The 55,000-nt window shown below is 35.1% G+C and carries 42 protein-coding genes, 7 tRNA genes, 1 rRNA gene, 1 pseudogene and 1 other annotated feature (2 of these 52 only partly in view); of the genes and pseudogenes, 45 read left to right on the forward strand and 6 right to left on the reverse strand.

The features are described 5' to 3' along the window. The 13 genes from CPHY_RS00080 to CPHY_RS20435 form a co-directional block, all read left to right on the forward strand. Positions 1-825 (forward strand): 23S ribosomal RNA (locus tag CPHY_RS00080); it begins 2,091 nt to the left of the window's first position. A 129-nt stretch (positions 826-954) separates the two neighbouring features. Further along, a tRNA-Asp gene (locus tag CPHY_RS00085) sits at positions 955-1,028 on the forward strand. Positions 1,029-1,062: 34 nt separating this feature from the next. Further along, a tRNA-Val gene (locus CPHY_RS00090) sits at positions 1,063-1,135 on the forward strand. A gap of 53 nt (positions 1,136-1,188) precedes the next feature. After that, positions 1,189-1,261: transfer RNA gene (locus tag CPHY_RS00095), tRNA-Thr, on the forward strand. Between the two features lie 9 nt (positions 1,262-1,270). Next, positions 1,271-1,352: transfer RNA gene (locus CPHY_RS00100), tRNA-Tyr, on the forward strand. 61 nt (positions 1,353-1,413) lie between these two features. After that, a tRNA-Met gene (locus tag CPHY_RS00105) sits at positions 1,414-1,487 on the forward strand. A 45-nt stretch (positions 1,488-1,532) separates the two neighbouring features. Next, a tRNA-Phe gene (locus tag CPHY_RS00110) sits at positions 1,533-1,605 on the forward strand. 47 nt (positions 1,606-1,652) lie between these two features. Further along, positions 1,653-1,725 (forward strand) — tRNA-Lys (locus CPHY_RS00115). 611 nt (positions 1,726-2,336) lie between these two features. After that, positions 2,337-3,074 carry an NAD-dependent protein deacylase gene (locus CPHY_RS00120; RefSeq protein ID WP_012198046.1) on the forward strand — a complete coding sequence of 246 codons (738 nt, stop codon included), beginning with the start codon at positions 2,337-2,339 and terminating at the stop codon, positions 3,072-3,074. Between the two features lie 254 nt (positions 3,075-3,328). Continuing rightward, positions 3,329-3,982 carry a fructose-6-phosphate aldolase gene (gene fsa, locus CPHY_RS00125; protein ID WP_012198047.1) on the forward strand — a complete coding sequence of 218 codons (654 nt, stop codon included), beginning with the start codon at positions 3,329-3,331 and terminating at the stop codon, positions 3,980-3,982. A 203-nt stretch (positions 3,983-4,185) separates the two neighbouring features. Then, positions 4,186-6,168: a transketolase gene (tkt, locus tag CPHY_RS00130; protein WP_012198048.1), complete on the forward strand. Its 1,983-nt coding sequence runs from the start codon at positions 4,186-4,188 to the stop codon at positions 6,166-6,168. Positions 6,169-6,531: 363 nt separating this feature from the next. After that, positions 6,532-7,218 (forward strand): response regulator transcription factor, encoded by a 687-nt coding sequence (locus tag CPHY_RS00135; protein ID WP_012198049.1) that lies wholly within the window; start codon positions 6,532-6,534, stop codon positions 7,216-7,218. After that, positions 7,208-8,647 (forward strand): sensor histidine kinase, encoded by a 1,440-nt coding sequence (locus tag CPHY_RS20435; protein WP_012198050.1) that lies wholly within the window; start codon positions 7,208-7,210, stop codon positions 8,645-8,647. The genes CPHY_RS00135 and CPHY_RS20435 overlap by 11 nt, the downstream gene beginning before the upstream one ends. Positions 8,648-9,060: 413 nt before the next feature. Here CPHY_RS20435 and CPHY_RS00145 read toward each other — a convergent pair whose 3' ends face one another. Both CPHY_RS00145 and CPHY_RS00150 read right to left on the reverse strand, forming a co-directional pair. Beyond that, positions 9,061-10,842, reverse strand: a complete 1,782-nt coding sequence (locus CPHY_RS00145) for an ABC transporter ATP-binding protein (protein WP_012198051.1) — start codon at positions 10,840-10,842, stop codon at positions 9,061-9,063. A gap of 144 nt (positions 10,843-10,986) precedes the next feature. Next, positions 10,987-12,732, reverse strand: coding sequence for an ABC transporter ATP-binding protein (locus tag CPHY_RS00150; RefSeq protein ID WP_012198052.1), 1,746 nt, complete (start codon positions 12,730-12,732; stop codon positions 10,987-10,989). A gap of 761 nt (positions 12,733-13,493) precedes the next feature. Between CPHY_RS00150 and CPHY_RS00155 the strand changes: the two genes are divergently transcribed. Both CPHY_RS00155 and CPHY_RS00160 read left to right on the forward strand, forming a co-directional pair. Beyond that, complete coding sequence (locus CPHY_RS00155) at positions 13,494-13,748, forward strand: hypothetical protein (protein WP_198301328.1); 255 nt, start codon at positions 13,494-13,496, stop codon at positions 13,746-13,748. A 28-nt stretch (positions 13,749-13,776) separates the two neighbouring features. Continuing rightward, positions 13,777-14,391: pseudogene (locus CPHY_RS00160) on the forward strand (GTP pyrophosphokinase); the annotation flags it as partial. Between the two features lie 554 nt (positions 14,392-14,945). On the opposite strand, the gene CPHY_RS00165 reads toward CPHY_RS00160, so the two are convergent. Beyond that, complete coding sequence (locus CPHY_RS00165) at positions 14,946-15,857, reverse strand: S1 RNA-binding domain-containing protein (RefSeq protein ID WP_012198055.1); 912 nt, start codon at positions 15,855-15,857, stop codon at positions 14,946-14,948. 226 nt (positions 15,858-16,083) lie between these two features. Between CPHY_RS00165 and CPHY_RS00170 the strand changes: the two genes are divergently transcribed. Next, entirely contained in the window at positions 16,084-16,809 is a 726-nt protein-coding gene (locus tag CPHY_RS00170; protein WP_041703002.1) for an NUDIX domain-containing protein, read from the forward strand. Positions 16,810-16,982: 173 nt separating this feature from the next. On the opposite strand, the gene CPHY_RS00175 is transcribed toward CPHY_RS00170, so the two are convergent. After that, positions 16,983-17,717: a hypothetical protein gene (locus CPHY_RS00175; RefSeq protein WP_012198057.1), complete on the reverse strand. Its 735-nt coding sequence runs from the start codon at positions 17,715-17,717 to the stop codon at positions 16,983-16,985. A 377-nt stretch (positions 17,718-18,094) separates the two neighbouring features. Here CPHY_RS00175 and CPHY_RS00180 point away from each other — a divergent pair, with 377 nt between their 5' ends. Then, positions 18,095-19,390, forward strand: a complete 1,296-nt coding sequence (locus tag CPHY_RS00180) for a M18 family aminopeptidase (protein WP_012198058.1) — start codon at positions 18,095-18,097, stop codon at positions 19,388-19,390. Between the two features lie 735 nt (positions 19,391-20,125). Next, positions 20,126-20,381: a binding site (T-box leader), on the forward strand. Positions 20,382-20,542: 161 nt separating this feature from the next. Beyond that, the gene (gene metG, locus CPHY_RS00185; RefSeq protein WP_012198059.1) at positions 20,543-22,537 is read left to right on the forward strand and encodes a methionine--tRNA ligase; all 1,995 of its coding nucleotides are present in this window, start codon (positions 20,543-20,545) and stop codon (positions 22,535-22,537) included. A 173-nt stretch (positions 22,538-22,710) separates the two neighbouring features. Here metG and CPHY_RS00190 read toward each other — a convergent pair whose 3' ends face one another. Further along, positions 22,711-22,926, reverse strand: coding sequence for a YaaL family protein (locus tag CPHY_RS00190; RefSeq protein ID WP_012198060.1), 216 nt, complete (start codon positions 22,924-22,926; stop codon positions 22,711-22,713). Positions 22,927-23,271: 345 nt separating this feature from the next. Between CPHY_RS00190 and CPHY_RS00195 the strand changes: the two genes are divergently transcribed. The 22 genes from CPHY_RS00195 (at position 23,272) to CPHY_RS00300 (ending at position 48,031) form a co-directional block, all read left to right on the forward strand. Beyond that, positions 23,272-23,535 (forward strand): pro-sigmaK processing inhibitor BofA family protein, encoded by a 264-nt coding sequence (locus tag CPHY_RS00195; RefSeq protein ID WP_012198061.1) that lies wholly within the window; start codon positions 23,272-23,274, stop codon positions 23,533-23,535. 214 nt (positions 23,536-23,749) lie between these two features. After that, on the forward strand, positions 23,750-24,937 hold the full coding sequence (locus CPHY_RS00200; protein ID WP_041703011.1) for a helix-turn-helix domain-containing protein: 1,188 nt from the start codon (positions 23,750-23,752) through the stop codon (positions 24,935-24,937). A gap of 18 nt (positions 24,938-24,955) precedes the next feature. Then, positions 24,956-25,768, forward strand: a complete 813-nt coding sequence (locus CPHY_RS00205) for a hypothetical protein (protein ID WP_012198063.1) — start codon at positions 24,956-24,958, stop codon at positions 25,766-25,768. A gap of 388 nt (positions 25,769-26,156) precedes the next feature. Further along, positions 26,157-27,131 carry a P-loop NTPase family protein gene (locus CPHY_RS00210; protein WP_012198064.1) on the forward strand — a complete coding sequence of 325 codons (975 nt, stop codon included), beginning with the start codon at positions 26,157-26,159 and terminating at the stop codon, positions 27,129-27,131. Positions 27,132-27,418: 287 nt separating this feature from the next. Then, positions 27,419-28,633, forward strand: coding sequence for a CpaF family protein (locus CPHY_RS00215; RefSeq protein WP_012198065.1), 1,215 nt, complete (start codon positions 27,419-27,421; stop codon positions 28,631-28,633). 261 nt (positions 28,634-28,894) lie between these two features. Then, a complete protein-coding gene (locus CPHY_RS00220) occupies positions 28,895-29,467 on the forward strand; it encodes a type II secretion system F family protein (protein WP_157668631.1) in 573 nt (190 codons plus the stop codon). 16 nt (positions 29,468-29,483) lie between these two features. Next, positions 29,484-30,941 (forward strand): hypothetical protein, encoded by a 1,458-nt coding sequence (locus CPHY_RS00225; RefSeq protein ID WP_012198067.1) that lies wholly within the window; start codon positions 29,484-29,486, stop codon positions 30,939-30,941. Between the two features lie 115 nt (positions 30,942-31,056). Then, positions 31,057-31,260 carry a Flp1 family type IVb pilin gene (locus CPHY_RS00230; RefSeq protein ID WP_012198068.1) on the forward strand — a complete coding sequence of 68 codons (204 nt, stop codon included), beginning with the start codon at positions 31,057-31,059 and terminating at the stop codon, positions 31,258-31,260. Positions 31,261-31,272: 12 nt separating this feature from the next. Continuing rightward, complete coding sequence (locus CPHY_RS00235) at positions 31,273-33,756, forward strand: DUF5702 domain-containing protein (protein ID WP_012198069.1); 2,484 nt, start codon at positions 31,273-31,275, stop codon at positions 33,754-33,756. Between the two features lie 164 nt (positions 33,757-33,920). Further along, positions 33,921-34,835: a hypothetical protein gene (locus CPHY_RS00240; RefSeq protein WP_012198070.1), complete on the forward strand. Its 915-nt coding sequence runs from the start codon at positions 33,921-33,923 to the stop codon at positions 34,833-34,835. 79 nt (positions 34,836-34,914) lie between these two features. Beyond that, positions 34,915-35,349 (forward strand): prepilin peptidase, encoded by a 435-nt coding sequence (locus tag CPHY_RS00245; RefSeq protein ID WP_012198071.1) that lies wholly within the window; start codon positions 34,915-34,917, stop codon positions 35,347-35,349. A 146-nt stretch (positions 35,350-35,495) separates the two neighbouring features. Further along, positions 35,496-36,068, forward strand: coding sequence for a TadE/TadG family type IV pilus assembly protein (locus tag CPHY_RS00250; RefSeq protein WP_012198072.1), 573 nt, complete (start codon positions 35,496-35,498; stop codon positions 36,066-36,068). Between the two features lie 255 nt (positions 36,069-36,323). Beyond that, positions 36,324-38,066: a DUF6382 domain-containing protein gene (locus tag CPHY_RS00255; RefSeq protein ID WP_012198073.1), complete on the forward strand. Its 1,743-nt coding sequence runs from the start codon at positions 36,324-36,326 to the stop codon at positions 38,064-38,066. Positions 38,067-38,360: 294 nt separating this feature from the next. After that, the gene (gene glpK, locus CPHY_RS00260; protein WP_012198074.1) at positions 38,361-39,860 is read left to right on the forward strand and encodes a glycerol kinase GlpK; all 1,500 of its coding nucleotides are present in this window, start codon (positions 38,361-38,363) and stop codon (positions 39,858-39,860) included. Between the two features lie 12 nt (positions 39,861-39,872). Beyond that, positions 39,873-41,063: a rhomboid family intramembrane serine protease gene (locus tag CPHY_RS00265; protein WP_012198075.1), complete on the forward strand. Its 1,191-nt coding sequence runs from the start codon at positions 39,873-39,875 to the stop codon at positions 41,061-41,063. After that, complete coding sequence (locus tag CPHY_RS00270) at positions 41,053-42,057, forward strand: SCP2 sterol-binding domain-containing protein (RefSeq protein WP_012198076.1); 1,005 nt, start codon at positions 41,053-41,055, stop codon at positions 42,055-42,057. The genes CPHY_RS00265 and CPHY_RS00270 overlap by 11 nt, the downstream gene beginning before the upstream one ends. A 138-nt stretch (positions 42,058-42,195) precedes the next feature. Beyond that, complete coding sequence (locus CPHY_RS00275; RefSeq protein WP_012198077.1) at positions 42,196-42,465, forward strand: hypothetical protein; 270 nt, start codon at positions 42,196-42,198, stop codon at positions 42,463-42,465. A gap of 169 nt (positions 42,466-42,634) precedes the next feature. Next, complete coding sequence (locus CPHY_RS00280; protein ID WP_012198078.1) at positions 42,635-43,609, forward strand: M15 family metallopeptidase; 975 nt, start codon at positions 42,635-42,637, stop codon at positions 43,607-43,609. A gap of 186 nt (positions 43,610-43,795) precedes the next feature. After that, positions 43,796-45,364, forward strand: a complete 1,569-nt coding sequence (dnaX, locus tag CPHY_RS00285) for a DNA polymerase III subunit gamma/tau (protein ID WP_012198079.1) — start codon at positions 43,796-43,798, stop codon at positions 45,362-45,364. Between the two features lie 26 nt (positions 45,365-45,390). Beyond that, a complete protein-coding gene (locus CPHY_RS00290) occupies positions 45,391-45,750 on the forward strand; it encodes a YbaB/EbfC family nucleoid-associated protein (protein WP_012198080.1) in 360 nt (119 codons plus the stop codon). Positions 45,751-46,207: 457 nt separating this feature from the next. Beyond that, complete coding sequence (gene recR / locus CPHY_RS00295) at positions 46,208-46,804, forward strand: recombination mediator RecR (protein WP_012198081.1); 597 nt, start codon at positions 46,208-46,210, stop codon at positions 46,802-46,804. A 117-nt stretch (positions 46,805-46,921) separates the two neighbouring features. After that, entirely contained in the window at positions 46,922-48,031 is a 1,110-nt protein-coding gene (locus tag CPHY_RS00300) for a hypothetical protein (protein WP_012198082.1), read from the forward strand. A gap of 64 nt (positions 48,032-48,095) precedes the next feature. Here the strand turns inward: CPHY_RS00300 and yyaC are convergent, their stop codons facing one another. Further along, positions 48,096-48,689: a spore protease YyaC gene (yyaC, locus tag CPHY_RS00305; RefSeq protein ID WP_012198083.1), complete on the reverse strand. Its 594-nt coding sequence runs from the start codon at positions 48,687-48,689 to the stop codon at positions 48,096-48,098. Positions 48,690-49,061: 372 nt separating this feature from the next. Here yyaC and CPHY_RS00310 point away from each other — a divergent pair, with 372 nt between their 5' ends. The 5 genes from CPHY_RS00310 to CPHY_RS00330 all read left to right on the forward strand — a co-directional run. Next, positions 49,062-50,372 (forward strand): LysM peptidoglycan-binding domain-containing protein, encoded by a 1,311-nt coding sequence (locus tag CPHY_RS00310; RefSeq protein ID WP_012198084.1) that lies wholly within the window; start codon positions 49,062-49,064, stop codon positions 50,370-50,372. A 164-nt stretch (positions 50,373-50,536) separates the two neighbouring features. After that, the gene (locus CPHY_RS00315; RefSeq protein ID WP_012198085.1) at positions 50,537-51,733 is read left to right on the forward strand and encodes a DUF5711 family protein; all 1,197 of its coding nucleotides are present in this window, start codon (positions 50,537-50,539) and stop codon (positions 51,731-51,733) included. 3 nt (positions 51,734-51,736) lie between these two features. Next, positions 51,737-52,438 (forward strand): CvpA family protein, encoded by a 702-nt coding sequence (locus CPHY_RS00320; RefSeq protein ID WP_012198086.1) that lies wholly within the window; start codon positions 51,737-51,739, stop codon positions 52,436-52,438. Between the two features lie 196 nt (positions 52,439-52,634). Beyond that, a complete protein-coding gene (locus tag CPHY_RS00325; RefSeq protein WP_012198087.1) occupies positions 52,635-53,597 on the forward strand; it encodes a bifunctional 4-hydroxy-2-oxoglutarate aldolase/2-dehydro-3-deoxy-phosphogluconate aldolase in 963 nt (320 codons plus the stop codon). A gap of 382 nt (positions 53,598-53,979) precedes the next feature. Continuing rightward, positions 53,980-55,000 carry the 5' portion of a YcxB family protein gene (locus CPHY_RS00330; RefSeq protein ID WP_012198088.1) on the forward strand. 317 nt of this gene lie beyond the right edge of the window, so only the first 1,021 of its 1,338 coding nucleotides appear in the window; its start codon is at positions 53,980-53,982; its stop codon lies off the right edge, out of view.

Here is a 55,000-nt window from a genome sequence, read left to right on the forward strand (position 1 = left end):
TTACTTCAGCTTGATACTGGGATTCGGTGCTGCATGTACAGGATAGGTGGGAGACTAAGAAGTAGGAACGCCAGTTCTTACGGAGTCGCTGTTGGGATACCACCCTTGTAGTACTGGATTTCTAACCTGTAGCCGTGACCCGGCTAGGGGACAATGTCAGGCGGGGAGTTTGACTGGGGCGGTCGCCTCCGAAAGGGTATCGGAGGCGCTCAAAGGTTCTCTCAGAATGGTTGGAAACCATTCGTAGAGTGCAAAGGCATAAGAGAGCTTGACTGTGACACCGACGGGTGGAGCAGGTACGAAAGTAGGACTTAGTGATCCGGTGGTATAAAGTGGGATTGCCATCGCTCAACGGATAAAAGCTACCCTGGGGATAACAGGCTTATCACTCCCAAGAGTTCACATCGACGGAGTGGTTTGGCACCTCGATGTCGGCTCATCGCATCCTGGGGCTGTAGTAGGTCCCAAGGGTTGGGCTGTTCGCCCATTAAAGCGGTACGCGAGCTGGGTTCAGAACGTCGTGAGACAGTTCGGTCCCTATCCGGCGTAGGCGTAGGATATTTGAGAGGAGCTGTCCTTAGTACGAGAGGACCGGGATGGACTGACCTCTGGTGTATCGGTTGTTCTACCAAGAGCATGGCCGAGTAGCCAAGTCGGGACGGGATAAACGCTGAAGGCATCTAAGCGTGAAGCCCCCCTCAAGATAAGATATCCCATAGCATAAGCTAGTAAGACCCCTTAAAGACGATAAGGTTGATAGGACAAAGGTGGAAGTGTGGTAACACATGTAGCTGATTGTTACTAATAGGTCGAGGGCTTAACCTAAAAGGTTTGTTTAAAGAAAAGTTGATCAATGTTTAATTGATTAACAATTTGGTTGAAAAAAAGCTTTTCAATCAAATTGTTATATGGTATAATAGAAAAGTGACTTAGTCATCTAAAGTTATTTTAGATGGCCCGGTGGCTCAGTTGGTTAGAGCGCCGCCCTGTCACGGCGGAGGTCGTGGGTTCGAGTCCCATCCGGGTCGCTAACTTGTTTAGCGCAAGTTAAAAAATTGATATGGGATCTTAGCTCAGCTGGGAGAGCATCTGCCTTACAAGCAGAGGGTCATAGGTTCGAACCCTATAGGTCCCATTCAGTTACAGTATAACCGACAGACGATAAGTTCGGTGGTTTAAAATTTATACGCCGACGTGGCTCAATTGGCAGAGCAGCTGACTTGTAATCAGCAGGTTATCGGTTCGAGTCCGATCGTCGGCTTAGGAACATGGATGGGTTCCCGAGTGGCCAAAGGGGGCAGACTGTAAATCTGTTAGCAACGCTTTCGAAGGTTCGAATCCTTCTCCATCCACTGATTGTTATCAACTGTTAAAGCAATTTGTAACAATCGCTAAAAAAAATAAAAATAATATCGCGGGGTGGAGCAGTCTGGAAGCTCGTCGGGCTCATAACCCGAAGGTCATAGGTTCAAATCCTATCCCCGCAACTCCAATCCAAAAGGATTGAAATTAAATAAGTGTACCATTTCCATGCCCAGATAGCTCAGTCGGTAGAGCAGAGGACTGAAAATCCTCGTGTCACTGGTTCGATTCCGGTTCTGGGCACTTGTTTTATGCTTTATTGGCATATAATGTCAGATGTATAAAACTATGGGATATTAGCTCAGTCGGTAGAGCACTTGACTTTTAATCAAGGTGTCCCGGGTTCGAATCCCGGATGTCTCACTAATAAGATGAAGCTGTAAAATAATTGGACAATCCATTATTTTACAGCTTTTTTTGATTTCAAAAATAATACCTTTAACAAACAACTTACAGTTTATCCATATTTGAGTAGAACAAGTTTAAATATGAGTAGAATTCACTGATATGAAACAGTAGAATTAGAGAAAAGTTAGTATTCGATCATTAGTGAAAGAAAGGAGGTTAAAGAGAGTATTAAGATACTTCTTTGGAAAAAGCATAATAATTTGATCAAGTAGTACATTTTATAAATTTAAAATAAAAAAATTATACATACTAAGTAGTAGACATCATATTAACTTTTTTACGTAAAAGAATCATTTCATAAAATACTTGCAATAGTTTAATAGGATTTATTAAGGAATAAGTAATATACAGATTTAACAGCACAGGTTTAGAAAAGTGTAGGTCTAGACAAGGATAGTCTTCTTTTAGTTAAACATGACGAAATGAAATAGAATTAGTTATATCAATTTAATTTAACATGTTTTAACAGAAATAGTCTTTATAATGAAAAATCATGGTTATAGAATTCATCTAAATACACATTATATGTGCTATAATAGGACTATGAAAGTATTGGAGATGATTTTATGACAAAAGAAACAGAACAACTTATAGAGATTGTGAAGGAAAGTAATAATATTGTATTCTTTGGTGGCGCAGGTGTATCAACAGAATCTGGAATACCAGATTTTCGTTCAGAAAATGGTTTATATACTACGGGACAAGGAAAAAAATATTCCCCAGAACAATTATTATCCCATAGTTTTTTTATGAGGCATACGCATGATTTTTTTGCGTATTATAAAAGTCATATGATTTATAAAGAAGCGAAACCGAATCCTGCACATCTTGCTTTAGCTAAGCTAGAGGAGCTAGGTAAGCTATCAGCAGTTATTACACAAAACATAGATAGTTTGCATCAGGTGGCAGGTAGTCAAACGGTGTATGAGCTACATGGTTCTTCTAATAGAAACTATTGTATGAAATGTAGAAAAAGTTTTAGTCTTGATCAAATAATGAAAATGGATACAGTTCCAATTTGCACGAATTGCGGTGGTGTTGTAAAACCTGATGTTGTTTTATATGAAGAGGAGTTAAAACAGGCTACGATACAAAAAGCAATCGATGCAATTTTGAAGGCGGATACTATGATAGTTGGCGGTACCTCTCTTGTTGTATGGCCAGCTGCGAGTTTAATAGAGTATTTTCAAGGTAAAAATCTGGTTTTAATTAATAAAAGTGAGACAACTTATGATACTATGGCATCCTTAGTGATTCACGATTCCATTGGCGAGGTTTTAGATTCTGTTATTCGTACTTTATAAAATCTGAGTAAAACTTGTCTTTTCGATTAGTGTCTTTGTAACTAAGGAAATAAATGAAGATGTTTTAAGTAGCAAGTGCTCCACAGCTTATATATTGTGCTATATGTTATTAATAAATCCTTAAATTTCATAGAAAATAAGCAGATTTGGCATTGAGATATTTTCTATTACATGATAATATGAGTAAGGAATAATTAGGAATAACATAGTGTTGTAAGTTGCAGTAATGATTTATAATTCAGGAGGTATAAAAAATGAAATTTTTTATAGACACAGCGAATGTTGAAGAAATCAAAAAAGCAAATGACATGGGTGTTATTTGTGGTGTTACAACAAATCCATCATTAATCGCAAAAGAAGGTAGAGATTTTAAAGAAGTAATCACTGAGATTACTAATATTGTAGATGGTCCTATTAGTGGTGAAGTAAAGGCTACTACAGAAGATGCAGAATCTATGATTAAAGAAGGACGCGAAATTGCAAAAATTCATCCTAATATGGTAGTTAAAATTCCTATGACAGTAGAAGGGTTAAAGGCGACTAAAGTGTTATCCCAAGAAGGAATTAAAACCAATGTTACTTTAGTATTTTCTGCAAATCAGGCATTATTAGCTGCTAGAGCAGGAGCAACTTATGTTTCTCCTTTCTTAGGTAGACTCGATGATATTTCAACTCCAGGTATTGATTTAATTCGTACAATCTCAGATATTTTCGAGATATATAATTTACCAACTGAGATTATTGCTGCAAGTGTAAGAAATCCAGTTCATATTACAGATTGTGCATTGGCGGGGGCGCATATTGCTACCGTTCCATATAGTGTTATTGTTCAATGTACTAAGCATCCATTAACGGATGCTGGTATTGAGAAGTTTAAAGCAGACTATAGAGCTGTATTTGGCGAATAATATAACGAATAAAGCATAGTACTATGAATAAGACAAGCCTTTTTACCCAAAAGTAATGTGTGGGCTGCATATTTCATTATTTTCGGAACGATACTTATGTTCCTATAATCGAAATGAAGTGCAAAAGGACACCTTTTATTGGAAGTTTAAAATTGAACTTCCGATAAGATAATTTAATAGAAATGTATTTAGGAGGATATCACATGAATAACATTGACACAATGTCCATTAACGCGATCCGTGTATTAGCTGCGGATGCCGTACAGAAAGCGAAATCAGGTCATCCGGGGCTACCACTTGGATGTGCTGCAATTGCTTATGATATTTGGGCAAATGAAATGAAGCATAATCCAGCAAACCCTGATTGGGCGAATCGAGATCGTTTCATATTATCTGGTGGACATGGATCTACGTTATTGTATTCCTTGTTACATTTATTTGGATATGGTTTAACCAAAGAAGATATGATGCAATTTCGTCAATTAGATTCCCTTACACCAGGTCATCCAGAGTATCGTCATACAAAGGGTGTAGAAGCTACAACAGGACCACTTGGTGCAGGTATGGCAATGGCTGTTGGTATGGCAATGTCTGAAGAGCATTTAGCTGCAAAATTTAATAAAGAAAATTATCCAGTAGTAGACCATTATACTTATGTACTCGGTGGAGACGGCTGTATGATGGAAGGTATCTCTTATGAGGCATTTTCTTTAGCTGGTACATTAGGACTTTCCAAGTTAATTGTTTTCTATGATTCTAATAAGATTTCCATCGAAGGCGATACTGATATTGCATTTACTGAGGATGTTTTAAAACGTTTTGAGGCATTCCACTTCCAGACTATCGTAGTGGAAGATGGTAATAACATTGAAGAAATCTCAAATGCGGTAAAAGCTGCTAAAGCGGATACAAATAGACCAAGCTTGATTTTATGTAAAACACAGATTGGTTATGGCTGTCCTGCAAAACAGGGTAAGGCAAGTGCACATGGAGAACCTCTTGGAGATGACAATGTAGTAGCATTAAAAGAAAATATCGGCTGGCCTTCCACAGAACCTTTCTTTGTACCAGAAGAAGTATATGCTCACTACAACGAAATTGCAGCTAAGAAGGCAGAGGATGAAACTGCATGGAATAAGATGTTTGCAGAATATTGTTCTGCTTATCCAGAAATGAAGGAAGCATGGGAGAAGGAATTCGACCTTGATGTTGCAAAAGAATTAATTGATAATGAAGAGTTCTGGTCATTTGAGGACAAGCCAGAAGCAACTAGAAACTTATCTGGTGTTATTTTAAATAAATTAAAGAACTATGTACCAAGTTTAATTGGTGGTGCAGCAGACTTAGCTCCTTCTACAAAGACTTATTTAAATAATGAAGGTGATTTCTCCAAAGACAATAGACTTGGAAGAAACCTTCACTTTGGTGTAAGAGAGCTTGCTATGGCGGCAATTGGAAATGGTATGGTATTACATGGTCTACGTGCTTATGTATCTACCTTCTTTGTATTTAGTGACTATATGAAACCAATGGCAAGATTATCATCACTTATGAGAATACCGACAACTTTTGTTTGGACACATGATAGTATCGGTGTTGGTGAAGATGGTCCAACTCATGAACCAATTGAGCAGCTTGCAATGTATCGTGCAATGCCGAACTTCCATATATTCCGTCCAGCAGATGCTACGGAAACAATTGCTGCTTGGTATAGTGCAGTAACTTCTAAGGAAACTCCAACAGCTCTTGTATTAACAAGACAGAACCTTCCACAGTTAGCAGGTTCATCAAAAGAAGCATTAAAGGGAGCTTATGTATTAGAAGATTCTAATAAGGAGACTCCAGATGCAATTATTATTGCAACTGGTTCTGAAGTTGAACTTGCTGTTGCAGCAAAGGCGGAGTTATTAAAAGAAGGCGTTGATGTACGTGTAGTTAGTATGCCATGTATGGACATCTTTGAAGAGCAAAGCAAGGAATATAAAGAAAGCATTCTACCTAGTGCAGTTCGTAAGAGAGTAGCAGTTGAAGCACTCATCGGATATGGCTGGGAGAAATATGTTGGTTTAGATGGCACAATCGTTTCTATGAACGGATTTGGTGCATCTGCTCCAGCGGGGACATTATTCAAGAAATTCGGATTTACTACAGAGAATGTAGTAGCATCGGTTAAATCAATTCTATAAAACACCTTAATAAAGTATCTTGATTAATTTAGTATGGTTATTGATATCTTAGTAAATATATTCGTTTCTTTAAAATTTTCAATATGGTTAATTATAATTAAGGAGAAAAGAACTTGCAGTTGTGATATGCAAGTTCTTTTTTTGGGCAAATTTAAGTTAAGTCTTGGGGTAATAAACCACGATGAGCATGTGATCCCATTTATAAATGGTAGAGATTAATATATTTTAGTATATTCTAATCCAAATCTAATTAACTTATCTATTGAAATAACCTTGTAGAATAGCTAAAATTAGGTTAGATATAAAGATACTGTAGTTGTATTCGGTTATTAAGTTTTGATTGAAATAGAGGAGGAGTAAAGTATGGCGAAGATATTAATTGTTGAGGATGAAGTTAAGATCGCTAGATTTGTAGAACTTGAACTTAAGTATGAGGGTTATACGGTTGATATTGCAAATGATGGTAGATCAGGCCTTGAAAAGGCTCTAAAGTCAGACATTGATTTAGTATTGTTAGATGTTATGCTTCCTGGGTTAAGCGGTATTGAAGTGTGTAGAAGAATACGTATGGAGTCTCAGGTACCAATTATTATGTTAACAGCGAAGGATGATGTCACGGATAAAGTAGCTGGTCTTGATATGGGCGCCGATGATTATATGACGAAACCTTTTGCTATTGAGGAGCTTTTAGCTAGAATTCGTGTGGCACTCAGCAGACATAGTAAGAGTAGTGCAGAAGCAAAACAGGATGTATTAACTCATGGTGAACTTAAATTAAACCTAACAAGCCATAGTGCTAATTATGGGGAGGAAGATTTAACTCTCACAAAAAAAGAATACGAATTGTTAGAGTATTTAATGAGAAATAAAAATATAGCGCTAACAAGGGAACAATTATTAAATAATGTATGGGACTATGAATATTTTGGAGATACCAATGTAGTAGATGTATATATTCGTTATCTTAGACAAAAAATTGATGATAAGTATGGAGTGCATTTAATAAGTACAGTTCGAGGGGTGGGATATATAATTCGAGATGAAAAATAGAGCTGTTGAAAAGATACGTAGTGTATTAAGAAAAGTTATACTACCATATCGTAAAAAAAAGGAAGCCATGTTGGGAGGAATTCGTCTCTCTATTACCAACCGTATCGCCATGAACTATATGAAACTATTAATTATTAATGGCTTTCTATTCTTCTTTGTATTTTCTATTCTTTATTTGAATATAGAAAAAGGAAGATATGAGGACCTGGCAGAAGAAATTGTTGTTAATTTGGAGAATGATGGAGACGCTTTTTTAACCGTAGTAAATCCCTATTCAAAGCTAGGTGTTAATATGATTTTGTATGAAGTCGACACAGGGCGAGAGGTATACAATGATGTTACTTATGATGTAAAAAATTACAGACGTATCTTTCGCTCAATTCACTATACAAAATCCAGTGATACACATCGTCTTATTCTAGATGATGATATGGAATTTGTTCAAGGAGGAACATTATACCGAGCACAGTTTTTTTATAATATGACGAAAGACTATAATCGTATGTGGTCTTTGCTATGGAATATGTTAATCTTATATGTTATAATCGTATTCTTTATTATACAAGAAGGTAAGAAGAACAATATTAAACTCCTTGAGCCAATTCAATCCATGTCTGCGACAGTAAATCGTTTGACAGTGAGTAATCTTCATAGTGAGCGATTAAATGTAGCAGGAACAAAGAATGAACTAAAGGACTTAGCTATTGTTTTTAATAATATGCTAGACCGATTAGAGACATCATATGATAGACAGAAACAATTTGTATCGGATGCTTCCCATGAGCTTCGAACTCCAATTGCAGTAATTCAAGGATATATTAATATGTTAAGCAGGTGGGGTTCCAAGGATCAAGAGATACTAGAGGAATCGATTGAAGCTATAAAAAATGAAGCGAAAGCCATGCAGGATTTAGTGGAAAAATTATTATTCCTCTCAAGGCATGATAAGAAGACACTAAAGCTAGAGAAAAAGATATTTAATATGAGACCAATCGTTGAGGAAATGGTAAAAGAAACAAAACTTGTAACTGCGAACCGAGTAATTGAAGCACCTTACCTGGAAGATGTTAATGTATATGGCGATAAACAGGCTCTAAAACAGGCAATTAGGGTATTTATTGATAATGCAGTAAAATACACTCAGGATGGAGATACTATCCGTATTTATTGCCGTAACATTCGTGGTGACTGTATGATTGGTGTTGAGGATACCGGTATTGGTATGACAAGAAAAGATATGGATAACATCTTTAACCGATTTTATCGTTCTGATCATGTCCGTGATCGAAAGATTGAGGGTCATGGATTGGGATTATCCATTGCAAAGCTTATTATTATGGCACATACAGGTAGGATCAAGGTACGTTCTCAGTTTACTAAAGGAACAAGTTTTATCGTAACGATTCCAAGAATACGCTATGATAGTTAATAAGAAGGACAGTAAAGGAACTAGATATTCACTTACTGTCCTTTTTTTGTGAATAAAAGTCTCTAAATATGATTGCAGTGTGGATAACATGAAAAGCACTTCGCGAACTTTTCATGAATAATAAAAAAGGTACGAATACAAACACTAACTTAAATAAAAGTTATAAGTTTGTATCAGCACCTTTTATGACGATAAATCATCGCACAAGATTACCCATTTACCACATTTGCTTTTCAAAGTTTTAAATTAAATAAATATGTGAAAATGTTTTAACTGTTATACACTAGTTGGATTTTATGATGTACGCTCTATCGTTTGCTCAAATTTTGTTCATAGTTTGATTCTGCTATGGAAGTTGGGAAGTCAAATCATCTTATCTAAAGGTTATAGATATTTTGACCTCCTTATGAAATCTATGCTATATTTTTAAACTGAGCCATATATAGGTTGTAGTAAGCTCCTTTTCTTTCAAGAAGCTCTGCGGCAGAACCGGATTCAATAATGCCACCATTATCGATAACAAAGATACGATCTGCCTTCTGTATGGTAGAAAGACGATGAGCAATTACAAAGGAGGTACGTCCTTTTAGTAATGCTTCTATTCCTTTTTGAACAAGTAGCTCTGTATGAGTATCAATACTAGAAGTTGCTTCATCTAATATTAAAATTTTAGGTTTTGATACCATAGTACGTGCAAAGGCTAATAATTGTTTTTGTCCAATGGATAAACCAGCACCACGCTCTTTTAATTCTGTATCATAACCTTTCTCCATCTTCATAATGAATTCATGTGCATTCACCGCTTTTGCTGCAGTAATAATTTCTTCGTCAGTAGCGTCAAGTTTACCATAACTTATATTTTCCTTGATGGTACCAGTGAATAAGAAATTATCTTGGGTCATGACACCCATCTGCTCACGTAAGCTTTCGATAGATACCTTAGTTAGGTCGTAGCCATCAATCGTGATAGTACCTTTTTGGATATCATAAAATCTGCTAATAAGGTTAATAATTGTTGTTTTACCAGCGCCAGTTGGCCCAACCAAAGCAATCGTTTCTCCAGGCTTAACATGGAAGCTGACATCACGAAGGACATTGGTATCCTCATCATAAGAAAAGGAGACATGCTTAAAATCGACCTCACCCCGAACATTAGGCAGGGTATGGACATCTTTTGCATCATTAACATCCGGCTTTGTATCTAGAATTTCAAAGATACGTTCTGCACCGGTAATATTTGTTATTAACTGATTGTAAAAGTTACTTAAGTTTAGAAGTGGATGCCAAAACATGGAGATATAAGAACCAAAAGCTACTATGGTACCAACTTCTACACTTGGATCCTTTCCAATTAGATTGACGCCAACAAGGAATAAAAATAGGGTGGCAAGCGCCCAGCAGATATCAACGATTGGTCCGAAGGCATCTGCAAATCGTACTGCTGACATAAAAGAGTCACGATGCTCTTTTAATAATTCGTCGAATTCCTCTTCTGTTTCATCTTCTGCACCAAAACTTTGTATAATACGCATTCCAGATACATCTTCATGAATGAAGGCATTGACATTAGAGCTTTTCTTCTTATGAATCTGCCAACGTTTGTGAGCTCTTGTCTGAACAAACCAAACACCAAATGCCATCAGTGGAAAGCTACAAAGGGAAGCCAGTGCTAGTTTATAGTTTTTCACAAACATAATAATAACAACGGAGCATATGGTAATGAAATCAGGGATTAAAGTTGTTACGCTATTACTTAATACATCTTTCAGGGAGTTAACATCACCCATAATACGAGCAAGGATTTTACCGGTTGGTCTTGAGTCAAAGAATTTAAAACTCAAGGTTTGTATATGAGTGTAAAGTTCCTGACGTATTGTTACAAGTACACTATTGGATAATTTGGACATAATGTACATTCGAAGCTTTACTAAGATTACTAAGGTTATATTTAATACAAGAGCAAAGATTCCAAGTTTTATTAATCCATTTATATTACCACCCTTGATATATTTATCAATTGCTTTTTCTATGATTATAGGATTAATCAAAGAAATGGTAATTGTACCACACATAATAAGTAATACAACAGCGATAGATTTCTTATAGGCAAGTAGATAGCGATATAGTCTTAGCAGGGTATTCTTTTTAGAGGCTACGTGAAGACTTTCATCTTCCTTTATAGCATTCACAGCCATAGTTTCACGTCCTTTCGCTATGAAATTGAAAAATCAATTTTTCAATCTTTCTATTCATGACAAGGAAAAGTTCGCGAAGCGTACTTTTTCTTGTTTAAGCAGTATCACACCTACCAGCAGATGTGATATGCAATGGGAGTTAGATTAATAGTTACATGCAATTACCTCTTTGGAGGTTTCTAAATAATCACCATACTGTGCCATATAGGTCTCATAATAGAGTCCTTCTTTCTTTAAAAGGTCATTATGAGTTCCTCGTTCTGCAATGGTTCCATTTTCTAAGAAAATGATCTCATCTGCATTACGAACAGCACTGATTCTATGAGCGATGATGATCTTAGTCGTTCCATTTAAGGAATTTAAAGTTTCTTGTATCTGATGTTCTGTTTCCATATCGAGAGCAGAAGTAGAATCGTCAAGAACTAAGATTGGAGCCTTTTTTGCAATAGCTCTACCGATGCTGATACGCTGCTTTTGACCGCCCGATAGACCGACGCCACGTTCTCCAATGATGGTATCGTATTGTTCTTCCATCTGTTCGATAAAATCAGAGGCCTGTGCATGTTTCAGTGCATGAATGACTTCATCATCTTCAATGGATGTCTTCTTACCAAGCTTAACGTTCTCATTAATGGTATCAGAGAATAAGAATACGTCTTGCATAACCAAAGAAACGCTTTTTCTTAGTTGGGTAAGATTTAATTCTTTGATATTTACTCCATCTAAAAGTACTTCTCCTTCTTTTACATCATAAAACCTTTGAAGCACATTAATAATTGATGTCTTACCAGCGCCAGTCGCGCCCATAATACCAATCGTTTTTCCAGCAGGCAAATGAAAATTGATATTATGAAGAATTTCTTTCCCATCTATTTCAAAATCTACATTACGAAATTCGATATTACCAGTAATCTCATCAAGAATGACAGGTTTTTCTGGATTTTGAATGCTAGGATTTTCTGCAAAAATCTTCTTAATCTTCTTATTCGAAGCTACAGCAGAGGCAGCAGCGTTTGTCAGCCAGCCTATCATCTCCATTGGCCAGGTAATATTATTGCTATACTCAACAAAAGCGGCAAGTACACCAAGAGTAATTTCACCTTGAATGGTTAAGTAGCCACCATAGATAACAATGATTAATGGAAGCGCTCTAGTAATCAGCTGAAATAATGGCTGATAACGAGTGAGTACTTTGGATTGGCTCATGTTCAAATCATAATAACGTTTGTTATGTGATAAGAACTTTTGAATTTCAAATTTTTCACGAGCAAATGCTTTTACTGTTCGAACACCTGCAAGATTTTCTTGTGCGATCGTATTAAGTGTTGCATTTTGCTCACTGATTTCTTCATATATTCCACCAAGTTTTCTTTCCAAAAGAACTGCTAAGATTGCTACTAACGGCATTGCTATTACTGGAACAAGAAACAATTTTTTATTTAGGTGGAACATGCAATATAAGATGATACTGGTATGAATGACTACCTCTATTAACAACATACTTACGTAGTTAAAGGCGTCCCAGATACGATCAACATCGTCTTTTACACGGGACATAAGTTCACCAGTGTTATTTTTATCAAAAAAATCTACTGACAGTGTTTGTATATGGCGAAATAGTTTGCTTCTTAGATCAGCAGATATTTTGGAACTGACAGAATCAAAGTTATATTCTTTTAAATATCCAAAGATACAACGACCTACGCCAATAAGTAAAACAACAACAAGTAGTGGAGCTAGTTGGTCTCGTTGCCCTTCTCCAATAACATTATCAATAATACGCATTGTAACCTGTGGATTTAGCATATCTAAGCCGACGGTTACGAAAATGCAAAAGATAGCAAAGGCATAACGATACCAGTACTTTTTTAAATAGTGTGAGATTTTCATAAGGTGTCTCTCCTCCTTGCACACCTATAATAGGTTTTTAATTACAAATTGGGTAAAGAAAGGACTGCTCCATTTCTGTCAAGGGTGCTGATCCGGACAGAAACATGACTTGCGCACGACAAAGGATATGGTTTTTCACAGGTGAAACCAATTTTTTAGACAAAAAAAAGCCGTGGCAAGATACCACGGCATTCATTCTAAGATATAATAATACTATAGACGTATACCGGAGGTAGTCCCGCATGAATTAATTGTGTTATTTAACATTCCAAAATTATTAGTTCTGTTACTCATGATTTCTTACCTCACTTTCTTTATTATTTCCATAGATTGAGTAATTCTACGGATGTAATTATGGTTACTTTAGAAGTATATTCCAGTATTAGGAGAATGTCAACCCTAAAATTTATATTTTTTTAATTTTTATGTAAAAAATTTTCGACTTAATTATTTTTTGGGGGGCTAAAACCTCTTTATTTTACTTGATTTTTATATAGTTGACCTGTTATATTGATAGGGATTTGTAACAAATATGAAAAAAATACTTATGTCATTATTACTAAAATTAATAAAATATTAAAGATACATTAAGACTTAAAAACTTCAAAGAATGTTCATAATTTCATGTTATAATAAAGATATTGTAGTGAATAAATGACAATTAACTTTAAAAATTAATTATACAAATTTGAAAAAATACCAGATGGATACATAGTGTAATATTATCGGAGATATTAACATGTTCCGATAATCTGATGACGGTGCAAAACGCACCATTTATCAGAAGGCCGTATGGAAAACTTCTGATAAGTTATATTATTGAAACAAAAAGCGTTTCAATAATCGAAGGTATTATTGAAACAAAAAGCAGAAAGCATGTCTCAATAATCATAGGTATTATTGAAACAAAAAGCAGAAAGCATGTCTCAATAATCATAGGTATTATTGAAACAAAAAGCAGAAAGCATGTCTCAATAATCGAAGGTATTATTGAAATGGAAAGCATGGTTCAATAATCATTATGTAAAGGAATAGGTGACAATTATGGAATTGCCGATGTTTTATGATCAAACAGAGGAATGGAATCGAGCCCTTTTAATTTATGATGCGGCTCTTAAGGAAGTAAATACAAAACTAGAAATATTAAATAATGAATTTAAATTGGCACATCAATATAATCCAATCGAACATATTACTTCAAGGGTTAAAACTCCACAAAGTATTGCCAAAAAGATTCGTCATAATAATATGGAGCTTACCGTTGAAAATATAGTAAAATACATTAATGATGTAGCAGGTATACGAATTATTTGTTCTTTTACATCGGACATCTATCGAATTGCTGATTTGATTCGAAAACAAAGTGATGTAAAAGTACTAAAGATTAAGGATTATATTACAAATCCAAAGCCTAATGGTTATATGAGCTATCACATGATTGTAACAGTACCGATATTTTTATCACAGGAAGTGATTGAAACAAAAGTTGAGATTCAAATTCGAACAATAGCGATGGATTTCTGGGCAAGCCTAGAACATAAGATGTATTACAAATTTGAAGGTAATGCACCTTCTCACATAACAAGAGAGTTAAAAGAGTGTGCAGATATTGTATCATTTTTGGATCAGAAGATGTTAGCAATTAATGAAGAAATAAGAACATATAGTGATGATCCGATGGATCATTATCGTGAGATTGTTTCTGGCATGTTTCATAGTAAAATCAAGGATTCTTATGGAAGCATTGTGGAAGATAATATCTCTGAGGAAGAAGTGGTAAAAGAGAGTGTATCAGAAAATGTAAAAGCAATTGAACAAAAAGAAGAACTTATTATTGATAATGAGGCAGAGGCAAATGTATACAGTGAGATGGTAAGTGCACTACAAGAAAAAGCGTTAAAGACGAAAACGAGTGACAAAGTTCCGTTCTCCTTATTTGGAGGTAGTAAACGTAAAAAACAAGAGATGAAAGCGAATGCTCAATAGATAGCAAAGATAAGGTCAGATTTCGAATCAAAGGATTCTGTTTAAATAAAATTTAAATCTTAGATTATAATTATACAGCATAAAAAGATGGGTACAAGCGAAGTACTACCTGGAAAGCATGATAGCTTTCTATAAGGAGATTTCGCTTGTACCCATTTCTTTTGTTACGATTTACTAGTGTTCTAACTATGTTTTGATATATGGAATGCTAGTAAATTTTATTCTAACTAAAACTTAAAGTTTTTTAGTAAGTCTCCTAAGCCAGTAGTCACTTGCTCTCCTGTACTATATTCCGCTGGTATATCGACTGCATCCTCGTGAACTTCTTCTGCGTCAGAGACTGCTTTTATACTAAGGCTAATCTTACCATCTTTTACATCTAAGACCTTAACCTTCACTTCTTGACCTTCTTTTAATACCTCTGCAGGTGACTTAATGCGTTTTCCACAAATTTGAGAAATATGAACAAGTCCAGAAAGGCCTTCTCCAATTGAAACAAATGCACCAAATGGCATAAGTTTATCAACAATACCAGTTGTTACAATACCTTTTTGTACTTGGGATATTTTATGGGATTTTTCTTTTGCTTCTTCTTCTCTTAATACTTCTTTTGCAGATAAAACAAGTTTATTTGCTTCTTTGTCAGCAGTTATTACGATTACTTTTAATACTTTACCTACAAAGGTAGATACATCCTCTACGTAAGAGAGACTTAGCATTGAGGCAGGAATAAATGCACGAATACCTTCTAAATAAGTTACAACACCGCCATTTACCGCATTAGATACCTTCACAGTGGTAACAGTACGTTCTGTCATCATGGTTTTTAACTTATCCCAAGATAATATATCATCTGCTTTTTTCTTTGAAAGAAGTAGATTACCTTCCTTATCCTCTGATAGTATCATTGCAGTAATTTCTTCTCCAATGGTAACATCTGCTTTAATTGAAAAACGAGGGTCGTTACTCAATTCTTCTAGCTTAATGATACCCTCTGAAGAATAAGATAAGTCAACAGTAACTTCAGTATCAGAGATACCGATTACGGTACCTTTCACAAGGTCACCCTCTGTAAGACGCTTTAAGGAATGTTCCAGTTCTGTTTTAAAATCATCCATGGTTAAATTAGTTTCGTCCATTATTTTCACCTCATTTATTTTGTGTAGTTTGGTCCTATTTTGCTTCTATGTATACAGCAAAACTATGACAAACCCGATGTTTTTAGTATAGCACGGTTGCTCCAAAGAAACAATGACTTACTTGATTATTGCCATTTGGTGTATTAATATGATGGGAGATAAGTTTAAAATAGGCGCTGTGCTACAACGTATTATACCCAAAATCAGAGAAGAAATGAGGGAAACTATGAGAGCATTTGTAAGTGATATTAACAAATTTTTAGGAAATGGAAAATGCAATGAGGAAGGAAAATCCTTAGAAAAATTTTTAACGGAGTATGATCCTAATAAATATCAAAATCCATCTGTGACCGCAGATTTCTTGGTTTTTCAAAAGCCAGAAAATAGTTATGACCTTCAAAAAGATTTAAAGCTTTTATTGATTCAAAGAAAAAACCATCCTTGCATAGGGTGGTGGGCCCTACCAGGAGGATTTGTTGAAATCCATGAAGATATAGATAAGGCAGCAGCGAGAGAACTTTTAGAAGAGACCGGGCTTAGCGATATTCCTATGGAGCAAATCTATACCTTTGGAAAGCAGGACAGAGATCCAAGAACAAGAATTGTAACCGTAGCATATCTAGCGCTCCTTGAATCAAATCAAAAAGTGGAGGCTGGAGATGATGCAGCAGAAGCAGAATGGTTTTCGCTAAGTATTGAGAAGGAATACGAAGAGCTTTTAGAGGAAGGCAATGCTATATTAAAGCATAAAAGAAAAAGAGAACGTTACCACATCAGAGTAACCTGCGAAAAAAATCAAGATATAAAGGCAGAAGCTACCGTGGACTATTTTTGTAATATTGATACACTATTATTACAAGAGGATTATGAGGTTATTTGTAGTAATGGAATTTCATTTGACCACCCTGCATTTATCTTAAGAGCATATCAGTTACTAAGGAAGAGGATGTGATCGAATCATTACAGTTAGCCTTTAAAAATGCAGGGGTAAATTATTTTATGATAAGTCATTATATTATTTTATGATAAGTCATTATATTATTTTATGAAAAGTCATTATATTACTTTATGAAAAGTCATTATATTACTTAATGATAAATCATTATATTACTTAATGATAAATCACTATATTACTTCATATAGAAAGGAATTTCCTTGTTTCCCTACGCGGTCAATGGTATTCATATGGTATAAAATATTAAGAGCTGTGGTGGCAATTCTTTGGGGAACCCCTGCAGCTTTTTTATAATCTTTAGTAGTAAACTGTTTTGGCAGATTAGCAGGTAATAGTTTATTATAATCGTCCTTTGTTACGATAACCATTTCATCAAAAAGTGCAACAGGAATACCATCATTTCTAGTGGAACCTTTTTTCTTATCCTTACTCCAACCATTTAGTAAACGATATTCCTCCACGTCCATGGATATAATATTAAGGTGAAGATTCGGGTCTTTCAAGTAATCCTTAATCTGATAAAGTTCAGGAAAAATCTGATATGCAACTCCTGTTTTTGGTGACTTTCTTGGCTTTGATACTTCACCGGTTTCTTCATTTACCCAACTTAACCATTTGGTATGAGCCACCGGATAAACGATAGTTACCTCATATTCAGGAAGATAAACTTCTAGTTTTCTACGGAGTTTATGAAATTGCCTAGTCTGAATTTCTATGATATGATTCTCAATTAAAATATCAGCCACAAAGTTTTTCACCTTTTGCTCATGACAGGCTGTATCTGGTGAATAATAATGCTTTAAAACGGAATGGATCGTTTTCTCACTTAAGGTACCAATTCCGTTTTCTTGTAGGGCTTGGTCAATGACTTGGGAGCAGGAGATTTGAAATAATTCTTGGTTCATGGCATGATATCCTCTCTTTATAATTAAGAATAGAATACCTTAGTTTTCTTATGGATGCAATAAGAAAGGTTTAATACGGATGGAGTTATATAGGGAGTATTTAAGGGAGATAAAGTTTCTTTCCTCAAATCATTGCAATTTCCTCTATACAGGTATAAAAATGTAGGGTATAGTATTAGAATGAAAAACCATCCTTTCAAGTAAATTTTATTAATGCTTTATGCTATGTTATTATAATCTTATAAATTTGCATGACTAGACGTTAGAATAGACCTATATATTTTAGTTAATCAATGAAAGAACCATGAAAAATTAAGTGATACCGATGTTTTTGAAGAAAACACATCATAATAAATATAAATAACAGGAGGATTACTATGAGAGAAAAAGAGATCGCAGGAGAATTACTTTCCTATATTAAAAAATCAGCATCACCTTATCACGCGGTATTAGAAGGAATTACTATGCTTGACGAAGCAGGCTTTATAGAGCTTGATTTTCGTAAGACTTTTTGCTTAAAAGCAGGTGGTAAGTATTATACCAAACCTTTTGGAACTACCTTATTTGCATTTACCATTGGCAATCAGGTGACAAATACGCAGCAGTTTCGCTTAGCTTCTGCACATACAGACCATCCATGCCTTCATGTGAAACCAACTGCAGAGTTAACTAGCAAAGGGTATTTACGAGTTAATACAGAAATATATGGTGGTCCAATTTTAAATACTTGGCTTGATCGCCCACTCTCTATTGCTGGTAGAGTAGCACTTAAGAGTGAAAATCCATTTGCTCCAGAAACTAGGGTAATTCGTGTAGATAAGCCGTTTTTAACAATTCCTAACCTTGCAATTCATATGAATAAAGAGGTAAATAAAGGTGTAGAGTTAATGAGGCAGACAGATATGCTTCCACTCATGGGTGTATTAAATGAGACATTAAATGAAAAATCTTATTTTATAGAGTTTTTAGCAAAAGAGCTTTCAGTTGAGGTTAGTGACATTTTAGACTTTGACCTATATGTTTTCTGTGCTGAGGACGGATTGCTACTTGGTATGAACGAAGAGTTTATACAGAGTCCAAGACTTGATAATCTTACTTCCTGTCATGCATTACTTCGTGGTATTATTGATGGAAACCGTGAGGATGGTATCAACGTTATCGGTTTATTTGATAATGAGGAAATTGGAAGTGAAACGAAGCAGGGAGCAGATTCTGCATTGTTTTCAATGTTCCTTGAGAAGATTTATCAAGCATTAGGTTATGATAGAGCTGCGCTAAATGATTCTATCTTAAGCAGTTTTCTCATCTCTATGGATGTGGCTCATGCTCTTCATCCAAGCAAGATAGATAAATATGATCCAGTGAATTATGCACTAATGAATGATGGTGTAGTATTTAAGATTAGTGGAAATCAGCGTTATACCTTTGATACAGAAGCGATTGCATCCATGGTTATGCTATGTGACAAATACAACATTCCTTATAAGAAATTTGTGAATCATTCTGATGTAATCGGTGGTGGTACAATGGGACCGATTATCTCCTCATGGCTACCAATGAAGACTGTAGATATTGGTATTCCAATGCTAGCGATGCACTCTGCTAGAGAGCTTATGGGTACCAAAGATCAGAAGGCATTAGTTGATCTTGCTACCGCATTTTTTATGGAATAAATGACAGCAATTTACTTTAGTATTCATAATATATACACCCACAATCCCATGATATGTGAAAAGTCACAAAAGGAAGGTTTGATTAAAAGACTTTCTTGACATATTTCACAAAGTTTGCTATAATTCATTTGGTCGGTATCGAGAAGGTATTGTCCGGAGGATGAAGCATTGGGGAATGTTTAGAGGGCGAAGCTATTAAAAAAATAAGATTGATGAACCGGTGTATTACAGTACAGCACTTATAATTCTTGTATGGGGACGAGAACAGCTGTAAGGAAGAATACAAGTTTCATCAATCTTATTTTATTTTTACTAGGATAAGTTTACGAAATGTATTTTTTTGTTTTAAAAAAGAGTACCTATAAGTTTATAAAATATGTAAAATAGGATAAAATAGTAGAAGAAATTTAATTTGGAATACCGTCTCAAGACAATGCAAAATGCTAAACTGTAGTAATTATATTCATGAAATGAAGTTAAAAATTTTTTCTAATAAATTTACAAGCGAATTAAGTGAGTTTAGAAAGAAAATAATTATATAAGTAATAAATAAAGCATATTTTATTAAGTTTATGAACGCTCTTATTTTTATTTGCATATTAATCCTTTCACATTGACAAACAGGGGATAGTGGTATATCCCTATTACTAAAATATTAATTGAGGTAGTTGTTTATGATTGGAATACCCTTGACAAATATAAACTAGAAATGTATACTTGATGCAAATTCATATAAAAAATGCTGAGAAAAGAAGAGTATATATGGAATGCTGAACAGAGAACCTTGCCGGAAGAAATTCTTAAGTGCTGAGAGCAGGGGACAGTGGAACATATAGAAGATGGTCTTGGAGCTGCGTAGCTGAGGTTTTAAGCTTAGGTTACGACGTATTCACACGTTAACGTGAGAGACTGTGTTAGCAGTCGGTAAGATACTAGCTGAAAAGTTAGTATGAATTAAAGTGGCACCACGGGAGATACTCTCGTCTTTAAATAGACGGGGGCTTTTTTTATTTTTAGGCTTGTTTTACAAGCAGGCACCCTATTCTTTATTTTTAAGAAAAAACCACATAATAGTCGTAATGGGTGTTAGAGAGTGTTAATTTGTATTATTTTATACCATTAAACTAACTATAAATATAAGGAGGAGATGTTATGAGCAAAAAGCCATATTACATCACAACTGCAATTGCATATACATCAGGTAAGCCGCACATTGGAAATACCTATGAAATCGTGCTTGCGGATAGTATTGCAAGATTTAAGAGATTGGAAGGTTATGAGGTATTCTTCCAGACAGGAACCGATGAGCATGGACAAAAAATTGAGGAAAAGGCTGCAGAAGTAGGAGTTTCTCCAAAAGAGTTCGTAGATAAGGTAGCAGGTGGAATTAAAGACATTTGGGATTTAATGAATTCTTCTTATGATAAATTCATTCGTACAACCGACGTGGATCATGAAAAACAGGTTCAGAAGATCTTTAAGAAGTTATATGATCAGGGTGATATCTACAAAGGTAATTACGAAGGAATGTATTGTACTCCATGTGAGTCCTTCTTTACTGCTTCCCAGCTTGTAAATGGAAAATGTCCTGACTGTGGAAGAGAGTGTCAGCCAGCAAAAGAAGAAGCGTATTTTCTAAAGCTTAGCAACTATACGGGGAGGTTAATTGATCATATCAATACACATCCAGAGTTTATTCAGCCAGAATCCAGAAAGAATGAGATGATGAACAACTTCTTATTACCTGGATTACAGGATTTATGTGTATCCAGAACCTCTTTCAAATGGGGTATTCCAGTAGACTTTGATCCGAAACATGTTATTTATGTATGGATTGATGCGTTAAGCAACTATATCACTGGTATTGGTTATGACTGTGATGGAAATTCTACTGAGCAGTTTAATAAGTTCTGGCCAGCGGATTTACACTTGATTGGTAAGGATATTTTACGTTTCCACACAATTTATTGGCCAATCATGTTAATGGCACTTGATTTACCATTACCAAAGCAGGTATTTGGTCATCCTTGGTTATTACAGACGGATCCAAATGCAAAAGACGGTTCTGGCGTGAAGATGAGTAAGTCCAGAGGTAACGTATTATATGCCGATGATTTAGTTGAATTCTTTGGTGTAGATGCAGTTCGTTACTTCGTACTTCATGAGATGCCATTTGACAATGATGGTGTGATTAACTGGGAGCTTATGGTAGATCGTATGAATTCCGATCTAGCGAATACCTTAGGAAACTTAGTAAATCGTACGATTTCAATGTCAAATAAGTACTTTGAAGGTGTTGTAAATAAAACTGACGTAACAGAGCCAGTAGATGCAGACCTAATTGAAGTTGTAACAAAGACGAGAGATAAAGTGGTTGCAAAGATGGCAAACCTTCGTGTTGCAGATGCAATTTCTGAGATCTTTACGTTATTTAAGAGATGTAATAAATATATTGATGAAACGATGCCATGGGCTCTTGCAAAAGAGGAAGAAAAGAAGGCTAGACTTGAAAACGTATTATATAACTTAGTTGAGAGTATCTGTATTGGTGCTAATCTTTTAGAGCCATTCTTACCAGAATCCGCAGAGAAGATTTTAGCACAGTTAAACGCTAAAAAGAGAAACATTGAGGAGCTTGCTACATTTGGATTATACGATAACGGTACGAAGGTTACAGATCAGCCACAGATCTTATTTGCTCGACTTGATTTAAAAGAAGTTTTAGCAAAGGTGGAAGAGAAACATGCAAGCGAAGTAGAGGAGACAGCAAAAGTGGAAGAAGTAAAACAAGAAGAAACTGTAATTGAGATACCAGCAAAAGATGAAATTACCTATGACGATTTTGCAAAACTGCAATTTCAAGTAGGTGAAATTATTGCTTGTGAAGAAGTGAAGAAATCAAAGAAACTTCTTTGTTCCCAAGTTAAAATTGGAAATCAAGTAAAACAGATTGTATCTGGAATCAAGGCTCATTATACTGCAGAAGAAATGGTTGGTAAGAAGGTTATGGTTTTAGTGAACTTAAAGCCAGCAACTTTAGCAGGCATCGTATCAGAAGGTATGTTATTATGTGCTGAGGATGAAAATGGAGTACTTGCATTAATGACACCAGAAAAACCAATGCCATCTGGAGCAGAAATCTGCTAAGGAGTGAGGAATATAAAGCTATATATTGTAAGGAATTTAAACCTATTTTTTAAAAAGTAGATAAAAAGGGAACAAGGGAGTCTTTGTGTGGTGTTTCTTAACACTGTAGAAAGACAATCTTGTTCCCTCTTTATTCTGTGTACTGGCCTTGCTAACCAGAAACAGAATAAGGATTATACGGAATATGGGGCAGAATTTTTCACTTGTTTTAGTAGGAATTTATAGCGGTGTTGGATTGCATTCACCTGATAGATACAGCTATCTATTAAGTCTGGATCAACGACATTCTCAAAATTAGAATAAGCGGACTCTAATTCTTTTTGTGTATTTGCGATTTCTTTTAATAGTTCTTTGTTAAATTCATCTTGGTTTTTCTTAAATAATTTCATACCATTCACCACCTTTTAATAGCTATAAGAAAGCAAATTAGAAAGCTTCCATTTTAATAATTTGTTATATTATAGTCTTACATTGGAATCAATATACATGCTTGTATTCTTTTTTCTATTTATTTTCTTGTTTTTGGATTGGCTAAGCGGAATATAAGTTCACCTGTAACATTGTACCGGTGATATCTTAATCATAAATTTAATTTGCATTAAGAAATGGAGCAAGAATGAAGAAAAAGTGAGAAAACTCTATGAGAATTTAGTCTATCTTTTCTTGGACAGAATATACTTACATTAAATAGGCCAAGTGGTCCTAAGGTATTTAAGAGAGAGGTAAAAAGGAATATGAAGCAATATATTTCCTATTTGTTATTTGCACTTGCTGGTATGCTATTTGCATGGTATCTATATGTGAATCATAAGAAATGGATTGGTACTGTAATCGTTCGTGCAGTTCTATCCATTGTTGTAATTTATCTTATTAATACAGTTGCTCTAAATTTCGGTATCGTAACGTTAGTTGGAGTTAATATTGTAAGCATTGGAGTAACGGCATTCTTAGGGGTTCCGGGTTTACTGTTATTATATGGAGCGTCACTTTTTTTCTAAGATAGTAATGTAGTGTGTTGATTATTATCTAAAAATGAAATAATATAAAATGTTTAGATTCTATGTTCTATCGATGAAAGAATGGACAGGTTCCAGGAAAGAATTGACGGTTTACAAATAAAGGGATAAGATAGATATATTCATTGCATTAAAATACACCTAATGCAATGATTTTTTTTGGATTCTTGATATTATTGTAAGAGGAGGTGAGGTTATGGATTGGCAAAAGTGCATGAACCAAGCACTTGATTATATTGAAAATAATCTATCTTGTGATATTGATTATTCTGTAACGGCAAAGATTATGAACTGCTCGGAATGGGAATTTCGTCGAATTTTTTCTTTTTTTGCTCAAATTCCATTATCCGAATATATTCGTCGCAGGCGATTGACAATGGCTGCAATAGATATTAAAAACGGCGAAAAAATAATCGATGTTGCTATACGCTATGGTTATGATTCTCAAGCAGCTTTTTCAAGAGCATTCAGTCGATTGCATGGAATAGCGCCATCCTTGGCTCGAGACGAGGGGGCTATGCTAAAAATATTTCCACGCCTGACCTTCAAACTTATATTAATGGAGGGAAATAGTATGGAGAAGAATCCTGGTCACAGAACAAATATTATAGGTGCAGGCGAAGTTGGTTGTGCTGTTTCGGTTGATGGGGATAAGAATAACATTCGCAAAATGAACGGCTCTTTTTGGGACACGAAAGGAAATGAGGTTATCGGTACAACTGCGCTACCTTTATATGGAGCATTTGTTTCGGAAGAAAAATGTCGTCTTTTTGGCAATGTTTCAGGGAAAAAACTATTGGAAATATGTTGCGGAACTGGCCATTCTCTGCAATATCATGGTGACCGCAATGCTTCCGAGTTATGGGGTATCGATATTTCTGAAAAACAAATAGAAAAGGCTAAACAGCATTTATCGTCGAAAGGTTATTTGGCAAAATTGTTCTGTTCTCCAATGGAAGAAGACTGTGGAATACCTGTAGATTATTTCGACTATGTTTATTCGATTTATGGTGTAGGCTGGTCTACAGATCTTGCGGGTACTTTTTGTCGGATTGCTTCCTACCTAAAAAAAGACGGCGTATTTATTTTCAGTTGGTCTCACCCAATACACAAATGCGTTGCTTTCGAAAATGATTCGCTTTCTTTTAAAAAATGTTATTTTGATGAATCTTGGTATTCTGTATCTCTTGATGGGGGTGCAATATCTTTATCGGATCGTAAGCTATCAACTTATATCAATGCTTTAACAAAAGCAGGATTTATTATTGACGAAATGATTGAAGAATCTGATGATGAGATTATTCAATTAAAAAAGGATAGTGACTTTGCTAAAAAGGCTAAAATGCTTCCAGTAACATTTGTAATCAAAGCAAGGAAATTATAGCAAAAAAAGGAGTGCGGTATGGATTTTTTACATAGGGTAAACGAATTAATAAGAAAAAGTGATCATATGGAAATTTTAGATTCGGAATCCTATTTTCGAAAAATATACTATGATAATCATAATGAAGTAATATTAGAACATACCGTTTATAAAGAAGATTTATATACGTCGTATCAGATGTATCAACTTACGTATGATACTCACAATAATATAGTATGTAAGGAATCCATCTATATCCTAAGGGAATTAGAAAGGTCCCACGGTTTTACTTATTATGAGTATGAGTACGATGAGAATGGTAATGTCTTAAGCAAAGTAACCCTTAATGATAATCATAAACGTAATGAGTTAATAAATTATTACTATAGGAATAATCTCTTAATAAAAAAAGAAATATGGGAGAAAAAATTACAACGGTATTTAACAGATCCCATAACAGATGAAGTATTATGTTATTATATTCATACCTACCATTACGGTGAGGACATGAAACTTCTGTTAGAGACTGTTACGTTTCCAACTGGTGAAGTTTGTTACTATGTGGACTACCATGATAACGAAATATACCCGGATGGTAAAATCATAAATCCGGCAAAGTCAGAATATGCATGGATGGTACTGTCAAAGGATGTTTATATTGAAATCACCGAAAAGTATTATACCCCTGAGGTATTAAAAGAAATTGTAGAGTACGTCCGAGCAACATATGAAAGTACATCGGTTATACTTTGGGTAAGGGGAATTTGGGAGGATTGTTATAGTAATCCGCTTTATGAGTTATATAGATATTATTTAGACAACTTAGATATTAGTATTAACTATACATATTAATTTTTTCGTAAAATAAAATGCTGCTCTTATATATCTAAAAGTAATAGGAGTAGCTTTTTATTGTCAATCGCACCGATCCAAGTGGATAACTTTTTAAAATTGTGGATATTGTATAAAAATTTTTTCTTCTCTGTGCATACCGATGAAAATACCGAGAAGTTCTGAAAAAGAGTTGACGGCTTACAAATTAAGGAATATGATAAATCTATCTAATAAAGTTGCCTATCAAAATATAAAAAAATTTTCTCCCTTTATTCCTTTTGGAGGACATCAGATATAAGGGGAAGGTAGGCAGTATCTAAGGATTTAATTTCTTAAATTTCTTATAAGTACTAACATCTATCTTGTTTCTTAGGAAATAGTCTTTGATTTAATTCAGGGGGAGTATATGAAAATTACTGTTGCCATATTAGATCGCCAGGAGGATTATGCGCGTCTTTTGATGGAATTTATGAATCAACAGGCGGATTATGGATTCTTCACGGTCGCATTTACAGAGGAGGAACTATATCGAGATTTTGAGAAGGATCATAAGGTGGATATCCTCTTGTACGCAGAAGAGTTCCGAGAAGGTATGATAACGAATCTTTCCAAAGTTAGCTACTGCTTGTGTGAAGATACCTCATTTAGTAACGAGTCTATTTTTAAATATCAATCTGCTAGCAATATAATGAATCTGTTACTTGAACGATATATAGATCTTGGATACACATGGAAACCAGTCACAAAAAATACTGGGAAGCAAAAGGTAATCGGAGTGTTCTCTCCATGTTATGAGATTAGGCAATCTCATATCGCTATAATTCTTGCAAAATATTTAGCTACGAAGGAGAAATGTGTCTATCTTTGTTTACAGCCTATTTTTCCTTCTGAGATTCTTGGATATGGAGAGCACAGCAGTTTAAGTGACGTAATTTACTTACTAAAGCAGGATGGAGCAAATAAGAGTGTAAAGATAAAACAATGTCTGGAACAAGTGGGAGAGTTAAATTGTATCTTAGGAACTTATTATTTTGCAGAAATTTATGAATTAACCTTTGATGAGATTATAAATTTAATCACTGAGCTTAAGGAGAATCTGTTATATGAAACAATCGTGATAGATTTTTCCCTTTATACCTCCTTAGCACTCGATTTATTAAAAGTCTGTGACGTATTGTTAATGCCACAATTAGCTGGAGAGGCTAGGCAATGTTTCAGTATTGCTTTTGAGGAACAATTAAAAAGAACCGGGCAGGATCAATTGCTAGAGAAGTTAGTACAGATAGTGATTCCTTATGAAGAGCAAAAGCAAAAAAGTATACGATTAGATAAACAAAAAGAAGCAGAATATCAACAGATTCTAAAAGAACTGCAATTCTAAAGGTTATTCAATTCTAAAAGTTATTCAATTCTAAAAGATACTACAATACTAAAAATACTACAATTTTAAAAGATACTTAATTCTAAAGATATTCAACTATATAAGATGTTCAATTCTATAAGAACTTCAATTTTAAAGAACTCCAATACTGATAATACTTCAATTTTAAAAATATTTCTTTTATAAAATACTTTTTAAATATAACTGGATTTACTTGCTAATTCTAAAGGTTGAAAATGAATTTCGTAAGTATAAAAACAAAACTCAAAAGGGGGTGATGACTGTCTATGGAACAGAGGAAGCAAGAATTACAAGAACAAATTCTTGCGGGAATAGATATGACAAGAGAATTAACAGAAGAAGAATTATTTGACCATATTGATGAAGCGATTAAGGTTCGTGGCAAAGAAGAATACATAAGTATTACCGAAAAACAACGACTTCGTATAGAAATCTTTAATTCCATTCGTAGGCTTGATGTATTGCAGGAACTTGTTGAAGATACTTCCATTACAGAAATTATGATAAATGGTGCGAAAGAAATATTCGTGGAGCGAGATGGAAAACTGATGAAATGGGAGAAGGAGTTTGAATCAGATCGTAAGCTTGAGGATGTGATTCAAACGATTGTCGCAGGGGCGAACCGTATTATTAATGAAGCGAGCCCAATTGTGGATGCAAGATTAAAGGATGGCTCCCGTGTCAATATAGTACTTCCACCCATAGCAATCGGAGGACCAACCGTTACGATTCGTAAGTTCCCCAAGGAAACAATGACAATGGAAAAGCTGGTGACAATTGGTTCCTTGACCGAAGAAGCTGCTGAGTTTTTAAAGAAATTGGTGATTGCAGGCTATAATATCTTTGTTAGTGGAGGTACCGGTTCAGGAAAAACAACCTTCTTAAATGCATTGTCAAACTACGTTCCCTCGGAAGAACGAATCATTACCATCGAAGACTCTGCAGAGCTGCAAATACGTAATATTCCAAATTTAGTTCGCTTGGAGGTAAGGAATGCAAACGTGGAGGGGAAGAATGAAATCTCGATTCGTGACTTAATCAAAAGCAGTCTTCGTATGAGGCCCGACCGTATTATTGTCGGAGAAGTTCGAGATGCCTCCAGTATTGATATGTTACAAGCTCTCAATACAGGACATAACGGAATGAGTACAGGACATTCCAATTCTCCAACGGATATGTTATCTCGATTAGAAACCATGGTTTTACTTGGGGCGGATATACCACTATTGGCTGTTAGAAAGCAAATTGCATCCGCAATTGATATTGTAATTCACCTTGGAAGACTTCGAGACAAGACGAGAAAAGTTTTAGAAGTCGTAGAGGTTTTAGAATGTGTGGATGGGGAAATCGAAGTGAATCCGCTTTTCTTATTTTCAGAAGAAGGGGAAACGAAGGAGGGAAAAGTATTAGGAGAACTAAAAAAGACAGACAATTCACTACTCCATGTACAAAAGTTATTACGTGCAGGGCTATCCTTATAAAGGAGGTAGTAAATTGAAAAATCAAGATTTTTCAAACACGAATTTGTACTGTCGCTTAAATTCGCAGAATTGCGACAGAATGGAGTATAGATGGTTGAGGATTACGATATTTATCATATGAATAAAAAAGAATTTCTTGTATGCCTGTTCAAAGGTTTTCTATTGTGTCTTATTGTAAGTTTCTTATTTTATCAAAATATCTTTTTATGTCTATTATTATCACCCTACCTATATTTTTTTTATAAAAAGGAACAAAGAAAAATGGCAGAGGATCGCAAAAAGAAACTAAATACTGAGTTTTTAGATGGGATTCATAGTTTGTCAGTAGCCTTAGAAGCAGGGTATTCGGTTGAGAATGCTTTTAAAGCAGCAATCAAAGATTTGGGGTTAATGTATTCAAAAGAGGCACTCATAATGAAAGAATTTCAATGTATTGTATCTCAGATTAATCATAATATTCCTATTGAAAATGCCATTGGTGAATTCGCAAATCGAAGTAAGTTAGAAGATGTGGAATGTTTTTCAGAAGTTTTTAAAACAGCCAAACGTACTGGCGGAGATTTAGTCGCTATTATTAAAATGACAGGTAAAACAATTGGTGAAAAGGTAGAGGTTATGAGAGAAATCGAAACATTAATTACAGCGAAAAAGATGGAGGCTAATATCATGAAGTTAGTGCCATTTGGTATCTTAGGATATATGTTACTTGGCAGTCCTCAGTTTTTAAAACCTCTTTATCATAATTTATTTGGAATTATTTTTATGACAATTCTATTAGGGATTTATTTATTTCTAACTAAGTTAGTAGATAAAATTATTGCCATTCGAGTGTAAATAGATTGGAGATACTATGACATACGCAATTCTATTTGTTCTTATTCTCATTCTTGTTCTCTTTTTTCTTTCAAAATCCTATGACAAAGAATTCATTGATGGTCTTGATAGCAAAGAACATCCGCTAAAGAGACTCTATTCTTTCGTCGGATTTTGCTGGTTTCAAATAATTCACCGACCACAAAAATCAAATAGGAAAGAGACAGCATCCTTGTATCAAAAAGGAGCGCTAATGACTTTTGTATTTCTATTATTTTTAATCATTCTTCTTATCAATGAACAAAAAGCCCCCAAAGAAATTCTACAAGATGGCTATAAAATAGAACGCCCAGAAGTAGGAGAAGGATCGAAAACTTATCACCTTGGATATCAACTTGGGGCAGAGGAAGAAGATCTTACCTTTGAGATAACAGAAAAACAAGTGAAAAAAGAGGATAGAAAGAAGATGTTTCAAGCAGCAGAAGCTGCCTTATATAAGATAATCCTAAATAAGAATATAGATTTTAATCAAGTAACTTCTGATTTAAAGTTTCCAAAACAATTTGGTTCTCCAGCTCTTAGCGTCTCTTATAAAACTGGACAATCAGATTACCTGTGGGAGGATGGAAGTATACGAGGGGAAGGAGCACCTAAGGAAGGTATACCAACCAGTATTAACGTAACGCTACGATACTTTGAGGATACTTATGAATTTCAAATTAATATTACAATATTACCTCCAATAGAGCCAGAATTATCAATAAAGGAAATCATGGAATTAGAAGTGAAAAGAAGAGAGGAGGAAAACAGGGAAGAAGAAATGGTCACACTTCCAAGCGTGGTTTTGGGTGACCAAGTTTTATGGAAACCTATCAAAAATAATTCCTCCATTCCTTTATTACTTATAGGGATTTTGGTTATGGTATGTATTCCATTTTTCATAGAGCAGAAAAAAAGAGAAAGAGAGCAGCAAAAACAGGAGCAACTTTTGCTTGATTATCCGGAGATCATGATGAAATATACGCTATTACTTAGTGCAGGTATGACAACATATGGAGCATGGGAGCGTATTGTAAAAGATTATAACACGCGTAGGGAAAGAGAGTTAGGAGGCACCAGGCGAAATAAGAAGAAATTAAGTAAAAGCAAGAGTATGAAATCTATGCGATACGCCTATGAAGAAATGATAATAACAAAAAATGAAATCGACCTTGGAGTGTCAGAGTCAGTTGCTTATGAACGTTTCGGAAGGAGATGTAAGCTTCTTTCTTATCTTAGATTTAGTACGATCATAGTTCAGAATATGAAAAAAGGGAACAAAGGGATGATTCCTATGCTAGAAGCGGAGTCAGTGCAAGCACTTCTTGACCGGAAGGAGCAGGCAAAACGTCTAGGAGAGAGGGCCTCCACGAAGATGCTAATGCCCATGATGGGAATGTTATGTATTGTGATTGCAATACTTATGGTACCCGCAATGATGTCCATGGGGATGTAATAGATTCAATACTGATTGAAATCACTATGTTACAAAAGATAAGAGCTGTTAGACGGCTTAAATATAATTTAAAATTATAATTATATAGTGCTAACGCACTAGAATAGAGGAGTGTATGAGAAAAGTGAAAAGTAAAGATAAGAATATATTAAGAAATAATCAAGGGTTTGGAGTAGTGGAAGTTATTCTAATTATCGTTGTTGTGATAGCGCTTATTATTATATTTCAAGAGCAGATAACAAGTATTTTTAATAGAGCGATGGGAGCATTAAAGGCTAGTACAGATAGTTATTTTAATAATATTACACCAGCTCCGTAAGGAGGTATTTCAATGAGGAAGCAAAAAGCAAGTGGAGTAATAACTATCTATCTGACCTTGACATTATCCATCATGATAACACTCATTGTTACAACCATCGAGATGGCTCGTGTGTCTGCTGCAAAAGCATATAGTGAGCGAGTGTTACAGACAGCGATGGAATCAACCCTATGTGATTATTATTTACCTTTATTTGAGCGGTATCATGTGTTTGGGCTAGATATCGGATATGGTAGCAGTATAGCAGATAGTAATTTATTAGTAGATGAAATTAGAAAAGGAATAGAAGTTAGTTTTCTTCCAACGAAAGATGACCCACTATCTAACCTTCTATTACAAAATAAAACCTATCTCATATGTAATCCAATGCTAGAGGAACTTTCGGTGGAGAATATCCACTATATCACGGACCTCGACGGTGAATTTTTTCGAAAGCAAGCAACTTCTTATATGAAATATCAAGCTGCAGCAGATGGGTTAGAGTATTTATTGGATTCGGCGCATGCTTTAGAAAAAACAGAAAAGGCAAATCTAAAGTTTGAAGAAAAGATGAAGGTAGAGCAGGAATTCATGCTAATCGATAAGGATATCTTAAAGTTGATGGAACTCATTGATGGGATAAAAATAAAAGATAACCAAATCGAGTGTAAAAAAGGAAAGCCAAAAACATTAGATTCTTTTACAAAAAAGCTACTTTCCACAGAGCCAACGATGGAGAACACGTTGATTAACCATTCCACAATATTTGATTCGTTAAAGGGTAACTACCTCAATTATCCAAATCAATTGAATAGCTTAAAGGATAGTGCACAGGATGTAATGGAGCGCTATCGTACTGCCTATGAGAATGCAGTTAGACAACGTGAGGAGGCGCTTTTAAGCCTGCGTGCCGAAAGAGCAGACATGATAAAAGAATCAAAGGACAAACCCTGTGATACCACGAAGATTGATGCAAGGATTACGTCATTAGAACAATCTCCAATTACAATAGATATCTATGTATTGGATAGTCTTATGGCAAGCTGTAATTCTATCAATCAGAAAATGAATAGTTTTCTTAATACATTAAAAGAGGTAAAAGAAAAAGCAAATCAGGCACTTTCCTTGGTACAAAAAATTAAAGAAGCTAGATATAAAGCACAAGATAGTAAGAATAGTTTTTTAGACGGATTAAACAAGGCAAGAGAAGAAATAGGAGATGCCTTATACGAAGAATTATCAAAATCTTCAGAGGAGATGGAGAGGTATTCAAATCCTGAAGAAAAAGGCATCGGAATAATTAAAGACATCGTAAGTATGGAAGAAACCTTAAAACAAGATATAAAAGTATTAGATGAGGTAGAAAGATATCTATTGCCTAATATGACCTATACAGAAGAGGGATATGCTGCATGGCTTTCAAAAGTTAACCTAATACATACTTCTTTGGATCATTTTAAATTAGATGGGCTTGCTTTTGATTACAGTGGTGTTAATTTCTCGGAAGAAAAGAATAGTATCTTAAAAGCTGGAAAGTCCTTGATATCGGATGGCTTACTAAACTTAGTACTGGAAGATGTGAATAGCATATCAAAAGCGGAATTATATCAGTTAGAATTACCTTCCTTTACAGCCAAGAAATCTCCAGAGAAGAGTTCACAGGCTGAGAATAATATTAAAAACATTATGAACACTGAGGATAGAGAGGATATTACCACAACAGGGATAGGAAGTTACGGAACCGATGCACTTGGTAGTTTCGCAAATAGCTTGGTAGAGGAATTATTGTTTCAAGCATATGAAAATGAACACTGTACCTATTATTTATCAGAAGGCTATAAGCCTGGGCAGGTTCTACAATATGAGCTTGAGTATTTATTATATGGGAATATGAGTGACAAAGAAAATGTATCCTCATTTATCAATCGTTTAATTTTAATACGTACCATTGGAAATATGATTTCTGTATTAACAGATGCAAATAAGGTGAGAGAAGCAAGTGAATTTGCTGCCTTAGTTGTGGGATTTTCGGGGTTGCCTTTTTTAATCAGTGTCGTAAAGTATGTAGTTTTATTTATCTGGGCATTAGAACAATCTTTAGTTGAAACAGCAGCGATGCTTTTGGGTAAAAATGTCCCCATATTTAGTATGAAAGACGACTTTGTAGTTGAATTTAAGGATTTGGCAAACTTCAATAAAGATGGAATCACAAAAAAGGCAAAAGATTATAAAACAAAAGAAGGAATTTTAAGTGTAGGTTACAAAGGATATCTTCAAATATCGTTATTTTTTTCAAATAAAAATAATCAATATTACCGGATGATGGACTTAATACAGGAAAATTTTCGTTATGAATATGAAGATACCTTTCGAATACGTAATTGTGTTGTAAGTTATCGTGCGGTGGCTAAGGTTAGCATGCCCGAACAGTTTTTTTCACTTCCATTCGCTATACATCGTGAGGCTTTGTCCATTCACGGTTACCTATATTTGGCCCAAAAAGCAGTCTCATATTAATTCCTCCTAAGAGGGTGTGGTGAGGTCTTTGTTTTTTACATATTAAAAATAAAAAAAATCTCTCTCCAAGAACATTTGCCGATGTTGTCGTGTAAAAAACAAAGACTTGACCACACCCTATGGGACTGTAAAAGAAGAAATTGATTTAAGTGGGAGGAGAGTTGGTGTTAAAAAAAAGAGAAAAGGGATTATTAACATTAGAGGCTTCCTTAGCATTACCGATATTCGCATTTGCAGTTTATGCATTAGTTTTTTTCTTTCAGGTCATTGCTGCACAGGACTGCCTTCATTATTATGCGACTAAGGTTGCTAGTAATATATCGTCCTATGGGATGATAACAAATTATGTTATGAATTTTAGTGAAGATGAGGATAGTAGTGCAGAGATAAAGGAAAATTTAAACGAGGATGATGAGACAATCTTCTCTGGGTTATTTGATACATCGGATATCACAAATATACTTACGTCTGCAGCAAGTGGTATTATGCTGAAAGAATCTATAAAACCATATGTGAAGGATCATCATGCTATAACGAATTGTATTCAAGGTGGATATGCAGGAATATCATTTTTAGGGTCGTCTCTGTTTGATGAAGAGGAGTGTATCCAGGTTGTAATGCAATATAAGATACAGCTTCCGATATGGAAAGATATTTTACCAGTATTTCCAGTGGTACAGCGAATAAGAATTCGAATGTTTAATGGACATGCAGTACCTTCCTCGCTGAAAACAGATGAGGGAGACAACGAAGATGGTGAATATGTTTATATTACACCAAACGGAACCGTATATCATACCAATGCAAATTGTTCCCATATTAAAATCAATGTTCAAGCAGTGGATAGTACAAGGATTTCTTTTATATACAATTCTAATCATAGTACTTACCGAGCATGTGAATTGTGCTTTCAAAAAAACTCAACACTTCCTAGTACCGTTTATATCACAGAATATGGAGATTGCTATCATAGTAGCCGTACTTGTTCTGGTATAAAACGTACTGTTATAAAAGTGCTGTTGACTGAGGTAGGAGCGAGAGGCGAGTGTAGTAGATGTAAAACATATAAGAAGGAGTAATTCAAACGAAAAACAAGCGAAAAGAATAGGGGGAGTTAAGAACGTGTTATCCATGATCAGTTTTGGTGAGATAAGTTTAATGAGTATTTTTAAACTTTGTGGAGTAATCTGGATTGGAGTAATACTCTTTATCTTAGGAATACAGGATATAAAACGGAAGGAAATCTCGTGTTGGTGGCTTATTAGTTTACTTCCGCTTATTGTTTTTGAACTAGCCATGCCCTCTGAGATAACATTGATCGAAAGAATATTCGGAATACTTCTTGGGCTTTTCTTTGTAATCCTTAGTAAGGTTACAAGAGGGCAGATTGGTATTGGAGATGGGTATATTCTATGTGCAATGGGAGTGATACTTGGTATTGGCAAATCTACAATTCTTTTAAGTTATGCATTTTTGTTAACTTCTGCTGTGTCTATCGTTCTCCTTGTGTTTTTTCGGTGCAATCGTAAGAAAACAATTCCGTTTGTACCATTTTTATTTTTGGGGTACCTTGGCTGTATCTTAATAAAATAGGAGATGTAGCACCAACATAGAAGTTATAATCCCGCCACGGTGCTAATCACGTATAGAGAATCTCTCTACAGTTAGAGTTCATGAATCAATGCGTAAGAGATGGATTAATTTACAATAGACGAAGCAGCTAACGATAAGGAGTAAAAATGATAAAAAAAGCTTTTTTTACAGTGGAAGCAGCTTTTGTTTTACCACTTGTATTTTATACGATTTTATTTCTTTTAAATTATAGTTTCTATAGCCATGACAGAACAAAATTACAAGCATTAGGGGAGGAAGTAGCTTTAAAAGCTGCTTCCTATATCTCTTACCAAGTTGATATGGACTGGACAGTATTAAGAGAAGAAGATTATTTATCCAAAAGTATTCTCTATCCATTTGGTGTGGGAAGAGAAAAGGATGAGAGAAAGGTATTAAGTTATGTAAATGAAACATTAACTAATGGTTATTGGGTATGTGAGATAAGAGATTTACAAGTTCAGACTACCTTGTCTAAGGTTAAAATAACAGGTAAATTAAAAGCAGTTTTTCCAAGTGCAAAACTGTTTGGAATTTTAAAGAAGGATAGTTTCACAGTGCCTTTTTGCTTTGAGGAAAGTATATTTTCGAGGGAAGAGAAAACAAGATTATTTGAAGTATCGATAAATCTTGGTAAAAAAATAAAGGGAGTAGATAAGGCAGTACAGAAATTAAAAGAACTTGTAGGAAAGATGAAATAAATATCAGAAAAAATTAATGTTAAAAGTAAATACAGGGATTATTAATATAAACAGTAATGTAGGGATGCTTTACTGTTAGAAGTAAATGTCGTAATGATTTAAGTTAAAAGTAAATGTCGTAATGAACTAAGTTAGAAGTAAATGTCGCAATTAACTAAGTTATAATCACAGGAATGAATTTACTAAATATGCTGTGTAAGGTTTCGTATTAGCATAAATTGGGCTAAATATGGTGGATAGAGGGAGTGAATAAACGTGGGAAAAGAAGATATCCGTTCGGAATGGAAACGGGACATGTATCATAACTATTTGATTTTCAATGGAAGAGGAGAGGAGAGGGCGTCTTTTCAGGAGAAGATGCTGGAACATAATAAAATTGAAGGAATACTATCTTTTCAAGTTCATTCCATCGATAATCATAAACAATTTCATTATGAAGTTACAGGATACCAAGCGATTTCTTGTATATCTGAAAAGGTTCCTCTAAGGCTAAGTCAAGTAACAATGCTTCTTAATCATCTGTTAGCAGTTTTAAAAGATGCAAAATCGTATCTTTTAGATACCAAGGATTTTGTGTTGTTACCAGAATACACGTTTATCCATTTGCCGGATTATAAATTAGGTTTATGTTATTATCCGGGGTATCATGTTCCGCTTCAGGAACAGCTGGTTGCATTTTTAGAATTTTTAATGGGGAGTGTAGATTATCAGGATAAGGAAGCGGTACTATTTGTGTATTCACTTTATATGAAGAGTAAGGAAGATAGTATCACGATACAAGAACTTAAGTCTTTTATGGAGGAACTGGAAGTAAAAGATAAATCAGATACGCTATATATGGAAAATGGATTAGAATCGCAAGGTAAACTGGATAAAGTGAAAGAACCCCAAAGTAATAGAGAGCCTTATCAAAGCAAAAATACCATAAAGCAGCCATCTAATTTTAATAAACATAATGAAGAAAAGAAGAATCAGAAGCTTAAGGAATCTTTGGCGAATCCATCTCGAAGAAATCTTTTACAATATAAAGTGACTTCTTTATTAGCAGATACAAAAGAAAGAATACTTGGGAAAGAAAATGAAAACGGAGCAAGTAAGAAATATGGTAATCAAAAGAAAGAAACAAAGAAGGAACATAAATATCCCTTTGTAAAAGAAAAGCTGGAGCAGGAAGAAGAAATCCTATACTATCCTTTCTTTTGCTATGCTTTATTTGCAGTACTATTTATTGTATGTATCGGAATTTTCCTATACACTTATCAAAAGGGATTTTTATATCAATCCTTAAAGAAAAAGATAGATGGATTAAAGTTAATCTCTTTACTTTCTGTTATGGGAGTCATATTGGGTTATGGTTATTTGAAAATATTTGCGAAAGAAAGAAAGCTAAGTCGCATTATAACAAGAACTACCTATCAAATGCCAGATAAGGAAGATTTATTTTCTAATTCTGTATCTTCAGAAGATAATAGCTTGATAGAAAATAGTTATAGAATACATAAGCAAGACAATAATCTGAATTTTAATAATCTTTCTAATTTTACATGGGAAAATAATGAATCCCCTATGATTTATGGAGAGGATTCATCTTCTGATTATTCGGGAGAATCTTATGGCTCTGGAGAAGCTTATCATTCGGGAGAATCCTACGACGAGGAGGAGTGCACGATACTGCTTACTTGCCCTGATAAAGAATACGATACTCTTATTCCTTTAGAATCAACGAAATATGATACAATAGAAATTAAGGAGTATCCATTTTATATAGGGACTGCAAAAAATAACCTGGGTTATAGTTTAATTAACACCGCGGTTAGTAGATATCATGCAAAACTTGAAAAGGATGAGAGTAGATTTATATTAACAGATCTTGATTCCACGAACGGGACTTTTGTAAATGGAAGAAAATTAATGCCAAACGAGAATTTTGAAATAAAGCAAGGAGATACGGTTTCCTTTGCAAACATAGGTTTTATCTTTCATTGTTTAAACAAGTAGAATGAGTTAGCTACCAAGGTTAACCCGTATATTTTACATAAGTTTACTTGCCCAAATAAATCAACTGTTATATAATGTTGATAATTAGGTAATTACTTATAGAGACAAGGAGGTGTTGTAGCGGTCCTTTGAAAAAGGGAATCAAAAGGCCGTACAACACCCTTTTGGATTTTTGAGAGTTTAATTATCAGACAACAGGTAACGGCTAAAGTAAAAACTTAATTGGGCGATGCATAAGGATTATGCAGATACAATCTGTCCAGGCATATAACATATGCAAGAATGGAGGTATTTATGGAAAAGTACATTATGGCACTTGATCAGGGGACAACAAGTTCGCGATGTATTCTTTTTAACCAGAGAGGGGAAGTTTGCAGTGTAGCGCAGAAGGAATTCACGCAGGTGTACCCAAGAACTGGCTGGGTGGAACATAGACCGATGGATATCTGGTCTTCTCAGATAAGTGTGGCAGCAGAGGCGATGGCAGCAATTGGTGCGAAAGCAGAAGATATTGATTCGATTGGAATTACAAATCAAAGAGAGACCACTATTGTTTGGGATAAGAATACAGGAGAACCTGTATATAATGCTATTGTGTGGCAATGCCATCGTACCGCAGATATGATTGAGCAATTAAAAAAAGATGGGTTTGATTCCGTAATAAGAAAAAAGACGGGACTTATCCCAGATGCCTATTTTTCTGCAACTAAGATAAAGTGGATTCTTGATAATGTAGATGGGGTTAGGGAAAGAGCAGAAGCAGGAAGTCTTTTATTTGGAACGGTTGATACCTGGATTATATGGAACTTGACAAAAGGTAGAGTACATGTAACGGATTATACCAATGCTTCACGTACGATGCTTTTTGACATTCATAACCTTTGTTGGGATGATGAAATCTTAACTTATTTTAAAATACCAAAGAGTATGCTACCTAAGGTGCAGGCATCTAGTAGTATCTTTGGACATACCGAAGAAGGTCTTCTTGGTGGTGAAATTCTTATTTCTGGTGCTGCCGGTGATCAACAAGCGGCATTATTCGGACAGTGCTGTTTTGAGCCGGGTGAAGTTAAGAATACGTATGGTACTGGATGTTTTCTTTTGATGAATACTGGAGATACTGCAATTGAATCACAAAATGGATTACTTACAACAATAGCTGCAGGAGATGCGGGGCATATTGAGTATGCATTAGAAGGAAGCGTTTTTGTTGCTGGTGCAGCCATTCAATGGTTAAGAGATGAGCAGAGAATGATTAAAAAGGCCAGCCAGTCAGAAGAGTATGCAAAAGAGGTAGAGGATACAAATGGTGTTTATGTAGTACCAGCATTTACCGGTCTTGGCGCCCCTTACTGGAATCCATATGCTAGAGGGACAATCGTTGGTATTACTAGAGGGTTTAGTAAGGAGCATATGATTCGAGCAACCTTAGAATCACTTGCATACCAAACTGTGAATGTTCTTCATGCAATGGAACAAGACTCTAATATATCCTTAAAGAGTCTTAGGGTAGATGGCGGTGCTAGTGCAAATAATTTCTTAATGCAGTTTCAAGCAGATGTCCTAAACACATTGGTATATCGTCCACAATGTATTGAAACAACGGCGCTGGGTGCTGCTTATCTTGCAGGACTTGCAACTGGATATTTTAAGGACCGAAATGAAATTAAAGATAATTGGACACTTGGCGGTACTTTCTCCCCACAGATGGATGAACAAAAACGAAAGGAACTTTTAAAGGGCTGGAAACGTGCTGTTCGATGTGCGCTTGCATGGGCGGAGGATATCGAGTAAAGGAGTTAAAGCTTGGAATTATATAATAAAATATTAGAATATTTTTTAACCAAGGGATGTCAGCGTTTACAGGTAAATGCATCTGGTATGGATGTATTCTATCAAACAAATCTAGAGCAATGCACCGTATATTGGCTGATTGAAATTTATAATGGAACAGAAATCTTAAATGATCAGTATCAAAACATTAAACGTCAAATCGAAACAGCCTTTTTTAGCAAGGGTTATCAAAAGGTTTTGGTATACGCAATTCTTTGCACAAAGAATACAGAGGAAGCTTTAAAGATTTGTAGGATGAGCGAAAGCGCTTGTATCGTTGATATGCTTCAGTATCGTCTGATGCTTTTTGAGGGTCAGGCTAGGGATGAGAATGGAGTATTTCGTGGGTTAGAGCAACTAATTTCAGAATATGGAAGATTATATTTTGCTACCCATGGAGGGCAGGATTATTCAAGCCAAAATACTGATAGTCAAGGAAACAATGAAAACTCTTGGGGTGGTTATGGCAGTGATTACGAAAATCAAAGAAGTCAAGGTACCCATCAACAAGGCTCCTATCAGCAAGGGTACGGTGATTATCAGTCAGGAAAAGCATATCAGAGAAAGAACGGATTTTTCTCTGGTGTTGGCATAGTTACACTAGTTCTAATTGCACTAAACGCAGTGGTATTTTTCTATACTGACCTGTCCGGTAATTATAATAAGATTATTTCAGAAGGTTGCATTTTCTGGCCGCTTATAAAATTTAATAACGAATACTATCGACTTTTAACCTATCAATTTTTACATGCGAATATAAGTCATCTAGTAAATAACATGCTTATTCTGGCAATTATGGGGTCCACATTGGAGCGACATGTCGGTAAATTTAAGTATCTATTGATTTACTTTCTGTCTGGAATTGTTGCAGGGATTGCCTCTATGAGTTATAATATGTGGAAAGGTTTATTTAGCAATAGTATTGGCGCGTCAGGAGCAGTATTTGGCGTTATAGGAGCAATCGCATTGATTGTAGTAGTGAACAAAGGAAGACTAGAGACGATTGGTACCAGGCAGATTATCATCTTTATAGCACTTAGTTTGTATGGAGGATTTACAAGTCAGGGTGTTGATAATGCTGCTCATGTGGGAGGTCTGCTTGCGGGCTTCTTTATTGCTATGCTTGTTTACCGAAAGAAGAGGGGGCGCATACGTGAAGATTAATATCTATTATGGGGGAAGAGGCTTAATCGAAGATCCAACCATCTGCGTAATGAATAAGATGACAGAGGTTTTAGAGGAACTTCGTGTAGAAGTTACAAGATATAACCTATATGAACAAAAAAATAGCATCAGCATGCTTCCGGGTACATTAAAAGAGGCAGACGGTATTATACTTGCAGTAAATGTGGAATGGATGGGTATCGGTGGGTTTATGCAGCAGTTTTTAGATGCGTGCTGGCTATATGGCGATAAGCAGAAGATGCAAACGCTTAGCATGTTTCCAATTGTAACTGCAAACACTTACGGGGAGCGAGAGGCTGAACTTCATTTAAAGAGATCTTGGGAGGTTCTAGGAGGAACATCTCTCGATGGTATCATAGCTTATGTAGAGAATTCTATCGACTTTGAAGTAAATACTTCCTATGCAGGTATCTTCGAACGAAAAGCGGAGTCATTGTATCGTTTTATTAATCAAAAATCAGTTACATTTTCAAGTAGTAGTCATGCAGTTATGAAAAATACTTTGACAACAACTCCGATTGAATTAACACCACAAGAGAGTGAACAGTTATCAATGTATGTATCAGATGATACTTATGTAAAGAAACAAAAAGAAGACATAGAAGAATTGGCACAGATGTTTCGTGGCATGCTAGAAAAAAGTGGTTCAGAGAAGAATCAGGATTTTATTAAAAACTTTAAAGACAATTTTAAGCCACAGGAAGATAATTTCCAGGCTACGTTTTCCATTACAATGACAGATACTGATAAGACACTGTTACTTCTAGTAGCTGGAAAACAGTTAAAATGTAGCTATGAAGACAATATAGAGGCAGATGTTATAGCAAAGACAACGAAAGAAATGGTGAATCGACTGGTGAATGGAAGAACAACCTTCCAAGGAGCCTTTATGTCAGGTGAATTAACTGCCAAGGGTGATTTTAAAATTCTAAGAAGGTTTGATCAGTTATTTAACTTTTCGGCGTTATCGTAAATAACAAAACTAATTCATGGATGTATCCAATGAAAAGAATTATATTGAACAAGATTGTGTCTGCGCTATAACTGTAAACTTGATGATACGCATTGTCTTGTGAGTAAGACAAAAGGCAGCGCAGAAATGAGGAAAATTATGTTTCGTATATGGGCTAAGATGATAAAAGACAACCATTTACTTCGGGATATTGTAATAGAAGATGATTCTACAGAACGTACCAGAACTAAAAAGATTTTTCATGCTTTGGATGAAGTTTGTCATGAATTTGATTTATCAAAGCCATTGTGGCTTGAAGTCACTATCAAAGATTTTAAAAAACATGATAAAACTAGGTTTTTTCAAGATAATTTCATTGAACAGATCGAATTTGATTACTTAGAAATTCATGTAATAGAAGAAGATTAGCGAATATGCCACGAAATGAAGTTATGAGCAAGTAGCATAAGCGGATTACGAATATCCACTTTAATAAAGGAATTGCATTAAGATACTTTGCGGGGAGTGTTCTTAGGCAAGACAGAAAAGGGAGAAGTATTTTAGGGTAACAATGTAATATATGGGAAAGGAAATGTAGATGATTAAATTTTATCAAAAACCTTTTAAGATGTTCGTTGTGGGGACCATGATACTTTCTTTGACTGCATGTAATGAGACGCAGGATGGTACGAAAGTAGAAGTGAAATCGAACTATGTAGTAAAAGAAGTTCTAACGTCTGGAAAGACGGAGGGAAATGAGAAATTACAAGAGAATAATCAAATAGGCATTGATGAGACAAAGAGTACGGATAATTCTATGAATGGATCAGAGATGGATATTGAACTATTCGAAAGTTCGTTAGATGATTTAGGAAGTGTATTGAAACCAGACAGCAGTGAGGTAGTCGATATGGATACCGTGAAAGCGATTAACAGTATGCCAGCGAAATCAATAGTTAAGGTATACACAGCAAATGCTGCTACATTAGCAGAATGTTTCTATGCTGAGGAAATTAGTCCTTCATTATTTGAGCGCATGGAGAATAAGTCCTTTAGTGAAGGATGTACGATTTCGATAGATACACTAAGTTATGTGAGAGTACTACACTTTGGATTTGATGGTGAAATACACATTGGAGAATTAATAGTAAATAAGTTAATAAAAGAGGATGTTATAGATATATTTAAAGAGCTATTTGATGAAAGATATCCGATTGAGCAAATGGTTTTAATTGATGAGTTTGATGCAGATGATAATGAAAGTATGGCTGCAAATAATACTTCTAGTTTTAATTATCGTATGGTAGAAGGAACAACAACTCTTTCTAAGCATGCCTATGGTTTAGCCATCGATATCAATCCAAAATACAACCCTTACGTTCGCACAATTAATGGGGAAACCATAATTGTTCCTGAGAACGGAGCGGAGTATGAAGATAGAACATTAGAGAATGAATATTATATAATGAAAGATGACGTTTGCCAGAAAGCATTTGCAAAAAGAGGATTTACTTGGGGTGGCGATTGGCAGACCTCTAAAGATTATCAGCATTTTCAGAAGGTATTTCAATAGCATTGCGTAAGCAATGATACATTGCGTAAGCAATGATACATTGCGAAGATACTTTCTCTCATGTTATAATGAGCAATGCATCTACATTGTACATTGCATCGACATCATACATTGTTGATACAATGAGTATTGCAGATGAAATGTACAGTGCGGATAATGGAGCAATAGGAAGGATACGGTGTCGCTATGTCATACATGGCATTATATAGAAAGTTTCGCCCAGACACATTTGAAGATGTTAAGGGGCAAGATCATATTGTTACAACACTGAAAAATCAAATCAAGGCGAAGCGTATCGGGCATGCATACCTGTTTTGCGGTACTCGTGGTACTGGAAAGACAACAGTAGCGAAAATACTAGCAAAAACAGTGAACTGTGAGCATCCTATAGATGGTAATCCATGCAATGAATGTGCAATGTGTAAAGCGATACAATCGCAAAGCTCGATGAACGTTATAGAAATTGATGCTGCATCCAATAATGGCGTGGATAATATCAGGGAGATTGTAGAAGAAGTAAAGTATTCCCCAACGGAAGGAAATTATAAGGTATATATTATAGACGAGGTTCATATGCTTTCTGCGGGAGCATTTAATGCACTGTTAAAAACATTAGAGGAGCCACCGTCCTATGTAATATTTATACTGGCAACTACGGAAGTACACAAGATACCGATTACCATATTATCACGTTGTCAACGCTATGATTTTCGTAGAGTTACCATTGATGAAATAACGAAACGATTGCGGGTAATTACCGAAAAAGAAGGCATTGAAGCAGAGGAGAAGGCATTAAGATATGTTGCTAGAGCAGCAGATGGATCTTTTCGAGATGCGCTTAGCCTTTTAGATCAATGCATTGCCTTTTACTTTGGACAGTCTTTAACTTATGATAATGTATTAGATGCATTGGGAACCGTAGATATTGAGGTTTTTGCAAGGCTCTTACGTTACATTCGAAAAGGAAGTGTAACTGATTGTGTAGCGATTTTAGAAGAATTAATTATTCAAGGAAGAGAGCTTACACAATTTACGATAGACTTTACCTGGTATTTAAGAAATTTACTTTTGGCAAAGACTTCAGAAGATATGGAAGAAATTCTTGAGATGTCAAGTGACCAATTGCAGTTATTAAAACAGGAAGCACAAAGTTGTGATACGGAACTTTTGATACGTTTTATCCGTATTTTTTCAGAGTTATCAAATCAAGTGAAGTATGCAACACAAAAGAGAGTTATGATTGAGGTTGCATTGGTAAAGCTATGTAAACCAGCAATGGAAACAGACTATGCCTCATTAATCCATCGGATACAGGTACTAGAAAACCGTTTAGAGGAAGGTGTTTTTGTAACCTCTAAGGATGAAATAGAAGGTGCAGTACCTGTGGTAGAAAAGGCTAAGAAAGCTTCGGTACCAGTAGAGTTACCCAAAGCTGTGAGTGCTGATTTACAAGAAGTTGCAAGGAATTGGAATTCAATTCTAAGAAGTTTGCCTCCATTGGTACGAACGGTACTGATTAGTGCACGCGTTGTACCTGGAGAAGGAAATACGATAATCCTGGTGTTTGAGAAGGAAGTAGATGAGGGTGTGATTAATCAAGAATCTCATCTTGAAGAAATTAAAACAGCAATCGCAGATACCATTGGAAAAGAAGTCTTAGTTCAAACTAAGGTGATAAAGGATGGAGAAGCTTTAGAAGCTTATCCTGATTTAACAAAAATAATGAAAAAGGTTCCGATTGAATATGTCGATTAACCAAAAAGTTGGAAGGAGAAATGAGTATGGCAAAGCGTGGTGGATTTCCAGGTGGTAATATGCCTGGTAACATGAATAATCTGATGAAGCAGGCACAGAGAATGCAAAAGCAGATGGAAGATAAGACAAAAGAGATGGAAGAAAAACAGTGGGAGGCTACTGCTGGTGGCGGTGCTGTTACTGTAACTGTTTCTGGTAAGAAAGAAGTAGTATCTGTTAAGTTATCAAAAGAAGTTGTAGATCCAGATGACATCGAGATGCTAGAAGACTTAATCGTTGCTGCAACAAATGAAGCTCTTCGTAAGATGGAAGAAGAGTCAGCAAGTGCTATGAACTCTATTGCTGGTGGATTAGGCAATTTTGGAGGATTAGGCGGTTTATTCTAATTACTAAGAATAAATTCGTCACTTATTATAAGACAAAAAGATATCTTTTATCAGTATGAGTTTTTCATGAATGAGAATACTGTTGAAAGATATCTTTTTGTTTTGGTACTTGTAGTATGTATGAAAATAATGGTATGATAAAGGTAGATATAAGATTAATTAAAGGTTAATTAAAGGTTAATTAAAAGGTCAATTAAAAGGTCAATTAAAAGGTTAATTAGAAGATTAATTAGAAGTTAAATAGAAGATCAAATAAAAGATTAAATAAGAATAAATAGTAAAAAATTAGATAGTGTGACTCTAGGCTATATCTGTAGGCTACTGTCATTTTGAGAAAGTTCTTGTCTTAAGTGTTATGGAAGATTTCTCACTTTAAATTTGTTATTCGTTTTATTTTATATAGTTTATCAGTTAGATTTTAGATAGAGAAAATATGTTTTAGAAAATAGGTGGGACCGTGGATTATTATAGTACACAGATTAGTAAGTTGATTGAAGAGCTTGGTAGGTTACCTGGCATTGGTGCGAAATCCGCACAAAGACTTGCATTTCATATTATTAATATGCCAAAGGAACAGGTAGAACATCTTGCAAAAACGATGCTTGATGCAAGAAGCAACGTTAAATATTGTAAAGTGTGCCAGACCTTAACAGACAAAGAGATTTGCCCTATTTGCTCTAGTGAGAAGAGAGATCAAAAGGTCATAATGGTGGTGGAAAATACGAGAGACTTAGCAGCTTATGAAAAGACCGGCAAATTTGATGGGGTCTACCATGTATTACATGGAGCTATTTCTCCTATGCTCGGAATCGGGCCACAGGATATTAAATTAAAGGAATTAATGTTACGTCTTCAAGGGGATGTAGATGAAGTAATAATAGCGACGAACTCGAGTCTTGAGGGTGAGGCCACTGCGATGTATATTAGTAAATTAATTAAGCCTGCTGGCATTAAAGTAAGCCGTATCGCAAGCGGTGTACCAGTAGGCGGTGACCTTGAATACATTGATGAAGTAACATTACTTCGTGCGCTAGACGGAAGAATTCAGTTATAGTTTGAGATCTTTTGTCATGACAAGGGAAAGTTAGCGAAGCATACTTTTTCTTGTATACTGAAAGGATAAAGGGGTGTGCCCCTTGAAACAAAAAGAATAAACAATAGGAGGTTTCCTATGGAACATGAAAATGTACTATCGGGTGGTGTTGAAACTCTTTATACAATGAAAGAAAACTTATCTGAATTAGAGGGCTATAAGGGGAGTAGTAAAGAATGGTCTTTTAAAGAAGAGCAAGCGGAAGAACAGTTAGAGGAACGCCAGAAGGCTATTACAGATGAAGTGGGAGCTGTTTTAAGAAAGAGACGTCAGGAAGTAGAGGCTTCTTTTGAAGAGCAAATGAATGAAACCAAAACACGTCTTAAAAAGGTAAAATCTAAAAAAGAAAAGCAGCTTGGTAAAAAAGTATCCGAAAGAATTGAAGAGGAAACTGCTGACTTAACCAAGGAAGGTGTTCGTCTTAAGCAGGATCTAAAGGCGATATTTCAGAAAAATCATATTTCCAGAGTATTTAACCATAAATGGTTTCATGCGGTGTTTATGCCTTGTTCCCTTAAAGATTTTAGCATTCTATTAATTACTGTACTTATTTTATTTTTAGCAATTCCAGTAGGTATATATCAGTTTTTATTACCAGCTAAGACATTATATCTAGTTCTTGATTACTTTGTAACGATACTTGTTTTTGGGGGTCTCTATATTTTAATTAACAAAAAAATCAAGGAAAACCATACGGAAGCAATTATTGATATGAAGGCAATTCGTCAAAAGATGGCTAAGAATCATAAAAAAATTAGAGCTATGGCAAAAGGTATCAGAAAAGATAAAGATGAAAGCGTCTATGGCTTGGACGAAATAACAGGTGAAATTCGACAATTAGAAGATGAATTGAATCATTTAATGGAAGAAAAGAAGAATGCCTTAGTGGAGTTTGAGTCAACTACTAAAGCTGCAGTTTCAGAGGAAGTCAAATCCCGTTATGAGGAGGAGATGAAAGGTCTTCAAAGTAAGGTTAAAGAAGCACACGAAGAACAACGAAAAGCAGCGGAGAAGGTAAAAGAGTTTTCCTTAGAAATTACCAATCGCTATGAATCTTATCTTGGAAAAGACATGCTTACCAATGTCGCTATCGACCGCCTTATTGAAATCATGAAAGAACAAAACGTCACGAATATAGCAGAGGCATTAAATATCTACCGTGCTGATTTAAATAAACCAATGGAATAGCGATAAAATAGCTCCCTCTCAGTAAATCGTTTACGTAAGCGATTTGCTAAAAGGGAGCTATTTTTTATGGATTAGTTTTTTCCATAACCCGACCTCTCATAAGATACATGCAATGGGAAATGCCTTGGCAGATATAATCAACCAAAGTCATTACGGTACCAAGACGGGTAGTCTGTAAGAGCATTTGGTCAAAGAGCCCAGAAAGATTAACAATTCCAGTAACAAATAAATCACCAACATAAGGTAAATCTTTATCTACTCCAGCACCAGGTTTTAAAGGTCCCTCGCCTAAAGTATAATATCCTACATGTGAGGCTTTCCCTAAAGAGGCATCAATCGCAATGATGAAGGGGTTGTTATTCTCGGAATAAATACGAGAGACCGTTTCTTTTAAATTTTTGGCATGAACCGGCTCTTCTAAGGTTCCATAAACTACATAGTTTTTGGAAGGAAGATGAGATAACTTATAGCCAAGTAATGGCCCAAGACAATCTCCGGTTGCACGGTCCGATCCAATGCATAGAAATACAATAGTTTTATTCTTATAACTGTTTACTTCCAAAAGATTCAACAGAGTATTTCCAAAATCATAAGGAGAATAGCGTTCTTTAGAGTCAAAATAAAAAATTTTTTTGTTTTTCTCTACAAATTGCTTCAAATAGGGAATCCACCTTTCACTAGGGTATTTTTTCTTCATGAACGAATCAAAATCAATGAAGAGCAACTTTTGTTGCTTGTCTCTTTACAGAGTATTTCCGTAAGGTAGATTCATAGACATAGAATCGTAATACTAAAAACTTGGTTTTATGACAAAATAAAGAAAAAAATATTCAGAAAAAGAAGAATCATAAAAAATTAATAAAAACACTGCAAAAAGAGTTGGAAAAAAACAGATAAAAACCCCAAACTAGCTTATGCAAACCGACAAAAACAGCAAGTCCACTGTGATACGATGCTAATATTAGTAATCGTGTATCTTGTTTGATTTAGGAAGAACGAACATAGTTTTATAGTGGAAGGGCGGATTGGTATGAATGACACAAAGTTTGGTTATAAAAGCAATCAGACAGCAGCTACAATGGAAAAGACAGCTTCAAAAATAAAAATACCGAAAAACGTAAGACAGATTGGTAAAATTGGAGACCAGTTAAAAATCTATATGGAGGATTATGTAAAGACTTATACAAGGCAACTTGCAGAGAGTGATTACGCTAGTCGTTGTATGGCAGTCTTAGTGGGGGAATACCGTCACGAAGAAGATAATCGTAATGTCTTCATTTATGGTGCTATCTTGGTAGAGAACTGCTTTGAGGACGGTAAAATAGTTTTAAAAGAAGATTCTTGGGCTATGATCTATGAGAAGATAAAACAGTATTTTTCTGAAGCTGAAATTGTTGGATGGTATTATGGTGGGACAGGATTTGGTACAGACGAAATTACGTCACTTCGGGAATTTCATATTGATAATTTTGCAGGCAGAGATAAGGTTCTGCTTACTTATGATGTTCTAGAAAAAGAAGATAACTTTTACATATACGATGGATATGACTTAAAACAGCAACCAGGATATTATATTTATTATGAAAAAAATTTAGAAATGCAGAATTATATGGTAGATCACAAAAAGGTAAAGCATGAGGAATTAGAGATAAATGATCGTGCCATGAAGGAAATAAGAACAATTCTAAAGGAAAAGAAGCAACCTCTCGATTCTGATAAAGAACAACGCAACATGTTACGTCTTGGATACGCTGCTGGTGGATTAATGACTGTGGTAGCACTAGTAGTTGGAATCACGGTTATGAATAATACAGATAGAATGAAACAGTTAGAACAACAAGTAAGTTCTATTTCTAAAGATATATTTGATAAGGATACCAATAAGAACAAAGATACAAGTAAGGAAGTTGCAGCCATAACACCGATTCATGACCAGGATTTAGTGGACGAGCCTAATGTGGATGTATCAAAGGGCGATAATGTCGATTCGGTTGAGACATCAGGAAATAAAACAACGCCTATGCCAACGAAGGGTACGGATGAAGTAACAATAACACCAACAATAATTCCGACCTTAGAACCAACAAAAAGCCCAACTGTAACACCAACGGCTACTCAGGCACCAGCAGAAACTCCAATACCAACAAAGGGAGCAGATCAAACAACAAGTAATATTGATGTCACGAAGTTAAAAACATATCAGGTTAAGAGTGGGGACACATTAGCAGGCATCTGCATGCGTCTTTATGGGAATTACAATATGCAGAAGACAATCAAGGAATTAAATCAATTGGTTGATGAAAATGTAATCTTTGAAGGGCAAGAATTATTAGTACCATAACTAAAAATTGGCTTGGCTTAGAGTGTGCTTCAGTTACTCTGGGTCAAGCTTTTTTTAAAAAATTAGTGCCATAATATGAAAAATAAGGTATAATCGAATCAAAATGATTGTGTAATAGCGAGTTGTTGACGATAAATGCATAAGAAAGATAGGCAGAGAATAAGATGGAGAGATTAAAAAGAAGCCTTAGGGCTGATGAATTGAATTTAAAAAAGAAAAAAAAGCGTAGACTGATCCTTTCCCTTGGTGTCATAGGAATCTTAATAATTCTAGGGATAGCTATTGTTTTACATAGAAAAACCGCGGTATACACCTCTTATAAGGTAGTCGGATCGACAGAACTAACGAATGCAAAAGAAAGTAGCTACCTAAAATATAAAAATGGAGTTATAAAGTATAATAGAGATGGTGCAGAGGCAATAGGTGCAGATGGAACAGTACTATGGAACGTTTCTTATAGTATGAAGAAGCCAATAATTAATGTAAGGGGTAGTTATGCAGCTATTGCTGATATGGGAAGTTATGACCTCGTTATTGTAAATGGTTCAGGAACAACAAATGCGCTCACTATGAAAGAGCCAATTGCAGCGGTTAAAATAGCGTCTCAAGGTGTAACAGCAGTGTTAACTGGAAATGGGACTACAGATTATATCTATTTTTATGATATGAATAGCGAGAATGGAAAGTCAATATTAGATGTAAAAACCATGGTTACAACGGACGGTTTTCCAACCGATATTGGTATCTCAGAGGATGGTACAAAATTGGTAACCTCCTATTTGGCTGTGGATGATGATAATGATGGTGTAGTTAGTAAAGTTACTTTTTATAACTTTGGTGAATATGGTAAGAATCAAGTTGATAACCTGGTAGGATTTTATTCAGACTATCGAGGAGAGGTAATACCGAAAGTTGAGTTTTTAAATAATGAAATCGTGGCCGCGTTTCGGGATACTGGAATCACGTTATATTCCATAAAAGAAGTTCCGCGCGAAATCATGCGACAAACCTATACAGAGAAAATACATAGTATTTGCTATAATGATATGTATGTAGGGGTGATTCTTGATGGTACAAATAATACACAGGAAAGAAAAGTATTACTTTACGATTTTTCAGGGAAAAAGATATTAGAAAAAGAAGTGAACTTTACCTTCCAAAACGTAACTTTAATAGAGAATCAAATCATTTTCTACAGTAGTACGGAATGTAATATTATGAATATTGATGGCAGTATGAAGTTTTCTTCGCAGTTCCATACGAATGTAACAAGTCTATATCAAACAAGTAGTATGAATGAATATCTTTTAGTTACAGATGTGGGACTAGATAAAATTCAATTAAATAAGTCGGAGGAGTAAAAAATGAATGCGTTGGTGTTAATAGTAGTAGGAATTCTTATACTGTGTGCATTTTTAGGTATGAGGAAGGGGTTTATTAAAACAGTTTTTTCAATATTTTCAATGGTGGTTGCTCTTATTTTCACATTAATATTAAGTCCTTATCTGGGTAAAAGTTTACAGCAAAATGAAAAACTAGTTACGTATTTGTCAGAGAAATCTGCTGAGGTATTAAAGCTTGACGATATCGATGATAAGATTAACCAAACGGTCGAGGATAGTGTCATTGGTAAACTACCTTTACCAGAGTCTTTAAAAAACACGTTACAAAAAAATAATAACTCTGATACTTATGATGCCCTTGGAGTTAAGGATTTTAAAGGCTACGTTAGCCATGCTGTTGCGAGCATTGTAATTAATGCGATATCTTTTGCAATTACTTATGTTGTATTAATTGTTTTACTTCGTATACTAAGTACAGTACTTAATATTATCAGTAAGTTACCGATACTTAACCAAATCAATAAGTTAGTAGGTTTGCTTGCTGGTGGTATTCATGGACTTATCATTGTATGGTTGTTATTTATATTATTAACTATCTTTAGTGGTACAAAGCTCGGACGAGAGTGCTTTACAATGATGAATGAAAGTGTATTCTTAAGTGCACTCTATGATAACAATTTAATCATGAAATTTGTAATGAATTTATCTGGCATACTAGGATGAATAGCCTGAAAAAATAAGTAAATATCAAACTACAACTTGAAATTGCGAGAAAGGTGGAGTATACTTGCTTTGTAAGCACTTACATCTATAAAGCAAACGTAAGAAGCATGACTACTTATTAAGTAGGTGGATATGTGCAGTTGAACTATTTACTTAGTTACTGTCCTAATATATTACAAGTAAAGGAGTATAGAAAATGAACGAAGTATTAAAGCGTTTTGAGCAATTAGGAATTATTCCAGTTGTTAAAATTGATGATGCTAAGGATGCAGCACCTTTAGCAAAAGCTCTTTGTGAGGGAGGTCTTCCAGTAGCAGAGGTAACATTCCGTACTGCAGCTGCAGAAGAAGCTATCCGTAACATGGTAGAGGCTTGCCCTGATATGTTCGTTGGTGCAGGTACTGTACTTACAACTGAGCAGGTTGACCGTGCTATAGCAGCAGGTTGTAAGTTCATCGTTAGCCCTGGTTTAAATCCTAAGATTGTGAAATATTGTATTGAAAAAGGTATTCCAATCACTCCAGGTACATCTAGCCCAACTGATATCGAGCAGGCAATTGAGCTTGGTTTAGAGGCTGTTAAGTTCTTCCCAGCTGAGGCATCTGGCGGTCTTGCAAAGATTAAGGCTATGGCAGCTCCATATGTAAATATGAGATTTATGCCAACAGGTGGTATTAGTGAAAAGAACCTTACTTCTTATCTTGATTTCCCTAAGATTTTAGCTTGTGGCGGAAGCTGGATGGTAAGTGAGGCATTAATTAACGGTGGTAAGTTTGATGAAATCAAGAAACTTACAAGAGAAGCTGTTAATACAATGTTAGGCTTCGAATTAAAGCATGTTGGAATCAATGCAACAAGCGAAGAGGAAGCAGACGGAGTAGCTACTTCATTTGAGAAGTTATTCGGATTTACTAAGAATGTAGGCAGCAGCTCTATATTTGCTGGAAGTGCAATTGAAGTTATGAAGACTCCATATCTTGGAGCTCATGGTCATATTGCTATTCAGACAAATTACATTGAGCGTGCAATCTATCATATGGAGCTTCAGGGCTTTGAATTTGATATGGACACAGCGAAATACAATGGTGGCAAGATGGTAGCAGTTTACTTAAAGGGTGAACTTGGCGGATTTGCTGTACATTTACTTCAGAAAAAATAATTCTTCCATTAGAATGAATTTATATTTTGGCTCTGTGCCAAGTGTTAAGAAGAGGTTACATTGTAACTTCGACTAGATACTAGGTGCAGAGCTATTTTTAAATTATAAGAAGTCGCATTGTTGGGTTATTTACTATTAAATGGAAAGCAATGAGTGATAGTTATAATAAATTTATAGAAAATTTTATAATAAAAGTAAGGACCTACATTCTCCATTAGACATAGATTCCAAGCTGCACGTTTTATGGTATGTAGATAGGATGCAACCGAGCATCCTATAGAAAAATAAATATCAAGATTATTTCCTAAATTTTTATAAAGTTTCTTGTATTCTAGCTGGAAAATAGTTATATTATAATCACGTGGACGAAGGAGGAGAATCTATGAAGAGACTTCAAAAATTATTTGTTGCTATATGTGTAATGTTTGCCATCATGCTTACTCAAGTAGTAACGGTATCAGCGGCGCAAACGATGACGTTTGATGATTTGTATATGACCCTTGAAATTTCCGATGATTTCATTGTGTTAACACCAGATACCCCAAAAAACGATGGGCGTTGGGCTGCGGCTGGTATCATTCAGATTGATTCAAAGTTAAAGGAATTTAATGATATGGGTGTAAAAGTTTTGTTTTACGATAAAAAAAGCAATACATCCGTGACTATGATGGTAAAGGACTCTTCAAAAACCAGAGAAATAGTGAACCTAGTTAGTATGACGGATACCGAGCTTCAAGAGTATTTCGATTCTTTGGTAGGAAAAGACTCAGATACATTCGTATCTACCGTTGAGGAGTATACACACAAGCAAACCCCATACTTTAAATTGCGACTACAATCGAAAGAGGGAGAAAGTCCAGTCAGTGAAGTAGTCTATGGGACCATAATGAATGGGAAAAGTATCGGTTTTGATATCTATAAAGAGGGAAGTTACATACAAGATAAGGAAGAGGAATTAGTTAGATCTCTGGTAGACAATGTTTCATTTACGAAGATATTAGATGCGTCTGAGATTACTAAAGAATCAGAAATAGGTATTAAGGATTTTATTACTCCAATTCTATTCATATTAATTATTGGTGTTATTCTTTTTATATTCAACAAGAAGAATAAGAAAGCTTCTCAGATAAAGAAGAAAATTTCACAGGACATGCAGGAGTATAGACTTAATCGAAGAAAGCTTGAGGAAGCAGGAGAGCTAACAAAGGAAGAAGCACTGTTTACGAACTCAACAGAATATCATGATCAAGCCATAAAGACATACTGTATGTACAATCAATTCTTTAAGAGGATAGGGTTCTGGATCTATGTTATTGTATTGTATTTGATAATACTGGGATACAGCCTTTTCTTCGGTACTTCAATTTGGATGACCATTATTGTTACAATCGCAGGTATAGTAT

This window comes from Lachnoclostridium phytofermentans ISDg (assembly GCF_000018685.1).
GTDB classification, from domain to species: Bacteria; Bacillota; Clostridia; order Lachnospirales; family Lachnospiraceae; genus Lachnoclostridium; species Lachnoclostridium phytofermentans.

Bases quoted from the DNA above. Each gene is read 5' to 3' on its own strand.
- CPHY_RS00120 (WP_012198046.1), top strand. From the start codon at position 2,337: ATGACAAAAGAAACAGAACAACTTATAGAGATTGTGAAGGAAAGTAAT.
- fsa (WP_012198047.1), top strand. From the start codon at position 3,329: ATGAAATTTTTTATAGACACAGCGAATGTTGAAGAAATCAAAAAAGCA.
- tkt (WP_012198048.1), top strand. From the start codon at position 4,186: ATGAATAACATTGACACAATGTCCATTAACGCGATCCGTGTATTAGCT.
- CPHY_RS00135 (WP_012198049.1), top strand. From the start codon at position 6,532: ATGGCGAAGATATTAATTGTTGAGGATGAAGTTAAGATCGCTAGATTT.
- CPHY_RS20435 (WP_012198050.1), top strand. From the start codon at position 7,208: ATGAAAAATAGAGCTGTTGAAAAGATACGTAGTGTATTAAGAAAAGTT.
- CPHY_RS00145 (WP_012198051.1), bottom strand. From the start codon at position 10,842: ATGGCTGTGAATGCTATAAAGGAAGATGAAAGTCTTCACGTAGCCTCT.
- CPHY_RS00150 (WP_012198052.1), bottom strand. From the start codon at position 12,732: ATGAAAATCTCACACTATTTAAAAAAGTACTGGTATCGTTATGCCTTT.
- CPHY_RS00165 (WP_012198055.1), bottom strand. From the start codon at position 15,857: ATGGACGAAACTAATTTAACCATGGATGATTTTAAAACAGAACTGGAA.
- CPHY_RS00170 (WP_041703002.1), top strand. From the start codon at position 16,084: ATGAGAGCATTTGTAAGTGATATTAACAAATTTTTAGGAAATGGAAAA.
- CPHY_RS00175 (WP_012198057.1), bottom strand. From the start codon at position 17,717: ATGAACCAAGAATTATTTCAAATCTCCTGCTCCCAAGTCATTGACCAA.
- CPHY_RS00180 (WP_012198058.1), top strand. From the start codon at position 18,095: ATGAGAGAAAAAGAGATCGCAGGAGAATTACTTTCCTATATTAAAAAA.
- metG (WP_012198059.1), top strand. From the start codon at position 20,543: ATGAGCAAAAAGCCATATTACATCACAACTGCAATTGCATATACATCA.
- CPHY_RS00190 (WP_012198060.1), bottom strand. From the start codon at position 22,926: ATGAAATTATTTAAGAAAAACCAAGATGAATTTAACAAAGAACTATTA.
- CPHY_RS00195 (WP_012198061.1), top strand. From the start codon at position 23,272: ATGAAGCAATATATTTCCTATTTGTTATTTGCACTTGCTGGTATGCTA.
- CPHY_RS00200 (WP_041703011.1), top strand. From the start codon at position 23,750: ATGGATTGGCAAAAGTGCATGAACCAAGCACTTGATTATATTGAAAAT.
- CPHY_RS00205 (WP_012198063.1), top strand. From the start codon at position 24,956: ATGGATTTTTTACATAGGGTAAACGAATTAATAAGAAAAAGTGATCAT.
- CPHY_RS00210 (WP_012198064.1), top strand. From the start codon at position 26,157: ATGAAAATTACTGTTGCCATATTAGATCGCCAGGAGGATTATGCGCGT.
- CPHY_RS00215 (WP_012198065.1), top strand. From the start codon at position 27,419: ATGGAACAGAGGAAGCAAGAATTACAAGAACAAATTCTTGCGGGAATA.
- CPHY_RS00220 (WP_157668631.1), top strand. From the start codon at position 28,895: ATGGCAGAGGATCGCAAAAAGAAACTAAATACTGAGTTTTTAGATGGG.
- CPHY_RS00225 (WP_012198067.1), top strand. From the start codon at position 29,484: ATGACATACGCAATTCTATTTGTTCTTATTCTCATTCTTGTTCTCTTT.
- CPHY_RS00230 (WP_012198068.1), top strand. From the start codon at position 31,057: ATGAGAAAAGTGAAAAGTAAAGATAAGAATATATTAAGAAATAATCAA.
- CPHY_RS00235 (WP_012198069.1), top strand. From the start codon at position 31,273: ATGAGGAAGCAAAAAGCAAGTGGAGTAATAACTATCTATCTGACCTTG.
- CPHY_RS00245 (WP_012198071.1), top strand. From the start codon at position 34,915: ATGAGTATTTTTAAACTTTGTGGAGTAATCTGGATTGGAGTAATACTC.
- CPHY_RS00250 (WP_012198072.1), top strand. From the start codon at position 35,496: ATGATAAAAAAAGCTTTTTTTACAGTGGAAGCAGCTTTTGTTTTACCA.
- glpK (WP_012198074.1), top strand. From the start codon at position 38,361: ATGGAAAAGTACATTATGGCACTTGATCAGGGGACAACAAGTTCGCGA.
- CPHY_RS00275 (WP_012198077.1), top strand. From the start codon at position 42,196: ATGTTTCGTATATGGGCTAAGATGATAAAAGACAACCATTTACTTCGG.
- CPHY_RS00280 (WP_012198078.1), top strand. From the start codon at position 42,635: ATGATTAAATTTTATCAAAAACCTTTTAAGATGTTCGTTGTGGGGACC.
- dnaX (WP_012198079.1), top strand. From the start codon at position 43,796: ATGTCATACATGGCATTATATAGAAAGTTTCGCCCAGACACATTTGAA.
- CPHY_RS00290 (WP_012198080.1), top strand. From the start codon at position 45,391: ATGGCAAAGCGTGGTGGATTTCCAGGTGGTAATATGCCTGGTAACATG.
- CPHY_RS00300 (WP_012198082.1), top strand. From the start codon at position 46,922: ATGGAACATGAAAATGTACTATCGGGTGGTGTTGAAACTCTTTATACA.
- CPHY_RS00310 (WP_012198084.1), top strand. From the start codon at position 49,062: ATGAATGACACAAAGTTTGGTTATAAAAGCAATCAGACAGCAGCTACA.
- CPHY_RS00315 (WP_012198085.1), top strand. From the start codon at position 50,537: ATGGAGAGATTAAAAAGAAGCCTTAGGGCTGATGAATTGAATTTAAAA.
- CPHY_RS00320 (WP_012198086.1), top strand. From the start codon at position 51,737: ATGAATGCGTTGGTGTTAATAGTAGTAGGAATTCTTATACTGTGTGCA.
- CPHY_RS00325 (WP_012198087.1), top strand. From the start codon at position 52,635: ATGAACGAAGTATTAAAGCGTTTTGAGCAATTAGGAATTATTCCAGTT.